The 57,671-nt window shown below is 49.1% G+C and carries 49 protein-coding genes and 1 tRNA gene (2 of these 50 cut by a window edge); 32 read left to right on the forward strand and 18 right to left on the reverse strand.

Going from position 1 to position 57,671, the window contains the following annotated elements; translation table 11 throughout:
• The 7 genes from H6585_14990 to H6585_15020 all read right to left on the reverse strand — a co-directional run.
• Nucleotides 1-1,764 carry the 5' portion of a PAS domain S-box protein gene (locus tag H6585_14990; GenBank protein MCB9449636.1) on the reverse strand. Its footprint begins 537 nt before the window's first position, so 1,764 of the gene's 2,301 nt are visible here — the first part of the coding sequence; the start codon lies at nucleotides 1,762-1,764; its stop codon lies beyond the left edge, outside the window.
• A 31-nt stretch (nucleotides 1,765-1,795) separates the two neighbouring features.
• Nucleotides 1,796-2,473 (reverse strand): hypothetical protein, encoded by a 678-nt coding sequence (locus H6585_14995; GenBank protein ID MCB9449637.1) that lies wholly within the window; start codon nucleotides 2,471-2,473, stop codon nucleotides 1,796-1,798.
• 199 nt (nucleotides 2,474-2,672) lie between these two features.
• On the reverse strand, nucleotides 2,673-3,758 hold the full coding sequence (locus H6585_15000) for a T9SS type A sorting domain-containing protein (GenBank protein ID MCB9449638.1): 1,086 nt from the start codon (nucleotides 3,756-3,758) through the stop codon (nucleotides 2,673-2,675).
• A gap of 178 nt (nucleotides 3,759-3,936) precedes the next feature.
• Nucleotides 3,937-4,647, reverse strand: coding sequence for a response regulator transcription factor (locus tag H6585_15005; protein ID MCB9449639.1), 711 nt, complete (start codon nucleotides 4,645-4,647; stop codon nucleotides 3,937-3,939).
• 140 nt (nucleotides 4,648-4,787) lie between these two features.
• The gene (locus tag H6585_15010) at nucleotides 4,788-5,861 is read right to left on the reverse strand and encodes a hypothetical protein (GenBank protein MCB9449640.1); all 1,074 of its coding nucleotides are present in this window, start codon (nucleotides 5,859-5,861) and stop codon (nucleotides 4,788-4,790) included.
• A 26-nt stretch (nucleotides 5,862-5,887) separates the two neighbouring features.
• The gene (locus tag H6585_15015; protein ID MCB9449641.1) at nucleotides 5,888-6,490 is read right to left on the reverse strand and encodes a hypothetical protein; all 603 of its coding nucleotides are present in this window, start codon (nucleotides 6,488-6,490) and stop codon (nucleotides 5,888-5,890) included.
• Complete coding sequence (locus H6585_15020) at nucleotides 6,475-7,035, reverse strand: sigma-70 family RNA polymerase sigma factor (GenBank protein MCB9449642.1); 561 nt, start codon at nucleotides 7,033-7,035, stop codon at nucleotides 6,475-6,477. Before H6585_15020 ends, H6585_15015 begins: the two co-directional genes overlap by 16 nt.
• Nucleotides 7,036-7,307: 272 nt before the next feature.
• Between H6585_15020 and H6585_15025 the strand changes: the two genes are divergently transcribed.
• From H6585_15025 to H6585_15040, 4 genes are all read left to right on the forward strand, one after another.
• Nucleotides 7,308-8,630, forward strand: a complete 1,323-nt coding sequence (locus H6585_15025) for an insulinase family protein (protein ID MCB9449643.1) — start codon at nucleotides 7,308-7,310, stop codon at nucleotides 8,628-8,630.
• A gap of 41 nt (nucleotides 8,631-8,671) precedes the next feature.
• On the forward strand, nucleotides 8,672-10,771 hold the full coding sequence (locus H6585_15030) for an insulinase family protein (GenBank protein MCB9449644.1): 2,100 nt from the start codon (nucleotides 8,672-8,674) through the stop codon (nucleotides 10,769-10,771).
• 157 nt (nucleotides 10,772-10,928) lie between these two features.
• Entirely contained in the window at nucleotides 10,929-11,201 is a 273-nt protein-coding gene (locus H6585_15035; protein MCB9449645.1) for an HU family DNA-binding protein, read from the forward strand.
• A gap of 107 nt (nucleotides 11,202-11,308) precedes the next feature.
• A complete protein-coding gene (locus H6585_15040; protein MCB9449646.1) occupies nucleotides 11,309-12,001 on the forward strand; it encodes a PorT family protein in 693 nt (230 codons plus the stop codon).
• Here H6585_15040 and H6585_15045 read toward each other — a convergent pair.
• From H6585_15045 to asnS, 3 genes are all read right to left on the reverse strand, one after another.
• On the reverse strand, nucleotides 11,991-12,620 hold the full coding sequence (locus tag H6585_15045) for a hypothetical protein (protein MCB9449647.1): 630 nt from the start codon (nucleotides 12,618-12,620) through the stop codon (nucleotides 11,991-11,993). The two genes, H6585_15040 and H6585_15045, sit on opposite strands and share 11 nt — an antisense overlap.
• Before the next feature lies 1 nt (nucleotide 12,621).
• Nucleotides 12,622-14,088, reverse strand: a complete 1,467-nt coding sequence (gene rpoN / locus H6585_15050; protein MCB9449648.1) for an RNA polymerase factor sigma-54 — start codon at nucleotides 14,086-14,088, stop codon at nucleotides 12,622-12,624.
• Between the two features lie 103 nt (nucleotides 14,089-14,191).
• A complete protein-coding gene (asnS, locus tag H6585_15055) occupies nucleotides 14,192-15,598 on the reverse strand; it encodes an asparagine--tRNA ligase (GenBank protein MCB9449649.1) in 1,407 nt (468 codons plus the stop codon).
• Nucleotides 15,599-15,739: 141 nt separating this feature from the next.
• Between asnS and H6585_15060 the strand changes: the two genes are divergently transcribed.
• The 7 genes from H6585_15060 (at nucleotide 15,740) to H6585_15090 (ending at nucleotide 25,337) form a co-directional block, all read left to right on the forward strand.
• Complete coding sequence (locus H6585_15060) at nucleotides 15,740-16,363, forward strand: TetR/AcrR family transcriptional regulator (GenBank protein ID MCB9449650.1); 624 nt, start codon at nucleotides 15,740-15,742, stop codon at nucleotides 16,361-16,363.
• 26 nt (nucleotides 16,364-16,389) lie between these two features.
• Nucleotides 16,390-17,703 carry a TolC family protein gene (locus H6585_15065; protein ID MCB9449651.1) on the forward strand — a complete coding sequence of 438 codons (1,314 nt, stop codon included), beginning with the start codon at nucleotides 16,390-16,392 and terminating at the stop codon, nucleotides 17,701-17,703.
• A gap of 14 nt (nucleotides 17,704-17,717) precedes the next feature.
• Complete coding sequence (locus H6585_15070) at nucleotides 17,718-18,857, forward strand: efflux RND transporter periplasmic adaptor subunit (protein ID MCB9449652.1); 1,140 nt, start codon at nucleotides 17,718-17,720, stop codon at nucleotides 18,855-18,857.
• The gene (locus tag H6585_15075; GenBank protein ID MCB9449653.1) at nucleotides 18,850-22,296 is read left to right on the forward strand and encodes an efflux RND transporter permease subunit; all 3,447 of its coding nucleotides are present in this window, start codon (nucleotides 18,850-18,852) and stop codon (nucleotides 22,294-22,296) included. Before H6585_15070 ends, H6585_15075 begins: the two co-directional genes overlap by 8 nt.
• A gap of 153 nt (nucleotides 22,297-22,449) precedes the next feature.
• Entirely contained in the window at nucleotides 22,450-22,650 is a 201-nt protein-coding gene (gene tatA / locus H6585_15080; protein ID MCB9449654.1) for a twin-arginine translocase TatA/TatE family subunit, read from the forward strand.
• Nucleotides 22,651-22,660: 10 nt separating this feature from the next.
• A complete protein-coding gene (locus H6585_15085; GenBank protein MCB9449655.1) occupies nucleotides 22,661-24,238 on the forward strand; it encodes a transglycosylase SLT domain-containing protein in 1,578 nt (525 codons plus the stop codon).
• Nucleotides 24,225-25,337: a DUF4837 family protein gene (locus H6585_15090; GenBank protein ID MCB9449656.1), complete on the forward strand. Its 1,113-nt coding sequence runs from the start codon at nucleotides 24,225-24,227 to the stop codon at nucleotides 25,335-25,337. The genes H6585_15085 and H6585_15090 overlap by 14 nt, the downstream gene beginning before the upstream one ends.
• Here the strand turns inward: H6585_15090 and recO are convergent.
• From recO to H6585_15115, 5 genes are all read right to left on the reverse strand, one after another.
• Entirely contained in the window at nucleotides 25,270-25,992 is a 723-nt protein-coding gene (gene recO, locus H6585_15095) for a DNA repair protein RecO (GenBank protein ID MCB9449657.1), read from the reverse strand. The two genes, H6585_15090 and recO, sit on opposite strands and share 68 nt — an antisense overlap.
• Nucleotides 25,993-25,994: 2 nt before the next feature.
• A complete protein-coding gene (locus H6585_15100; protein ID MCB9449658.1) occupies nucleotides 25,995-28,331 on the reverse strand; it encodes a hypothetical protein in 2,337 nt (778 codons plus the stop codon).
• A 107-nt stretch (nucleotides 28,332-28,438) separates the two neighbouring features.
• Entirely contained in the window at nucleotides 28,439-28,927 is a 489-nt protein-coding gene (locus tag H6585_15105; protein MCB9449659.1) for a hypothetical protein, read from the reverse strand.
• A gap of 63 nt (nucleotides 28,928-28,990) precedes the next feature.
• Complete coding sequence (locus H6585_15110; GenBank protein MCB9449660.1) at nucleotides 28,991-31,174, reverse strand: S9 family peptidase; 2,184 nt, start codon at nucleotides 31,172-31,174, stop codon at nucleotides 28,991-28,993.
• Between the two features lie 49 nt (nucleotides 31,175-31,223).
• Nucleotides 31,224-33,038 carry an excinuclease ABC subunit C gene (locus tag H6585_15115; protein MCB9449661.1) on the reverse strand — a complete coding sequence of 605 codons (1,815 nt, stop codon included), beginning with the start codon at nucleotides 33,036-33,038 and terminating at the stop codon, nucleotides 31,224-31,226.
• A 318-nt stretch (nucleotides 33,039-33,356) separates the two neighbouring features.
• On the opposite strand from H6585_15115, the gene H6585_15120 reads away from it, so the two are divergent.
• Nucleotides 33,357-36,314, forward strand: a complete 2,958-nt coding sequence (locus H6585_15120; GenBank protein MCB9449662.1) for a T9SS type A sorting domain-containing protein — start codon at nucleotides 33,357-33,359, stop codon at nucleotides 36,312-36,314.
• A 28-nt stretch (nucleotides 36,315-36,342) separates the two neighbouring features.
• On the opposite strand, the gene H6585_15125 is transcribed toward H6585_15120, so the two are convergent.
• Complete coding sequence (locus H6585_15125; GenBank protein ID MCB9449663.1) at nucleotides 36,343-38,151, reverse strand: lamin tail domain-containing protein; 1,809 nt, start codon at nucleotides 38,149-38,151, stop codon at nucleotides 36,343-36,345.
• A gap of 124 nt (nucleotides 38,152-38,275) precedes the next feature.
• Here H6585_15125 and H6585_15130 point away from each other — a divergent pair, with 124 nt between their 5' ends.
• Both H6585_15130 and H6585_15135 read left to right on the forward strand, forming a co-directional pair.
• Entirely contained in the window at nucleotides 38,276-39,283 is a 1,008-nt protein-coding gene (locus tag H6585_15130; GenBank protein MCB9449664.1) for an aspartate-semialdehyde dehydrogenase, read from the forward strand.
• A 156-nt stretch (nucleotides 39,284-39,439) separates the two neighbouring features.
• Entirely contained in the window at nucleotides 39,440-39,586 is a 147-nt protein-coding gene (locus H6585_15135) for a hypothetical protein (protein ID MCB9449665.1), read from the forward strand.
• A 54-nt stretch (nucleotides 39,587-39,640) separates the two neighbouring features.
• Here H6585_15135 and H6585_15140 read toward each other — a convergent pair whose 3' ends face one another.
• Nucleotides 39,641-40,420: a hypothetical protein gene (locus H6585_15140; protein MCB9449666.1), complete on the reverse strand. Its 780-nt coding sequence runs from the start codon at nucleotides 40,418-40,420 to the stop codon at nucleotides 39,641-39,643.
• Between the two features lie 31 nt (nucleotides 40,421-40,451).
• Here H6585_15140 and H6585_15145 point away from each other — a divergent pair, with 31 nt between their 5' ends.
• From H6585_15145 to H6585_15165, 5 genes are all read left to right on the forward strand, one after another.
• Nucleotides 40,452-40,967 carry a redoxin domain-containing protein gene (locus H6585_15145; protein MCB9449667.1) on the forward strand — a complete coding sequence of 172 codons (516 nt, stop codon included), beginning with the start codon at nucleotides 40,452-40,454 and terminating at the stop codon, nucleotides 40,965-40,967.
• 190 nt (nucleotides 40,968-41,157) lie between these two features.
• Complete coding sequence (locus H6585_15150; protein ID MCB9449668.1) at nucleotides 41,158-42,759, forward strand: HAMP domain-containing histidine kinase; 1,602 nt, start codon at nucleotides 41,158-41,160, stop codon at nucleotides 42,757-42,759.
• Nucleotides 42,760-42,764: 5 nt separating this feature from the next.
• Nucleotides 42,765-43,466 (forward strand): response regulator transcription factor, encoded by a 702-nt coding sequence (locus tag H6585_15155; GenBank protein ID MCB9449669.1) that lies wholly within the window; start codon nucleotides 42,765-42,767, stop codon nucleotides 43,464-43,466.
• Nucleotides 43,467-43,615: 149 nt separating this feature from the next.
• The gene (locus H6585_15160; protein ID MCB9449670.1) at nucleotides 43,616-45,517 is read left to right on the forward strand and encodes an amidophosphoribosyltransferase; all 1,902 of its coding nucleotides are present in this window, start codon (nucleotides 43,616-43,618) and stop codon (nucleotides 45,515-45,517) included.
• A gap of 57 nt (nucleotides 45,518-45,574) precedes the next feature.
• The gene (locus tag H6585_15165; protein MCB9449671.1) at nucleotides 45,575-46,756 is read left to right on the forward strand and encodes a hypothetical protein; all 1,182 of its coding nucleotides are present in this window, start codon (nucleotides 45,575-45,577) and stop codon (nucleotides 46,754-46,756) included.
• An 8-nt stretch (nucleotides 46,757-46,764) separates the two neighbouring features.
• On the opposite strand, the gene H6585_15170 is transcribed toward H6585_15165, so the two are convergent.
• On the reverse strand, nucleotides 46,765-47,304 hold the full coding sequence (locus H6585_15170) for a CopD family protein (GenBank protein MCB9449672.1): 540 nt from the start codon (nucleotides 47,302-47,304) through the stop codon (nucleotides 46,765-46,767).
• Between the two features lie 188 nt (nucleotides 47,305-47,492).
• Here H6585_15170 and H6585_15175 point away from each other — a divergent pair, with 188 nt between their 5' ends.
• From H6585_15175 to atpH, 13 genes are all read left to right on the forward strand, one after another.
• Entirely contained in the window at nucleotides 47,493-48,650 is a 1,158-nt protein-coding gene (locus tag H6585_15175) for a homogentisate 1,2-dioxygenase (protein MCB9449673.1), read from the forward strand.
• A 45-nt stretch (nucleotides 48,651-48,695) separates the two neighbouring features.
• Complete coding sequence (hppD, locus tag H6585_15180; protein ID MCB9449674.1) at nucleotides 48,696-49,841, forward strand: 4-hydroxyphenylpyruvate dioxygenase; 1,146 nt, start codon at nucleotides 48,696-48,698, stop codon at nucleotides 49,839-49,841.
• Nucleotides 49,842-49,966: 125 nt separating this feature from the next.
• On the forward strand, nucleotides 49,967-51,448 hold the full coding sequence (locus tag H6585_15185) for a hypothetical protein (protein MCB9449675.1): 1,482 nt from the start codon (nucleotides 49,967-49,969) through the stop codon (nucleotides 51,446-51,448).
• A gap of 231 nt (nucleotides 51,449-51,679) precedes the next feature.
• Nucleotides 51,680-52,966: a T9SS type A sorting domain-containing protein gene (locus H6585_15190; protein ID MCB9449676.1), complete on the forward strand. Its 1,287-nt coding sequence runs from the start codon at nucleotides 51,680-51,682 to the stop codon at nucleotides 52,964-52,966.
• Nucleotides 52,967-53,150: 184 nt separating this feature from the next.
• Nucleotides 53,151-53,224 (forward strand) — tRNA-Ala (locus H6585_15195).
• A gap of 465 nt (nucleotides 53,225-53,689) precedes the next feature.
• Nucleotides 53,690-53,932, forward strand: a complete 243-nt coding sequence (locus H6585_15200) for a hypothetical protein (protein MCB9449677.1) — start codon at nucleotides 53,690-53,692, stop codon at nucleotides 53,930-53,932.
• Nucleotides 53,933-54,051: 119 nt separating this feature from the next.
• A complete protein-coding gene (locus H6585_15205; protein ID MCB9449678.1) occupies nucleotides 54,052-54,471 on the forward strand; it encodes a polymer-forming cytoskeletal protein in 420 nt (139 codons plus the stop codon).
• A gap of 52 nt (nucleotides 54,472-54,523) precedes the next feature.
• Complete coding sequence (locus H6585_15210) at nucleotides 54,524-54,673, forward strand: AtpZ/AtpI family protein (GenBank protein MCB9449679.1); 150 nt, start codon at nucleotides 54,524-54,526, stop codon at nucleotides 54,671-54,673.
• A gap of 1 nt (nucleotide 54,674) precedes the next feature.
• The gene (locus tag H6585_15215) at nucleotides 54,675-55,061 is read left to right on the forward strand and encodes a hypothetical protein (GenBank protein MCB9449680.1); all 387 of its coding nucleotides are present in this window, start codon (nucleotides 54,675-54,677) and stop codon (nucleotides 55,059-55,061) included.
• Between the two features lie 166 nt (nucleotides 55,062-55,227).
• Nucleotides 55,228-56,334 (forward strand): F0F1 ATP synthase subunit A, encoded by a 1,107-nt coding sequence (gene atpB, locus H6585_15220; protein ID MCB9449681.1) that lies wholly within the window; start codon nucleotides 55,228-55,230, stop codon nucleotides 56,332-56,334.
• A gap of 33 nt (nucleotides 56,335-56,367) precedes the next feature.
• Nucleotides 56,368-56,616 (forward strand): ATP synthase F0 subunit C, encoded by a 249-nt coding sequence (gene atpE, locus H6585_15225; protein MCB9449682.1) that lies wholly within the window; start codon nucleotides 56,368-56,370, stop codon nucleotides 56,614-56,616.
• Between the two features lie 98 nt (nucleotides 56,617-56,714).
• On the forward strand, nucleotides 56,715-57,209 hold the full coding sequence (locus H6585_15230; GenBank protein ID MCB9449683.1) for a F0F1 ATP synthase subunit B: 495 nt from the start codon (nucleotides 56,715-56,717) through the stop codon (nucleotides 57,207-57,209).
• Between the two features lie 8 nt (nucleotides 57,210-57,217).
• On the forward strand, nucleotides 57,218-57,671 hold the 5' portion of the coding sequence (gene atpH, locus H6585_15235) for an ATP synthase F1 subunit delta (GenBank protein ID MCB9449684.1). It continues 104 nt past the right edge of the window; the window shows 454 of its 558 coding nt (coding positions 1-454); the start codon lies at nucleotides 57,218-57,220; the stop codon falls past the right edge of the window.

The following is a 57,671-nucleotide window of genomic DNA, read 5'->3' on the forward strand; positions in this document are numbered from 1 at the left end:
CCGGGTGGCTTCATAACCATCCATTTCGGGCATTTGCATGTCCATCAGGATCACATCATAGTCATTGTCCTTGACCATTGAAACAGCCACCTTGCCATTGATTGCTACATCGAGTTCGGCGCCGGTATCGGCCAGGTACGCAACAACCAGTTTTCGGTTCATTCGGTTGTCGTCTACGAGGAGGATGCGTTTTCCTTTCAGGTCAGGTACATCAATGTCGGGCCAGGCCAAATGTCCCGGTTTGGTTTTTGAACTGGTTGATCTGCCGTCAATTTTATAAGGCAGTTCGAATTCAAAAACAGACCCTTCACCCACCTGGCTTTTCACTCTGATTGCCCCGTCCTGGAGTTCAATCAGGCGTTGTACGATGCTCAGTCCAAGCCCTACGCCTTCGTACTTTCTGGAATGTTGATTGTCAATCTGTGCAAACCTTTCGAAAATGGTTTGCAATTTGTCTTCAGGTATACCAATACCGGAGTCCTTCACCTGGAACTGGATGGTAACTATGCCTTCACCGGATTTCTTCTGTAGCAGCTTGGCACCCACTTCAATGGTTCCGTTGTCGGTGAATTTGATGGCATTGTTTAACAGGTTAATCAGGATTTGGGTGAGCCGTACCCTGTCGCCGAAAACGATTTTCGGAAGGTTCCGGCTCTTCTTTTCCACTACTTTGTTTCCATGCATCAATGCCTTGTTGGATAGCATTGTGATTACTGAATGGATCAGTTCTCCCGGGTTGATGGCGTCTTCCTGGAATTCGATCTGACCGGATTCAATCTTGGAGAAATCCAGGATGTCGTTAACGATGGTGATCAGATTCTCGGTGGAATCGCGGATGATGGAGGCGTATTCGTATTGCTTTTTGTCGAGGCGTGTTTGTGAGATCAGGTCTGCGAACCCAAGTATGGAGTTCAGCGGCGTGCGGATCTCATGGCTCATGTTGGATAGGAATACGTCTTTGATGCGCACCGAATCTTCGGCTTGCTGTTTGGCTTTTTTCAGTTCTTTTTCCCGTTCGATCAGTTCCGTGATGTCGATGGCTGTTCCGATCACAATCAATTGCCCGTTTTCTTCGTGGCTGATGTTGCTGTATTTCCAATACAGTATTTTACCCGTTCGGGATTTCATCTTCATCACACCTTCACTCCTTTGTCGTACCAGTACCTCTTGCAGGTATTGGTTAAAGAAGTCACGTGTATCGTCTGAAAGGAAATCACCAATGCATCTGCCCTGTAACTCCTCTGCATCGTATTCCAATGCCTGACAGGTAGCACGGTTGACAGATAACACATGGCCTGCCACGTCATGTGTACAGAGCAAGCCGATGGATTCCTCAAACAGTTTGCGGTATTTCTCTTCCGTTTTCTTGCGGTCGGTGATGTCAATAACGGCCACCCTGCTGGCACTGATTTTACCCTGGTGGTCCTTGATGATGTTAACGTGCAGACTGGCCCAGAAGATGGTTCCGTTTTTACGCAACATCTGTGTTTCCATTTTGGCCTGGGTGCGACCCAGCAGATATTGGGTGAAGATCCGGCGGGCTTTGTCTCCGCTTTTCTTGCCATCGGCATAGAGGTTCATGACAGGAAGTTCCTCCATTTCTTCCTTGTGATCGTAGCCGAACATGTTCAGGGCAGCCTGGTTCACGTGGTCGATATCACCCTTTGTATTCACTGCCAGGTAGGCAACAGGGGCATCCTCGAACAGGGTCTTGTAGTCGCTGTTTGGCATCAGGTACTGAAATATGCCGGAGGTAGGTTTCATACAAATGTAGGTTAGTTCAACCAGAGATGGGTTATCGGGTGAGGAATTTTTGCGACTGGCGGCTTTCTCCGGCAATGATCGTTGCCATGTACATGTACTGGCCGCGGATGCCGGTGTCGGAGAGCCGGAATTCATTTGTGCCGGCACTGGCTTCAAGTGTGCGGTTGCAAATGAATGTTCCGTTGAGATCGGTGATGACTACAGATACCGGACCTTCATGCTCGCGGCTGAATCGGATGTGCAGGGTGTCGCCGTTGTTCTGGGTCACGTTCAGGTTGCGAATGTTGCTGGCGCCACCTACGGGAAGTAGGTCGGAATATAACGTGTTGCCGTTTGCATCCTTCCGACGGATGCGGAAGATACGCAGGTATGCTGCTTTATCAACCAGGGTTTTGTAGGTGAATGAACTGAAGTTGTTACCGGTTCCTTGCACTTCGGTAATGTTGTGGAAGTTCACACCGTCTTTGCTTACCTCCACTGAGAATGTATCGGTTATGTTTCCGCTAAGCGTAGCCCATTCAATGGCTACCTGATCATCTTCTTCATGTGCGTCTACGAATAACCATGTTGCCTGGGTGTTGGGTGTCAAAGTAATGCCGTCCGTGCTGCCGGATCCGGAATGTGCATGTACCGGAGTATTAACAATCATAGAAACCAGTATGGCGGTGGCTGTAGCTGCGATTTTCAGGTGTTGAGAGAAGGTCTTCATGGTCTTTGCTTTTACCTACTTTTACTTAGGTGCATGCCTTTATATAGGTAATACTCGTTAGTAGGTTGCGCCTACTCGTTGAATGGTATGAAAAACTCGTTGAATGGTAATCTGTGGTAAAAATGAAAGGAAGGTGGATTTGCATACACACCTTCCTTTCTGAAAGCAAACGGTCCTGTGGAACCGGAGTACCCGAAGCTTATCGGGCGAAGAACTTTTGTGATTGGTTGCCTTGGGCGGATGCCAGTGTTACCACGTAGATGGCTTGGGCTTGCACCGGTACATCCTGCAGAACGATGCTGTTTGAACCGTTGTAGGCATTCATGGTGGTGTTGCTGATGATGCGGCCGTTGATATCGGATACAACCACTGAAACCTGGCTGTCGGCTTCTTGTTCGAAGCGGATGTTAAGGACACCTGCAGATTGGAACACATTCATGTTGCTGATGGAGTTTGCAGGAGCCACAGCGATGGTTTGCGAGTAAGTGTTTTTACCGTTAAAGTCGTTCTGCCGGATGCGAAAGTAGCGGGTCATGTTAGCAGCGGGTACGATGGATTTGTAGGTAGAAGTGGTAGAGCTGTTACCGGCACCTTTCACCTCATCGATGGTTTCGAAGTTGGTACCGTCGAGGCTCATTTCAACCGAGAAGAAATCGTTGTTGATTTCGGTAGCGGTGGCCCACTGGATGGCTACGTTGTTGTCTTCGCTGTGTGCATTCACATACAACCAGCTTACAGGCAGTGAAGAAGAGGAGTGGTAGAGGCCATACACGTTCAGCAGGTGGAGTGTGGAAGCGATACCACCGTTGAGAACCATCCTCACCTCGTCGTATTCTTCGGTTGCGGTGAAAGACAGTTCGTACATGTCTGATTTTCCACCGAAAGCATTCAGGGTAAGATCCCAGGCCATCACGGTTTGGGAAGTGAGTGCACCATCGTTGTAAGTTTGGATGTTCAGTCCACCGAGCCATGCAGTGTATACCAGGTCCCAGTAAGATCCACCTACAATCATTGTTACGGTAGAACCTTTCAGGCCTTCATTCGAGAAACCGAAACTCTGGTAGATGTAGGAGTCTTTTTTGGATACACTGGTCTTGATCACGGCTGCTTTGGTGAAGTCACTGCCAAGGGCTTGCTCCGCATCCTGGATCATGCAACCGGCACACTTACCATTCATGTCGCTGCTGTAAGAAGTAGCGTAGTCCTGCGCTTGTACTCCAAAAGTGGCGGTCATCAGGATGATGGTGGTGGTGGCTTTTTTCAGGTTTTGGATGAAATTCTTCATGACAGTGTTTTTTGTTTGTGTTTGCTTTCATCTGGTTTAACCCGATTGGTTGCCTATATACCCAGAGTATTCGTTGGTTGGGAAACCATGCACGTTGAATGGTAACATCACACCGTTGAAAGGATGGGTGAAAAGAAACCTGAAATAAGGGAAGGAGGAAGTATGAAAAGGTGTGCGCCTACTTCAGCAGGTTGAGCTTGCCGAGCAGTTCTTTCTTGTTGGAGCGGCTGACCGGCACATTGTAACCATCCATCACAGCAACGAAGTCATCAATGGCCATGATCCTGTCCAGTCTTGCGATAAAAGATCGGTGGGTTTGGAAGAAGTCGGTGGGTCCTAACTTATCGGCGATCTCGGAAAGTTTGGAATATACCGTGTATTTGTTCTTCACGGTTTGGATGTTCACATAATCACCCATGGCTTCCACAAAGAAAATATCCTGTTTGCGGATGCGAACCAGGGCACCGTCGGATTTCACGAAAATCTCGTCTGAACCGGGTTGGGTCTGGGTATTGTTGTTCTTCTGCTTCTCGGTTTTCTCCACCGCCTTGCGAACCGCTTTGAGAAAGCGAGCATAATTTACTGGCTTCACAAGGTAGTCCAGCACATCATATTCGAAAGCCTCCAGCGCATATTCCTTGTGCGAGGTCACGAGGATGATCATGGGCAGGTTGGGCAGGTTTCTGATCAGGTCGATGCCGGTCATATCCGGCATTTCAATATCAAGGAAGATGAGATCGGGGGGGTGGTTCATCAAACCTTTGGTGGCTTCGGTGCCACTGGCGAATGTATCCTGCAAGGTCAGAAAATCGGTTTCACCGATATAGTTCTTGAGCATGCTTTGCGACATCCGGTTGTCGTCTATAATCGTGCAACGAAGCGATGACATACGTGTTTTTGCTTACGGAATCAAGGGTTTTCAGAACTAAGTTAGGGTTAATATTGAAAATTGAAAGTGTCAGTAAAGGGATAAAAAAAAGGCGGAATCAGGTCCGCCTTTTTGCAATGTATGATGGGGAATCGGGAATGTTATTTGAACTTGAGTTTGACGCTTCCGTACTTGCATTCCGACACACTTACATTGGCTTTCGGGTTGGTAGCGTTACCCACCTTGCCAGCCACCTGGTAGTCGGTACTGCCTTTGCTTTCTTTGGTGAGGTTGGTAGCATTGCGTGGGAAATCAAGGCCACCCATGGAGCATGATCCTGTAAAGTTGAAGGAGGCATCTTCATCGAAGTAGATCACTGTGCTCCCGTAGCGGCAATCAATGTCTACCTGTTTAAAGTCGCGAGGGATCTCCTTTACTTCGCAACTGCCATAATTCACTTTCAGGTTCAGTTTGTCATTCACTTTTCCGATGCGATGGCTGGAGAAACTGCAATCTACATGTGCATCATCACAGGCGTCTATTTGCACCAGTTTATCGTATTCGGATACATTGTAGATGGTTGTGGCTTTGGTGATCACGAGGCCGGAATAATGTGTATCGGCATCCAGGTGATCTGCCTTACCTATGTTTACATCTGAATAACGGGCATTCAGTTTGCATGAAGTGATGTCTTCAAGGGTGGCTTTCCCGAAGGCTACATCCACCACGTTGCTTTTTCCCTGGAGACGGTTGCAGGTCATGTTGCCGTATGAGATTTCCAGGTCACTGTTGCCGTTCAGGGCATCCACGAATACATCACCGAACTTGTTTTTGATCACCAGGTTGTTGTCTTTCGGCATGGAGATGGTGTAATCAATCTTCAGCTTGTTACAGTTTTTTCCTGTCAGCTTGCAGTTAATATCGGTTACCGCTTTTACATGGTCTGCTGTTCCGGTCATGGTTACGTCGATCTCATCCAGCAGTTTCTTACCGGTTTCAGCATCGTTGACATCCACATAAGCCACTACTTTGATGTCTACCTTGTTTTGGTCCCACGTGGTTACATGAACCTTTCCGTATTTGTTATGAATTTCTACGGTGGCGTCTTGATTCACCTCGAAGGATTGTTTCCATTCCTTTGTAAGTTCATCCAGGATAATGGCCCATGCGTTGGCAACCAGCAATAGCAAGGCTACGGAAAATGCCAACAGGATTTTAACGTTGTTGCGTTTCATGTCTCTTCGTATCATTGGTTCTTAAATCAGCTGTTCTCGTTGTGTGCGGAAGCCGTTGTATCGGTTTGCAATTGTTCCTCCATTTTCTCTGCCTGGTTTTTCAGGTCGAGGATGTGTTCGATCAGGTCAAGGCGGAGGCGGTAATTCTGAATCATGGCATTGATCACCTGGTCGCTGGTTTGGTTGTTCACCAATTCCGAGCGAAGGTCATTGTATGCGGTTTCAAGTCCTTCAAGCTGCTCCACCACCTGGTGATACAGGGCACTGTCTTTTTCCTTGTAACCGGATAGGTCGGTTAGTTTTTGCTGAATCATCCGATCAAAGAAAACTTCGGCTTCCGCAAGTTCGGGAGAGATGGAACTGATATCCATGGAAGCTTGTCCGATGCCCTGATCGGAAGCCATGCGGTTGCGTCCTGCAGAGTCGTTTGTATAGTACAGGTAGCCTAGCATAAAACCCATTACAAGCACTGCGGCCATCCGGAAGAAAGGAGACATGAACAGGTTGCGTCGTATGGGAGCAGCACCGTGAAGCTTCCTTTCGAAACGTTCCAGGTGACCTGATGCAGGTTCTGCATCGTCAAAGGCATCCCGGTTCTGTTTGAACCAGTTTTCTAGATTGTCTGCCATGTTCGTTCTTTTAATATTTCCCTCAGTTTATTTTTTGCCCGGTTGAATTGAGAACGTGAAGTCGAGCTGGTGATATGCAGGATGGATGCGATTTCATCGTGATCATATCCTTCCAGCAGGTACAAACTCAGGATTGTTCTGTATCCGTCGGGTAATTGGGCAATGCTTTTCTTCACTTCTTCCACTTTCCATTGATCCACTTCTTCCGTAGCTGTTTCTTCCTGAATCAGGTAAGGTTCTTTGTACCCGTCATCCAGGCTTTCCCAGTTGATTTTTCTCTTTTTTAATGCGTCCAGACTGTTGTTGATCACAATCCGTTTCAGCCACGATCCGAATGATGCATCTCCTTTATAGGTATCTAACTTTCGGAATGCATCCAGGAACGATTCCTGCATCAGATCTTCCGCTTCGGCTTCATTCTTAACAATGCGCAGGCTGGTGTTGTACATGGCTTTATAGTATAGCTTGTACAATTTCAATTGTGCATTGCGGTCACCGTGCCGGCAAAGCTCAATGAGGTCCTGGTGCATATGCTGGTATACCATTGTCAAAGGCAAACCTTTATTGCAAGTGGCCGAACATGTTCCATGCCGCCTAACCCTGCATCGGTTGTATCAAAGGTAGTTATTGCTACCCGCTTTGCACTTTTGCCTGGCCTGCGGTGATTCCCGGGATGAATCAGCCTGTATTCTCTTCCATAGACGACGGTTGTAACAAAGCGTTGCATCCATCCGTCCCAGCACATGGAAATGGTAAAGACCGCTGCTGACAGCGGTTTTCATAAATTCTTATATTTTTGAATCCTAATCTTTTCAGTATGCGCTTCATTTTATCACTGATGGCGACGACCTCCTTATGCGTCTTCGCCCATGCGTCCGATACCGGACCATTACCATTTGTAGAATATGATCTGCCCAACGGGTTGCACGTGATCTTGCATGAAGATCATTCAACGCCCATCGTTGCGGTCACCGTGATGTATCATGTCGGGTCCAAGAATGAAGATCCGGAACGGACCGGCTTCGCCCACTTCTTCGAGCACTTGTTGTTCGAAGGTTCCGAAAACATCGGAAGGGGTGAGTATGACAAATATGTGGAGGGCGCCGGCGGTACACTCAATGCCAATACCACCAACGACCGTACCTTTTACTATGAGATTCTGCCTTCCAATCAGCTGGAACTGGGTATGTGGCTTGAATCGGAAAGGATGATGCATGCCAAGGTGGAGAAAGTGGGCATTGAAACGCAGCGCGAAGTGGTGAAGGAAGAGAGACGTCAGCGAATTGATAATCAGCCGTACGGTACGATCCTTGAACAAACCATGCGGCATGCGTTTCATGTTCATCCCTATCGTTGGCCGACCATCGGCTCCATGGAGCATTTGAATGCAGCCAAGGATCAGGAGTTCGTGGATTTCTATCACAAGTTTTATGTGCCGGATAATGCTGTGTTATCCATCGCAGGTGACATAAACGTGGCACAGGCAAAGAAATGGATTGAAGCTTATTTCGGCCCGATTCCGCACGGAAAGCAAACCATTGAAAGACCCAGGGAGGTTGAACCCCGGCAAACCTCAGAGGTAAGAGACACGGTGTTTGACAATATTCAACTTCCCGCGGTGATTCATGCTTTTCATATTCCCGCGCAGGGTACCGATGATTACTATGCCATGGAGATGCTCGCGATGGTGTTGTCGCAAGGTGAAAGCTCCAGGCTACAGAAACACGTGGTGGATGAACAGCAAAAAGCCCTGGGGGTTGGCGCCATTCCGCTTACGCTGGAGGATCCGGGACTTGCACTTGCTTACGGTATTGTAAACATGGGCGTAGATCCGAAGGACCTGGAAAGCGCAATGGAAGCGGAGTACAAACGCGTACAGGATGAACTGATCTCAGAAAAGGAATTTGAAAAACTGATGAATCAGATCGAGAACGATATGGTTTCATCCAAAGCCACAGTGGCCGGTATCGCGGAAAGCCTTGCCAACTATCATATGTACTTCGGGAATGCAAACCTCATTAATACCGAATTGGAAAAGTATCATCAGGTTACCCGTGAAAAAATCCGGGAGGTTGCCCGCAAATACCTTGTTCCTGAAAATCGGGTGACTTTGTATTACCTGCCAAAGAACGAGGAATAAGGCAACATCATCAGAAACAATCAAACCTGAAAAAAACTCCCATGAAATTTCAAACCATATTGCTGGTAGCACTGATCGCCATTGCATCATGTGCATCCGCACAAATAGATCGCTCCAAGGCGCCGGCACCTGCCCCCGCCAAAGAGATTAACCTTGGAAATTACGAACAGTTCACGCTGGACAACGGCCTGAAGGTGTTCGTTGTGGAAAACCACAAACTCCCACGCGTGTCATTCCGGTTGACCGTTGACTACACCCCCGTGATGGAAGGTGACGATGCCGGTTATGTGACCATGGCGGGTGACCTGCTGAAACGTGGTACCGAAAACCGCACCAAGGAGCAGATTGACGAACAGATCGATCTCATAGGCGCCAACCTGAATACTTCTTCCGGTGGCATGTCCGCTTCCTGCCTGAAACAACATGCAGACGACCTGCTGAAGATCATGTCCGACATTCTGCTGCATCCTTCCTTTCCGGAAGCAGAACTTGAAAAGCTACGAACCCAGCAACTTTCCGCACTTGCAACTACAAAAGACGATCCGAATTCCATGGCGGAGAATGTTGGGAATGTACTCCGCTTCTCTGCACAACACCCGTATGGTGAAGTAGTGACAGAAGCATCTGTGAAGAAAATCAATGCCGCACAATGCAGGTCATTCTATGATGCGTATTTCAAGCCCAATATTTCGTACCTGGCCATCGTGGGAGATGTGAACCTGAAAGAAGCGCGGACCTGGGCCGAGTCGTATTTCGGTGCATGGAAAAAAGGTGAGGTGAAGGTCGCCCACTACCCGACACCCAAAGGCCCTGAAAAAATCCGGGTGTGCCTGGTAGATAAGCCGGGAGCTGTGCAGTCGGTGGTGATGGTCACTTACCCGGTGGAACTTACGCCCGGCCATCCTGATGCGATCAAGGCAAGCGTGATGAATGCCATCCTGGGTGGCGATGGTTTCTCCGGCAGGCTGATGCAAAACCTACGGGAGGACAAAGCCTATACCTATGGGTCCTATTCGTCTTTGCATGCAGATAAACTGATAGGTGATTTTAAAGCTTACGCTCAGGTGCGCAATGAAGTAACTGACAGTGCAGTCACCGAAATTCTGTATGAAATCAAGCGATTGAGGGATGAGGATGTACCGGAAGACTTGCTGAAGATGACCATCAACAAACTCAGCGGAAGTTTTGCCCGCTCACTGGAGTACCCGCAAACCGTTGCAGGTTTTGCCATATCAAAGGCGATCTATGGATTGCCGGATGATTACTACAGCAGCTATCTGCAGAAACTGGAAAAGATCACCCCAAAAGATATTCGTGAAATGGCCCAGAAATACCTGCATCCTGACCAGGCCTATATCTTGGTTGTGGGAAGCAAGGATGCTGTGAAAGACAAGTTAACCACTTTTTCCAGTGGCGGTAAAGTGGAGATGTATGACCACTATGGGGTGGAATTGAAGGATGCCAAGCCGCTTCCGGAAGGGTTGACAGCGCAGAAAGTGATCGATGACTTTTTGATGGCCATCAGCGGACAGGCTGACGCAAAAAAGGCAGTGAAGGCTTTGGATAAGGTGCAGGATGTTACCATAAAGATGGGTGTGAGTTTACAAGGTCAGTCTTTCGAGATCAATACCTATAGTAAGAAACCGGGTAAATACGCCATGACATTGGGTAATGAAAACATGACCATTCAGGAACAGAGATATGATGGTCAACGCGGTATTTCAAAAAGCATTCAGGGCACTAAGGAAATTACCGGGAAAGAATTGGAAGACCTTAAATACAGTTCATTGTTGATGCCGGAACTCCAATATCAGAAGCTTGGCTTTAAAGTTGAATTAAAAGGATCGGAACAAATAGATGGCAAAGATTGCTATCTATTGGAAGTCACAGATCCGGCAGGTGGAACTGAGTGGCAATACTTTGATGCCGGGTCGCACCTCAGAAAACAGATTGTGACCAACCGTGAAACACCGATGGGAAATATCACCCAAACCACCCGTTTTGATGGTTATCAGGTAGTGGACGGCGTCAAGTTCCCATTCAAAATCAGTCAGAATATGGGACCGCAATCCCTGGAAATGACTGTTACAACAGTTAAATTGAACTCAAATCTGCCCGACTCCACTTTTAAAGTCGATTGATAATCAACAAGTTGTATCCAAAAACGGGCATCGTTCATAAGTAGTGGAAAAATCTTTCAGTTTTTCTGCGGTTTTTTTTGGAGATATTGGTGTCGAAACCTAAATTTACTGGTGTTTCAAACCATTCACCATTATTAATCACTTAAAAAAAAAGATCATGAACAAAGGAGACTTGATCAACAAGATTGCCGGTGATGCCGGAATCTCTAAAGCACAAGCTGAAAAAGCCCTGAACTCTTTCATCGATGGTACTGTTAGTGCTGTTAAGAAAGGTGACAAAGTAACCCTCGTTGGTTTCGGTACTTTCTCTGCTGCTAAGAGAGCTGCCCGCACTGGCCGCAATCCTCAAACTGGTGCTGCTATCAAAATCCCCGCTAAGAAAGTTGTAAAATTCAAAGTGGGTACTGAATTTGCCAGCAAGGTAAAGTAAGACGCCAAAACGTTAGTGAAAGGCGGATCTGTCACAGGTCCGCCTTTCTTTTTTTCAATGGCATGTTTCTTGCAACCTGTCTACCCGATTAACAAAACGTATTGTATATGCAATTGAGAACCTTACTTAGTCTCTTCCTTCTGACCACCCTCCTGCCAATTCATGCACAGGAAAGTGAAAAGCCAGCCAACAAGTCCAAAAAGATGGAACCGATCGTGGTGAACCTGACCGCTGATCGATGGTTGAATGCACCGAAAGGAATTACGTTTAACGGGCTGCGTTCACGTGGATTCGGATTCAATATGATGTCTGATAAACAATTGGGAAGCAGTGGTCTCAGTTTCCGCTACGGTTTGGGTATCTCTTCGCACAGCATCGACAGCGATGTGGATTGGTCATCATTGACCGTTGATTCTGTGGAGAACACATCATCCTATACATTCGATAAACTGCCTTCCAAACTTGAGTACAAAAAGAACAGGTTCGTAACCAGTTTCATCGAAATCCCATTGGAATTTTTGTTCAGGGCCAAGCCTGAGGAAAGTAAAAAGAGTTTCAAGATAGGTGCGGGTTTCACCCTTGGCTATCTTCTCAGCAGCCACACCAAGTACAAGGACGATGAAAACAAGTCGAAGGACTACTACCTGAAAGATCTGTCTCCTTTCCAGTACGGGGCTACGGCCAGAATTGGATACGGACGAACCACGCTCTACGGCTACTACCCACTTTCAAAAGTATTCAGTGAAGGCGTCGGAAAAGATATTCAGGCATTTTCCGTGGGGTTGTCAATTATGTACTGATCATCGGCGTCATTGCGGAGATCACCAACCACTCCGATAAGACACCCAACACAAAGCCGGCATATACCTGTGCCGGCTTGTGCATTTTTAAAGAGATCCTGGCCGATGCTACCAGCCCTGCACAAATGATCAATACCCCCAATAAGGTTCGCAGGTCGGCTCCCAGTTCAAACGATATGCCTATCACCGCCCCAACAAAACCTCCGATACCCGTCATGTGCACACTGATCTTCCACCTCAGGTTGATCAGCAGTACCAGGATGACAGATAGGGTAGCGCCCAGCTGAAGCAGCATGATGATTCGTGGCAATGGGAGTTTTGCAAGCAGATAGTATGCGGTGAAATAATAGATGGCTGTTGCCAGGAACGGCAGCCTTCTTTCTTCCTTGGTCTCCATGTGCAGGGTTTCGATCATCCCATTGCGCAACAACACCAGCGCGGTGATGATGGGCAGCATGACCGTACATAACATCAGGATCGCATAGATCACCAGTTTGCCTTTGGGCAGAATACTGAATGCAACATACGTGTGGGTATGCAACAGGATGTAGGATGCCAGCAACGGCATGAACACAGGATGAAACAGGTAGGATATGATCTTGGCGATTCGGTCGGACATCTTATAGTTCCTTGCGCAAGCGGGCAACCGGAATACCCAGTTGTTCACGGTATTTGGCGATTGTTCGCCTGGCGATGTTATATCCTTTTTCTTTCAGGATTTTTGTCAGACGGTCATCCGTCAAAGGCTTTTTCTTGTTCTCCGCATCAATGCATTCCTGAAGGATCTTTTTGACTTCTCTCGTTGAAACTTCCTCACCGCTGTCCGTTTGCAGGGATTCGGAGAAGAAGGTTTTCAACAAAAATGTACCGAAGGGTGTTTGTACATATTTGCTGTTGGCTACCCTTGAAATGGTGGAGATGTCCAATTCTACTTTTTCTGCGATGTCTTTCAGGATCATCGGTTTCAGCATGGTCTCATCGCCTTCGAGGAAATAATCATACTGGTATTCCATGATGGCTGTCATGGTTTTCATCAAGGTCTGTTGCCGTTGCTTGATTGCATCTATGAACCATTTTGCTGCATCCAGCTTCTGGCGTACGAACATCACCGCTTCCTTCTGGGATTTGTCGGTCTTGTCTTTCGTTTTGCTGTATCCTTCCAGCATGTCAGCATAGGTACGACTGACACGCAGATCAGGTGCATTACGGGCGTTCAGGCTCAGGTTCAGTACACCGTCGTTGTTGTCTATGATGAAGTCGGGTACGATGGTGGGAGATGCCTTGCTGCCTTCAGACACCGTATTGCCTGGTTTGGGATTCAGTTTCAGGATGATGTCGACTGCCGGCTTCAACTCTTCCTCTGTAATGCCCAGTTTGCGCGCGATCCTGCTATAATGCTTCTTTGAAAATTCTTCGAAATGGTTTCTGATCACCTCCACGGCAAGCGCCAATGCCATGTCGTGGTTTGATCTTCTTTGCAGTTGTAGCAACAAGCATTCCTGCAGGCTCCTGGCGCCCACGCCGGGAGGGTCCAGTTCCTGGATCTCATGCAATACCTCTTCCAGCTCTTCCTTCGTGGTGGATACATTCTGGGTGAATGCCATATCATCCACAATCGCTTCCAGCGGGCGGCGCAGGTAACCGTCACCATCCAGACTTCCGATCAGGTGAACCGCAATCTTGTAATGATGGTCGTCCAGCAAGCGCATGCTCAGTTGTGAGATGAGCACATCCTGGAAACTCAATCCGCCTGTAATAGGTACCTCGCGTCGCTCGTCGTCGGAACTGCTGTTGTTGCTGTTCAGTTTGTAACTGGGAATGTCATCGTCGCTGAGGTAATCGGAAATATCAAATTCATCCTGGGAGCTGTCGTCACCTCCGTCCTGATCCATGTCATCCTCGTCGTAGTTTTCCTCGCCGATACTTTCTTCCTCGGTTTTGCCTTCTTCCAGTGCCGGGTTTTGCTCGAGCTCTTCCTTGATCCGTTGGTCCAATGACGCACTGGGTACCTGCAACAGCTTCATTAGCTGAATCTGCTGCGGGGATAGCTTTTGCAGAAGCTTTTGTTGTAATGTCTGCTTTAGCATAGGTTGCCTGTTACAAAGACATCATTGCGATGCTTAAGGTACGTAATTCGTGGTTAGATTGATTCAGGCCACCTTAATATAACTCGGGAGGAAGCGGCAATATTTAAAACTCTGCATTTTGTGGTGTTCTCGGAAATGGAATCACATCACGGATGTTACCCATGCCGGTCATGAAAAGCAGCAAACGTTCGAAACCTAATCCGAACCCGCTGTGCGGAGCGCTTCCGAACCGACGGGTATCCAGGTACCACCAAAGTTCGTCTTCCGGCAATCCCAATTCGCGTATGCGAGCCAATAACGTGTCATAATTTTCTTCCCGTTGTGAACCGCCAATGATCTCGCCGATGGCAGGGAACAACACATCCATGGCACGAACGGTTTTCCCATCCTCGTTCAACTTCATGTAGAAGGCTTTGATCTCTTTGGGATATCCGGTAACGATTACAGGTTTGCCATAGTGCTTCTCCACCAGAAATCGTTCGTGTTCCGATTGGAGGTCGCTTCCCCACTCAACCTTATATTCGAATTTTTGACCGGATGCTTTCAGAATGTCAACTGCTTCGGTATAGGTGATACGGGCGAATGGCTCTGCAAGAACAGACTCGAGACGTTGGATCAGTTCTTTGTCGTACATGTTGTTCAGGAACTCCAGATCGTCACGGTAATGTTCAAGTCCTTGGGCTACCAGGAACTTCAGGAAATCTTCCGCCAGGTTCATGTCATCATGAATATCATAAAACGCCATTTCCGGTTCTACCATCCAGAACTCTGCCAGGTGGCGGGTGGTGTTCGAATTCTCTGCCCTGAATGTGGGACCGAACGTGTAGATGTCGCTCAACGCAAGTGCACCCAGCTCACCTTCCAGTTGTCCGGATACCGTAAGTCGCGATTCCTTTCCGAAAAAGTCCTGGGAAAAATCCACGCCGCCATCTTCGGTTTTGGGCGGATTGGCAGGATCCAGGGTGGTTACACGGAACATGGCACCGGCTCCTTCCGCATCAGATGCTGTGATAATGGGTGTATGCAGGTAAAAGAAACCACGTTGATCAAAGAATTTATGGATGGCCATGGCCATGCCGTGGCGAATCCGCCAAACAGCACCGATGGTGTTGGTGCGTGGCCGCAGGTGTGCAATCTCCCGCAAAAACTCCAATGTATGCCCCTTCTTCTGCAATGGAAAGGTTTCCGGATCGGCACCACCATATACTTCAATGGCGCCCGCCTGGATTTCAAAAGCCTGACCTTTGCCCATGGAAGGCACCAATGCACCCGTTACCGAAATGCATGCACCGGTTGATATCGACTTCAGCAATGCCTCAGGAAAATCCGCCACATTCACCACCACCTGGATGGAGTGTATGGTGGATCCGTCGTTCACGGCTACGAAGTTCACATCTTTACTGCCTCTTTTGGTCCGTACCCATCCTTTGATGTTCACTTCATCCTGGGCCCGGGCATCCGCAAATAGTTCCTTGATCTTTGAACGCTTGAGTAAAGTTGTTTCAGTCATGACGACAGCGGTTTTAAGAGGTGCAAAAAAACAACTTTTTATGTGCATTCACAATGGGAGGCCTCACGGGTAAAAGTACGTACACTGGAAACGTTTTTCATTTTTTTTGTTTCCTATGTATTTGGTGCTTACATTTGCCCCGTGGAAAAACAGCGGATCAAGATCATACAGAAGGCAGGAGAACTGTTTCTTCGCTGTGGCGTGAGGAGCCTGACCATGGACGACGTGTCCAGGGAATTGGCCATATCCAAAAAGACGCTCTACAAACACGTTTCCGATAAATCAGACCTGGTGCAGCAGGTGATGAAATTTCACCTGGAAGAAGATGAACAGTGCTTTCATGAACTGCAGGAAGGAGAACTCAATGCGATTGATGAACTCTTTGAAGTGAGTCGTGCGGTGAGTGAAAAGCTGAGCAGTTTTCATCCGTCGGTGTTGTTCGATCTGCAGAAATATTATCCCGAAGCCTGGGAACTTTTTCAAAATCATAAAACGGAGTTCATCTACAATTGTATGGCCCGTAACATGGAAAGAGGCATTCAGCAGGGTTTGTACCGGGATAACCTTAACATCCCGGTCATTGCCAAGATTTACATTGCGCGGATGGACATCGTTTTCAACGCCGATATATTCCCGGCCGATCAGTTCCGACCCCATGAGGTGTACATTGAAATGCTGCGCTATCACGTGCGCGGCATTGCCAGTGAAAAAGGCATCAAGTATCTCGTCAAGAAATTACAAAATATGCAAACCAACCTATTGTAATGCGGAAGAATAACATATGGCTTTTGATGCTCCTGCTCACTACAGGCTTCATCGCACGTGCCCAGGAAGGCGGTTCTGCCTTTTCCCTGGAGCAGGCTGTTCAGTATGGACAGAAAAATAACACACAGGCAAAAAATGCCGGCCTGGATGTGGAAGTGGCCAAAAAGAAAATATGGGAAACCACGGCAATGGGACTTCCGCAGATCTCCGGTGAAGTATCATACCAGAATTTTATAGATATCCCGACTTCAGTGGCACCGGCGGAAGCGTTCGGAGGTCCTGCCGGTGAATTCGTGGACCTTCAGTTCGGTACCACCAACAATGCATCCGCCGGAATCACACTCTCCCAGTTGATCTTCAACGGAACCTATATTGTGGGTCTTCAGGCAGCAAAAACCTATGCCAAGTTTGCCGACGAACAGAAGCTAAAGGCCGATGCAGATGTACGCAACCTTGTGCAAACATCTTACTACCAGGCATTGCAGGCCAAAGCCAGCCAGAAGGCACTGGAAGAAAACCTGGCTACGGTTTCCCGACTCCTGTCTGATATCAAAGCCATGCACGAGAACGGTTTCCTGGAAGACCTCGATGTTGAAGTCATAACCCTGCAGGAAGCCCAATTGCAAAATGCCGTTGCCAAGTCAAAGGAACTTTCTACCGTTACAACCGATCTGCTGAAAATGCAAATGGGCTACCCAGCCGATCAGGGCATTGAACTTACCGATGACCTGGTGGCCCTGGCAGAACAGGCGTCTACAGAAAACCTGGCAGGTGAGGCATTTGACATGAACAACAACCCGGATTACAAAATGGCCACGTCAGGAGAGGCATTAACCGCCCTCAACCTGAAAAAGGAAAAGTTCTCACGCTACCCTTCCATGGCCGGATTCATCAGCCATTCCCAGAATGCATACAGGAATGATTTCAGTTTCTTCTCATCCGAAGGAAAGTGGTATCCCACCACCGTTGCCGGCTTCAAAATAGAGATCCCCATTTTTGATAGCAGGGGACAGGCGTCCCGCATCGGACAGGCCAAACTCGAGTTGGAAAAGGTAAGCAACAACAAACAATTGCTGGCCGATAACCTCCGCATGGAATACGTCTCCGCCAAGGCGTCCATGGACGTAGCGGTAGCAGCATTCAAAACCGCCAAATCCAACACAGAACTGTCCGACAAGATCCTGAACAAAATGACCATCAAACAAAAAGAGGGGATGGCCACCAGCATGGAACTGACCCAGGCGCAGAACCAACAGATCAATACCCAAATATCATACTACGCCGCTGCGGCCGATTTGCTGTTGGCCAAAGCACGGCTTCAAAAAGTACTCAACAAATAATTCCTTGATTAACCATGAAAAGACTGTTGTATTTCATTCCGGTACTTGCGCTTTTGGCCGCATGTCAGCAGAAGAACGGAGAGGGCGAGGTGGCCCGGCTCCATGCAGAGCGGGACAGCCTGAAATCCAAGTATGACGAAATAGGGAAACGCCTGGCAGAAATCGATGTGCAGCTCACCAAGCTTGACACAACCATTCAGAAACGTGTATTCCTGGTGTCTGCCCGCACCCTGCAACCCGATACCTTCGAACATTACTTCGAGGTTCAGGGCCTGGTTGAAGCGGATAAGAGCGTAACCATCACATCTGAAACAGGCGGTGATGTTAAACAGGTACTGGTTGAAGAAGGTGCCCAGGTTCAGGCCGGGCAAACCCTGGTGGTGCTCGACAGCGATATCCTGCGCTCCAGGGCATCGGAAGTGGAAGCCCAATACGATCTGGCCAACACTGTTTACGAAAAGCAAAAGAAACTCTGGGACCAGGGCATCGGGTCGGAAATCCAATACCTCCAGGCCAAAACCAACATGGAGTCGCTTGCCAAAGCCCGGAATACCATTCGTGAACAAATTCAGAAATCAGTGATCAAAGCACCATACAGTGGTGTTGTGGATGATGTCTTTGTGAAAGAAGGAGAATTGTCGATGCCCGGATTTCCGGTGCTGCGACTGGTCAACACGTCCCAGTCTTATCTCGTGGCGGATGTATCTGAACGCTATGTGGAAGATCTGAAAAAAGGAAACCATGCGCTCGTGAACTTTTCGATGGTGAACGACAACTGGTATGAAGGAAAAGTGCGGTCGGTGGGCAAATACATCAACCCCGACAACCGTACGTTCCGCATCCAGGTGGACATCCCCCGCGCCGATTTCGAGATGAAACCCAACATGCTATCGGCTGTGCGCATCCTCGATTTCAAATCCGACAGCGCCCTGGTCGTTCCTTCATCCGCCCTGATGCAGGATGCCGAGGGCAAGAATTACCTGTTCGTGGTCAACAATGGCCACGCGAAAAAAATATATGTGCAAACCGGCCTGACATACCAGGGTGATACCCATGTGAAACAAGGGTTGCATCCGGGTGAACAGGTGGTGCTGGCAGGTGCCAGAACCCTGAAGGACGGTGATCAACTTGAAGTACGGAATGACCATGAGTAATCAAGAAAAAAAGGGCCTCAAAAGGGAGTTTTTCCTCTCCACCCTCTCGGTGAACAACCGCACCACGGTGATGGTGCTGATGTTCATTATCGTGATCATGGGGCTGGTATCCTACAGCAGCATGCCCAAGGCATCTTTCCCGGATATCATCATCCCCCAGATTTATGTGGGAACGGCCTACCCCGGTAACTCGCCGGCCGACATGGAGAAACTGATCACGCGCCCGCTCGAAAAGGAGATCAATACCATCACAGACGTGGAGAAGATCACGTCCACTTCCCTGGACGGTTATTCCACCATCCTGGTTGAGTTCGATTTCTCCGTAAGCCCCACCGAAGCCCTGCGAAAAGTAAAGGATGCGGTGGACAAGGCCCGGGCCGAAGCCAGTTTTCCCAAGGACCTGCCGGCGGAACCGAACATCTTCGAAATGAACTTTTCGGAATTTCCCATCCTGAACATCAACCTCTCGGGTGACTTTTCGCCCAACCAGCTGAAGGAATACGCCGAGTACCTGGAAGATCGCATTGAGGACATCCCCGAAATTTCCCGCGTAGATATCCGTGGCCTGCAGGAAAAGGAAGTGGAGATCAGCGTGGATAAGAACCGGATGGAAGCGCTCAACATCAGCTTCAATGATATTGCCGGTGCGGTTTCCAACGAGAACCTGACCATCGCGGGAGGGGAGATATTGGTTGACGGATTGCGCCGCACGGTGCGTGCTGTGGGCGATTTCAACAACATGGATGAGATCCGCAACATCATTGTGAAGCAGGAGAAAGGGAACATCGTGTACCTGAAAGACATCGCGGACGTCAACTTCCAGTTCGAGGAGAGAAAGAGCTACGCCCGTGAATTTGAGAAGCCGGTTGTGATGTTGGATGTGGTGAAGCGTGCCGGTCAAAACCTGCTCTCCGCCATGGACGAAATCAAGGTGGTGCTGGATGACGCGAAGAAAACCACGCTGCCTCCCAACCTGACGATTTCACTTACCAATGACCAGTCGCAGATGACCCGCAACATGGTAGACAACCTCGAGAACTCCATCATTTCCGGTGTGATCCTCGTGGTGCTTGTGCTGCTGTTCTTCCTGGGTGTGAGGAATGCGCTCTTCGTGGGCATCGCCATCCCATTGTCCATGCTCACCGCCTTTGTGGTACTCGGTGCAATGGGTGCCACCATCAACATGATGGTGCTGTTCGGACTGATCCTGGCCCTGGGTATGCTGGTGGATAACGGGATCGTGGTGGTGGAGAACATCTATCGCTTGATGAGCGAAGGCATGTCGGCGCGACAGGCGGCCAAGGAAGGTGCGGGTGAGGTGGCCATCGCCATCATCGCATCCACCGCCACCACGCTGGCGGCTTTTCTGCCGCTGATGTTCTGGCCGGGTATGATGGGTGAGTTCATGGGCTTCCTGCCACTTACGCTCATCATCGTGCTGGGTTCTTCGCTGTTTGTAGGCTTGGTGATCAACCCGGTGTTTACGGCACTTTGGATGAAGGTGGAGGAAGATAAAGTGAACAAAAAACTGATGTTCCGCTTCTCAGGCGTTGCACTGGTACTTGCCGTGCTGTTTTATGCGGGAGGATTTATCACCATGGGAAGCCTGCTGATCTGTTGTGTGATCATATCCCTGATCAACGGTTTCCTCCTGGTGCCGGGTGCCCGCAGGTTTCAGGATGGTGCCATGCCCAGGGTGGAAAAATTCTACGAACGCTTCCTCGCATTCGCACTGAAAAAAGGCAATCGGCTTGTGTTCTTCTTCGGTACCATCGGTATGCTGGTGCTTTCATTCTTCCTGCTGGGCGTGTTTACACCCAAGGTGTTGTTCTTTCCGGAGAACATGCCCAAGTACGTGAACATCTTCATTGAACTGCCGATCGGAACCGATATTGAAAAGACGGATGAGGTGACCCGCAAGGTAGAGCACATTGTGATGAACGAAGTGCAGAAATTCGAGGTGGACAGCGGGAACAACTTCCTGGTTGAAAGTGTGATCGCTAACGTTGGACAGGGAACCACCGACCCGAACGAAGGGCCGTCGATGGGTAATACGCCACACCGCGCCCGTATCACTGTTAACTTCCGGGAGTTCCAGTACAGAACAGATCCCCGTACCGGTGACAAGGTGAATACCAGCGACGTGATGGAAGATCTGCGTAAGGCGGTTAAGGGAAAAATACCCGGTGTCAAAATCCGTGTGGAAAAAGACAAGGTAGGACCTCCGGCAGGTGCACCCATCAACATTGAAATCACGGGTGACGATATTGACCAGTTGCTTTCGGAAGGTGATAAGATCAGAAGCTTCATTGAATCCAAGAACATTCTTGGAATCGATGAACTGAAACTTGACATCGAACTGGGTAAACCCGAACTCATCATAGACATCGACCGTGCCAAAGCCCGGCGTTTGTCGCTCTCTACAGGACTGATCGCATCCACCATTCGCACCGCATTGTACGGGAATGAGATCTCCCAATACAAGGAAGGGGAAGATGAGTATCCGATCCAGCTGCGTTTCAAAAACAGGTACCGGTATGATGTGGAATCACTCATGAATACCCGCATCACCTTCCGGGACCAAACCAGCGGACGCATCAAACAGGTGCCGGTTTCGGCCGTGGCCTCAGCCAGGCAAAGCTCTACCTACAGCTCCATCAAACGAAAGAATGCCAACCGTGTGGTGACTGTTTTCTCCTCGGTTGCCGAAGGATACAATCCAACCGAAGTGGTATCCAACATCAAGGGTGCGATGGATGGGTACAAACTGCCCGACGGCATGGAATACAAGTTCACCGGAGAACAGGAAGAACAGGCAAAGGAAATGTCGTTCCTCGGAAAGGCACTCGTGATTGCGGTGTTGCTTATCTTCCTGATCATCGTGGCACAGTTCAACTCGGCCGCAACCCCGGTGCTGATCGTGGCGTCGGTGGTGTTCAGTTTGACCGGTGTGTTGCTCGGACTTGTGATTTTCCAGATGGAATTCGTGGTAATCATGACCATGATCGGTATCATCTCCCTGGCGGGGGTGGTGGTGAACAACGCCATCGTTCTTATCGACTTCACCAACCTGTTGCGCGATCGGCGAAAGGAAGAACTGGGTTTGGGCGAAGATGATAAACTGCCTTTCAATGAACTTGTTGTTTGCGTCATTCAGGCTGGTAAAACCCGTTTGCGCCCCGTGTTGCTGACCGCCATTACAACGGTGCTCGGACTCGTACCCCTGGCAACAGGTATGAACATCAACTTCTTCACCCTGCTTTCCGACCTGGATGCAGACATCTATTTCGGAGGTGACAACGTGATCTTCTGGGGCCCTATGTCCTGGGCGGTGATCTTCGGTCTGAGCTTCGCAACGTTCCTCACCCTGGTCATCATTCCGGTGATGTACCTGATGAAGGAGCGGTTGAAATACAGTGCCTCGGAACTGACAGAATAAAGCTGCTACGACCTCGTTCAGAATCAACAGGCGGATGTGCTCGGCGCATCCGCCTGTTTCGTTTCAGTTATGATGTTTTCACCTGCGGGGAACACCGCCATCGTTCCAAAACATTTGCTACATTTGTTATTCAGCTAAAAACAGAACCCCGGCATGAATTCCCCCGTATTACTAGGAATGGTCGGCCCCAATCAGGTGGTGATCATATTAATTATTGTGGTGCTTTTATTCGGTGCCAGAAAAATCCCTGACTTGATGAAAGGTGTGGGCCAGGGAATCAATGAATTCAAGAAAGCCACCAAGGATGAGAAGAAAGGCGAGGATAAGCCGAATAATTCTGAGGAGTCAAAGTAGCAACGTACGTTTGTCCGATTACCTGCTTCGTCTGCTGAAGCACATCTATCCGGGATCCATCGGATGGGCCATGTTTCTGTTGATGTTGCCGGGTGTGATCCGGGCATCTGTAGCTGAGCCGCAAGATTCCATTCCACAAACCCGAACGGATAGCATTGCATGGGTAGAGAACGATCAACCCGTAGCAGCCATGCTGGATAGCTTGCTATACCGCCATTATTTCGATTGTTCGGACTTCACCACGGATACCTCCGTTCTGAACATCTGTTTCTTTCCATCTGATAGCGTCCCTCGTTACGACGATGCCTATTACCAGGCCCAGCTGGAGAAACTGAACGCCGGCACCCCGATAGATATCACCTATAACGATGCCGTTCGGAAGTTCATTGAACTGTATGTGATACGCAAACGCAACCTGTCGTCCCGTGTGCTGGGCATGAGTGAACTCTATTTTCCCATGTTCGAAGAAGTGCTGGATGCGTACCAGCTTCCGCTGGAATTGAAATACCTGGCCATCGTGGAATCGGCTTTGAACCCCTCGGCGGTTTCGTCTGCAGGAGCCACCGGCCTCTGGCAGTTCATGTACCGCACCGGAAAGCTTTTCAAACTCGATGTCACGTCTTACGTTGATGACCGGCGGGATCCGTACCAATCCACCATCGCGGCATGTGAATACCTGCAACAGTTGTATGGCATGTTTCACGATTGGTTGCTCGTATTGGCTGCATACAACAGTGGCCCCGGAACGGTTAGCCGCGCCATTCGCAGATCCGGCGGCGTCACTGATTACTGGCAATTGAGAAAGTATCTTCCTTCGGAAACCAGGGGTTATGTCCCTGCATTTATCGCTGCCATGTATTTCATGAACAATGCCGCCGCGCACAATTTGTATCCGATTCCGCCGCGCAAAATGTTTTTCGAGGTGGATACCGTGCATGTGAAACAGCCACTTAAGCTCGACCAACTCAGCCTGATGCTCAACGTTCCCATGGAAGACCTGGAGTACCTCAACCCGGTGTACAAACTCGGGGAGGTGGTGCTGCGCGACAAAAAACCAACGGTGTTGACGTTACCCGTGGAAAAAATCCCGATGTTCATTAACAATGAGCAAGCCATCTATGCCTACCAAAACAAGCCTGCGGCTGACAGTTTGCCCGACGGCACGGCCGTTACGTATGTGAGCAAGGTGGTGAAGGAATATCATACCGTGAGACGCGGTGAATACCTCGGCGCAATCGCATATAGCAACAATTGTTCGGTGGAAGATATCCGTGCATGGAACCACCTTCGCTCCAATATGATCTATCCGGGGCAACGACTGGTTATTGAAAGGGAGATCAAGGAGGCGGTTCCGGTTGCACAACCGGAAGAAATCGTTGCCGAAAAGGAACACCCTTCCCCGGGTTCTCCTACATCCGCAGAGGATGGAAATTACATCATGTACGAGGTGCAGCCCGGCGATACGTTGCTGGATATCGCAAATAAATACAGCGGTATCACCGTTCATCACCTGAGACAACTGAATGGATTCCAGGAGTCGCAGGAACCCAAACCAGGTACAAAAATCAAAGTAAGTGTCAAAGGCTGAACACCACCCGATCTTTTCCATCCGCTTTTTCATTCTTTTTCATTTATTGGCCGCCGTAATATTCCTGCCACTGGCGTGTGATACGGGCGATTCACGCATTCTTCCATCCTATACCGGAAGACCCGGAGAAATCCTGGGTGTCTTATCCAATGAATTGTATGAAGGACAAACGGGCAAGGTGATGAAAGCCATGTTCAAGCAAGACATGAAAGGGATACCTCAGAGTGAACCGCTGTTTGAGATGAATACCGTTCCACCCGAAAGCTTTTCCAGTACCTTTCGCACGTATCTGAACATCCTCAACCTGGTGGTAGATGATAGCAGGGAAGCGGGTATCTATTTCCAGAAAGATCAATGGGCCAAACAGCAAATGGTGGCAACCGTAGTAGGACCCAATGATCAGGCGATTGCTGATATCATGAGGGCCCAGCAGGAAAAGCTGATCTACTTCTTTCAACTGAACGACAGGAAACGGTTGTTGAACGGATTCGTGAAAGACACCGAACTGATGGCCTTGTGCAAGGAGAAATTCGACCTGAATATGTTTGTTCCGATCGATTTCCGTTTGGCAGTGGATACCGCTGACTTTGCCTGGTTCCGGCATGAAACAGCGGAAACCTCCACCGACCTGGTGGTGATTCGCACATCTTATAAAGACACAGCTGATTTTTCTGTTGATTCCATCCTGACGACCATCAATACCAGGGCACGGAGGTATATCCCGGGTCCAACACCCGGATCCTATTTCAACATCGCTACAGATATCCCGGTGCAGGAAACCAGGTTTTCACAACATCAGGCATTCGGTGCGGTTGAATTGAGGGGTTTGTGGCACGTGGAAGGTGATTTTATGGGCGGGCCCTATGTGAGTTTCACACAGCTGGACCCATCCGGAAAGAACCTGATCACCGTTATGGGTTTTGTGTATGCACCCAAGTTTAAGAAACGGGAATACGTGCTAAAGGTGGATGCACTACTGTACTCGGCACGTTATGATTCGGCAGTGGAGAAGGAAAAACCGCAGATGGGTGTCAGTGAAAAACCTGTTCAAGAACCTGATAAGACCTCAACTCCCCGAAACCAGGGCGATGGAATCTGAGATAACTGAGCAGGATTGCGGTCAACCGTTTGCGCATGGGTCGGCCGATGGTGTTGAATACCACGTCACCGGGTAATGCCTCCAGCATTTCCGATAAAACCAGGCTTTCCTCCCGGGTTGGCGCATCAGGAGATGATGCCGGATGCCTGAAAAATTCACCTTCCTCAAGATGAAAATACGGCGCATCTTCGGTGCGGTTGTTGTGCGGTTGTATGCCCAGGTGACGCATTAATCCCAGAGGAAACCCGATGATAAATGAAGAGGATACCCCAGGTGCATCATCGAGATCAATGATGGTTTGCCTGACGAAACGGAACAATTGCGGTGAAGTCGCTTCCTCCCTCAAAGCCTTGTGCAGCAACTCAGCTGTAAAAAGGGCCAGCGAAATTTTGATCGGATCTTGTTGAAGGGTAAGCAGTGGATGTGCATTCTGTACTTCCCGTATATGATGCAGCTGGGATTTTTCCCTGAGAGAAAACGATATTTCCAGGATACTCAGTGGTTGAAGCAAGCCTTTGTTGCGGTTGCTTTTGGCGTTTCCCCTTGAACTGATTACAGAGCGCATGCCGAGATCTTCGGTCAACACCCGGGTGATCAATTTATTTTCCTGAAAACGGATGCTGTTGAGTACGATGGCTTCGCAGGTGCGGAACATGGTCAGCTGCCGTGTATCAGCACGATTTTGGTTACCAGCGTTTCACTGCCATCGTCGTTGGTGCAGAACACCAGGTATACACCACTGCTGGCACGTTGCCCGTCAAAGTTCTTGCCATCCCAGATGGCCTGGCCACCCAATGCGGTGGTCTCAAACACAATGGATCCGCTGATGGTTGTGATCTTCACATTGGCATCTTCCACCAATCCGCGAATGGCGATCGGACCGTCATAATTTTCCCGCACAGGATTGGGGTAAACCAGAATTTCCTTGAATTCATTCTCGCCTTTGGTGGCTGTAGCTTTGTAGGAGATCACGCCACGGTCGGTGGCAAAGAATACTTCACCGTTGTCATGATTGATAGCGATGGATACGATTTTATTGGAGAAGAGCGGACTGTTCTCTGCGGTAAAGTGTAGCAGTTCTTTGGTGCCATCGGGAGACAGCAAAAATACACCGGACATATCTGTGCCCAACCATTTTCGGTTTGCCCCGTCAACCGCAATGGAGGTAATCGCATTTCCATCAAGCAAATATTCTGTGTATCCATCCCTTTCAACCAGGATTCGCTGGGCTTCCGCTGCATCTCCACCATCAAACACCGATTCGGGGGTATAAAACACACATGGACCTTCTGCGGTGCCCACCCATATTTCACCTTCCCGGTCTTCTGCAATGGAAAGTACTTCATCCGATGGTAGATTCCCTTTACCAATGCCGCTCTCCAGGAATTTCCTGCGGTCGTCCGAGGTATTGTCCAGTGTGTGGTTGGCATCAAAAACCGCGATGCCTTTGGTGGGACCGCGAACCACCAGTACCCATTGAGCACCTGAAGAGGAAGAAATAACGTCGGCTACGTTGTTGGCGGTTGTAACCTTGCTTCCCAGGCTGAAGGCGCTCCATTTTCCGTCTGCGCGTTTCACCACCAGGGGTTTGGCAACGGAGGAGTTGGTCATCCACAGATTCTGCTCATCATCCCACGCAAGTCCACCTACACCGATCCAGAAATAGCCAGGTACGTCAATTCGTTGAAGGTCGCTGTTCAGGTCATTGTACATGTTGGTGATCTGCCCGTTTGTGATTTCGGCCAGACCCCGGCTCCAGCTGGCCACATATATTCTGTCAGCATTGGAAGGATCCACCGTGATGCGGATGGGGTCGAAGAGTGTATCCATACCTGAGGTATTGTCGCGGTTGATGTTGGTCCATGTCTGGTTATCGAACATGAAAATGCCGTCGGTTCGCCACATGTTTCCCCAGGATGCGTTCACGCCGCCGCTTGCCACCCACAGCTTGCCGTTATCTATGGCCAGGCCGGCTACATTGCTGGTCCATGGTCCCTTGGGGGCGATTTGTTCGCTGATGCTGTTGTTGAGATAGCGGATAAGGCCATACCGGCCATCGGCGATCCACATCACACCAGCTTCGCCCGGAATGGCCTGCCATGGATCGACAGATCCGCCCCATCCTTGCATGAGTTCAGTTCTGGTGAGGGTGTTGTCAAATTGTTCTACACTGAAATAGTTTGTCCGGAACAGATAACCGTTGTGCACTTCCAGGTTATGAAGTTCCCAGGAACTAAGCGAATCCACATAGCCCCACTTGGTGCCATTGTAATATAACAGGGTATCGCGATTGAAACCTGTACCATTTCTGTTTACAAATATCAGGCTGTTCAACGCCGCAATGTGGTCATAGGAAGCAACCGGTTCTTTGAGTCCGGCCGATTCCCTTGTCCAGTTGGCATAGTTGGCAAGGTTGGGGTTGGTAGCACTCGCCTTGTAAATTCCTTTCTCTGTTGCGGCGAAGAAATACGGGCCGTTGCAGGTCAGGTCGTTCACGCCCAGTTGGGAACCGTTCTCTCCGATGATGTAGGTGTCCTTTACTTCTTTTCGGGTTACATCCAGCACCACAATGCCAAAGCCGCATGACAGGTAGGCGAGGTTGCCCTGGATCAGGATTTTGTTGATGATTTTGCTGCCCAGGATCGGCTTTCGTTTGATATCGCTGATGTTGTAGATCTGGTTGTTTTCGATGATGTCCACGTTGGCATTCGAATAAGCCACCACCAGCAGTTGGTGTGCATCATCCCAGGCAATGGCATTCACTTCGAAATCAGACAGGCCGGACACCTTCGTGTAGCGGGTAATGGATTGGTCGTTTAGTGAATATTCAAACAAGCCGTAGCCGGTGGCACAATATACTTTGTCCTTTGCGTAGGCGATGGATTTCACGTTGTTGTAGGGGAGGTGGTCACGCCATTGACCGATGGATATCTCCTGTCCGTATGCATTGAACAGCCAGCCCAGCAACAGGCCCATCAGCAGGGTGTAATGCAAGTTTGGATGTTGTTTCTTTTGTGCCATGCAGCGAACTTACCTTAAATGAGGTAGACGAAGAACATCAGAAAGTGTGCATTATTGTATTGAACACGGTGTGGAAGCATCTAAGGGCACAGGCGGGAAATATCTGCGACGGTGCCTTCTTCGGAAAAATAAATTTCCATCCAGCATCCCATGTAGTTTTGGTCAGGCGTAAAATGCTGGTCGTATCGGTATCGCCAGCGTGCACCTTCCTGATCAGGTTTGCCAAGGAAGAAACGAACTTCCGATTTGGAGAGGCCTTTTACGAAGGATGGGTCTTCATCCAGCGCTTTTGCAAGCGCATTCCTTGCGGTGCTGTTTTGTTCAACCGTGTCTTTTTTCCATTCGGCGGATGCCTTCAACGCCGCTTCGTTCCATGCCAATGAATGGTCATCCATTCTTTCCCATTGCAATGTAGATTCTCCATAGGCCTGGGTGCGTTTTTCAACTACGGTTCGCTGATCGGTTTTGGAGGTAGGATCCTGGCTATCCGTTTTGTCAGAGGCATGCTGACAACCTTGCTTCAGGATAAATACAAGCAGCAGGGCAGCAATATTCAGAGGTTGCGTCATTTTTCTGCGGTTTTGGTTAAACCTACATAAATTGATCCAATTTGAAAAACAGGTGTTCCGGTATTACTCTTTGATGCCTTCGAGATCAAGCATGAAGGCATAAATAAATGCGGTTTCATGAAAGCGACGGAAACGCCCGGAAGCACCGCCATGACCGGCTTCCATGTTGGTTTGTAACAACAGCAGGTTGTCATCGGTTTTCATGTCCCTCAACTTGGCAACCCATTTGGCCGGTTCCCAATACTGGACCTGACTGTCGAACAATCCCGTAGTGACCAGGATGTTCGGATAATTCATGCGTTTCACATTGTCATACGGTGAGTAGGAAAGCATGTAGTCATAAGAATCCTTGTTCTTGGGATTGCCCCATTCATCAAATTCGTTGGTGGTAAGCGGAATGGTTTCATCCAGCATGGTGGATACCACATCCACGAAGGGCACCCTGGCCACAACCCCGTGAAATACTTCCGGGGCCATGTTCAGAACCGCGCCCATCAACAATCCACCCGCACTTCCGCCCATGGCATACAAATGTTCAGCTGATGTGTATCGCTGATCGATCAGGAATTTCGCACAGTCTATGAAGTCGGTGAAGGTATTTTTCTTGTGAAACATTTTTCCGTCATCATACCAGGATCGCCCCATTTCCTGACCGCCCCGGATGTGTGCAATGGCAAAAATGAACCCACGGTCCAGCAGGCTCAGTCGGTCGCTGGAAAACCCGGGATCAATCGAATACCCGTAGGAGCCGTATGCATATAGCAACAAAGGGTTTTTCCCGTTAGAAGGGTCCATATCTTTCCTGTATACAAGCGAGATGGGAATTTTGGTGCCGCCACTTGCCGTTGCCCACAATCGTTTACCCACGTATTGTGAGGGGTCATGTCCGCCCACGACTTCTTCGGTTTTCTTCAGCTGTTTATCCCGCGTGTTCATGTCGTAATCGTAGATGGAATAGGGTGTGGTCAGGGAGGAATAAGCGAACCGCAGCTGGTTGGTTTTGTATTCTGCATTTGATGTGGGATATGTGACATAGGCTTCTTCATCAAAAGCGATCACATGATCATCACCGGTTTCCAGGTTGAGTACCCGTATGTGGGTGAGCGCGTTGGATCTTTCAGTGAGCACGATGTGGTGTTCAAACACGTCGAATGCGGCCAGCAAAGCGTCTTCTCTTGTTCCCCATTTCTCTTTCCAGTTTGATTTGTCGGTTTGCTTTTCCGGGCATTCCATCAGCCGGAAGTTGTTTGCATCCAGGTTTGTTAGGATGTAAAAAGAATGACCGGCATGTTCGATGTCGTATTTCAGGTCCTTCGCAATGGCAGTGAAAGATTTGAAAGCACCATTCGGTTGATTGGCATCCAAAATCAGCCAATGGTCCGTCATCGTGCTGGATGCCTGGATCATCACAAACCGACCGGATTTGCTGCGTGTGACATCAATGTAATAGGAGGGGTCTGTTTCGTGGTATTTCAACTGGTCCTGTGCAACGTCCTGCCCCAGCTGATGGCTCCATATTTTTTCAGACAAAAGCGATACAGGGTGTTTGCTGGTGTAAAAGTAGGTCAGGTTATCGTTGGCCCAGGCCCCATCACCGGTGGTGTTGGGGATCTGATCGGTCAGCCACTCACCCGTTGCCAGGTTTTTGAAACGGATGGTATAGATGCGGCGGCTCAATGTATCTTCACCGAAAGCGAGCAGGTTGTTATCCGGACTCACAGTCAGACCCGTAGCGCTGTAGTATGCGTGTTTGCCCGCCAGTTCGTTCACGTCCAGGATCACCTCTTCAGGTGCATCCGTGCTCCCTTTTTTGCGGCAGTAAATGGGATATTCCTTGCCTTCTTCGTATCGCGAGTAATAGTAATATCCGTTTTTCGGGTAGGGAACGGATGCGTCGTCTTTTTTTATGCGTCCGGTTATTTCCTGGAACAGCTTTTCCTGGAAAGGTTCGGTATGTTCCAGTATCGATTGGGTGTAGTCGTTCTCGGCATTCAGGTAATCCAATACCTGTTGGGTTTGCGGATCGGGCTGGGATGCACTTTTCTGTTCGTCGGTGAGACGCATCCAGAAGTACGGGTCCATTCGTTTGTTGCCATGTTCGGTCAGTACACAATCCTTTTTGGCTGCGATGGGAGGTTGCAAGGTTTCTTTCAGCATGTTTTCGGGTGCGTTAGACGGATGCTGGCATGAGAGCCACAGGCCAGCGGCCATAAGCGTTCCCGTTAGCCGCATCGTAATTCTTTTCATGAGTTGGGATGGATTTGCTGCGTGAATTTAGCTTTTTGCCGATACCCGGTCAACCCTGTCGGTTCGATTGTGAGAAGAAGTGCTGAATGATGCCGGCTCGTTTTTGTCCCACCACACGAGCTAGGTCTTCAGATGAAGCCTGGCGCACGCCTTTAACAGATCCGAATGCCTTCAGCAGTTTGGTACGTGTGACCTGCCCGATACCTGGAACTTGATCCAGTTCGGAAGTGAGGGCGCTTTTGATCCGTTTGTTTCTGTGATGGGTGATGCCGAAACGATGGGCTTCATTCCGCAGCTGCTGGATCAACTTCAGGCTTTCCGATTTTTTGTCGAGATACAGTGGTATACTGTCACCCGGGAAGTAGATCTCTTCCAGTTTTTTTGCAATGCCGATAATGGCCATCTTTCCCCGTAATCCCAGTTTGTCAATGCTTTTTAGGGCGGCTCCGAGTTGGCCTTTGCCACCATCGATGATGATCAGTTGGGGCAGATGCTCGTTTTCATCTTGCATGCGTTTGTATCGTCTGAAGATGATCTCTTCCATGGACGCGAAATCATCAGGCCCTTGAACCGTTCGGATATTGAAATGACGATAATCTTTTTTGGATGGCTTGGCATCTTTAAAAACCACCATCGCAGCCACTGGTTCATGCCCCTGGAAGTTCGAATTATCAAAACATTCGATGTGCTGCGGCAGTTCCTTCATCCGGAGATCTTTCTGCAAAGTTTCCAGGATGCGTTGGGCGTGCGTGGTTTTTTTTGGCTTGGTCAGGCGTTGCCGCTGACGATCCATGAGGTAGTATTTGACGTTCCTTTCGGCGAGATCAAGCAGTTTCTTCTTGTCGCCCCGTTCGGGCACAATTAACTGAAAGCGGCCATCGGTTTCAACTTCAAAAGGCAAGATCACCTCCCGCGCATCGCTCTTCACTTTTAGGCGAATATCGGTGATGGCGAAGCTCAACAACTCTTCACGACTTTCATTGAGTCCGGTATTCAACTCCACGGTATGGGTTTGCACAATGGCTCCGTTCACAATCCTCAGGTAGTTCACGTAGGCTACGTTTTCATGGGTATCAATGGCAAATACATCCACATGATCGATCCTTGGATTCACAACAGTTGATTTGGCCTGGAATGCTTCCAGCTTCTGGAGTTTTTCTTTGGTGACCTGGGCTTTTTCAAAAGCGAAAGTATCGGCAAAACCTTTCATCTGAAGTTTGAGATGCTGGATCACTTCCCCGATGTTCCCTTTGATGATGTTGCGGATGTGCCGGATGTTGGCATCATAATCCTCTTCACTTTGTAAACCCTCACATGGCCCCATGCAGTTCCCGATCTGGTATTCCAGGCAGATGCGAAATTTCTTTTTTTCGATGTTTTCTTCCGTAAGGGCCAGCGTGCAGTTCCGGATGGGATATAATTTGGTCACCAGCTCCAACAGGGTGTTCATGACTTTCACGTTTGCATACGGACCGAAGTACTCCGAGCCGTCCTGCACCGGGTTGCGCATGCCGTATATGCGTGGAAACCGCTCGTTGCGGATGCAGATCCATGGAAAGGATTTGTCATCCCGTAGCTTGATGTTGTAGCGGGGCTGATACTTTTTGATCAGGCTGTTCTCCAGGAGAAATGCATCGAATTCGGTCTCCACCACCATGTAATGAATGTCGGCAATCCGTGAGACCAACACCGCTGTTTTCCGGTTGTCAAAATGCTTGGTGAAATACGATTGTACCCGTTTGCGGATATCCCGGGCTTTTCCGATGTAGATGATCTTGCCCTGGTCATCCATAAACTGGTAGATACCGGGCTTGTGCGGAAGCTCCGAAACAATTTCAGCCAGTTTATGTGATTTTTCTTTCAAGTTGAAGCTGTAAGGACAGGGTGTCCGGCCGTTTCACCGGAAATACAACCAGATTTGCAAAGGTACATATTGATGTGGTTAAATGTCAGGTAGTTAAACAAAAACCTGCGGTATTATTGGCCATTGGCACTTTCATTCCGGTTGGTGGAGAACTTTATGCAGTTGGTCGAGACCAGCCCTGAAACAGCCTAAAATAAGGGATTGTTGAGTAACAATAGGTGTTTATGCCTAGTAAAAATACTAGGTTCATGTATAACTCACGTGTGTATATAGATTCCAATGCAACATAAATCCATTATACAGCTTGTTCTGTTATTTATGGCGGGTGCTCTCGCAGCAGGCGCTCAGCCTGTTGTTACCAAAGGTGCTGCCTCATTCACCGAAGCATGCGGTGCCTGGAAAACCGTAACGGATATAGTTGTAACCGAAGGTGCTGCAAACGATTTTGCAGCCAGCCAAACCAACCTTACTTATGTATTGGGCGCTCCCACGGGGTTTGAATTTAAACCCGGAGTGGGAAGTGTATCCAAAGCGAATGGAAGGGACGTTAGCTCCGTTTCCATCAATGTAACTTCAGGCCAGATAACGGTCACCATCACCACAGACGGCACACCCACTAAAACGGACGTTGTCACCATATCAGGCGTTGAAATGATGATTACCACAGCTACCGTTGCCGGCAGCCCTTATCATGTTACCTATGATGCTGGTTCATCCTCTGGCTCGTGGAATACAGTGGATGGTACGCAACACGCTGATCTTACTGTTTCAGCCGGAGGCACGAACATTACATCCAATGGTACAGGTGGTGGTAACTGGAACACAGCTTCTACTTGGAGTCCCACCCAGGTGCCCACTGAATGTGATAATGTTACAATTATCGGGTCAGATGTGGTAACTGTGGATGCTGATGTAAGCGTATCGGATCTTACGATCGGTGCTTCTGCAACCCTGACCCATGGCAATAACAACCAGATTGATTTATATGGCAGCTATACCAACAACGGTAGCCACTTGGGCGGAAACGGAAGCAGTAGGTTATACCTGGATGGTAATGCGGTTGCAATTGATGGTACGGGTTCTATCGGGGTAGGAGGAGGCATATATGTGGAGGGCAACTATGACATAGCTGCTACGGCAGCATTGTCCGCATCCAAAACAATCACCATTGATGGTGCCAATACAGTTACCAATAATGGATCTGTGACTACCACGGCAACCATTACCGGTACCGGAACATGGATCAATGCTGCCAATGCAACGTTGATCACGACCTCGACAATTACCTCCGGCCTTACCGCAAATGCTGCCGGAAACCTTGTTCATTACAACAATGGCGGAAACCAAAATATCAAAGCAGCGAGTTATGCCAACATTACCTTCAGCGGATCAGGTAACAAAACCCTGCAAGGTAACATTGTGGTTGGTGAAGATTTAACCTTGAATTCCGGTCCTACGCTGGCGACAAGTTCTTACCATATTTCACTTGCCGGTGACTGGATTAACAATGGGGGTAATGTGAACCACAGCAACACGTGTATCCTTACCTTGAATGGAGCCAGCGACCAAAAGATCACTTCTGCAGGCAAGGCGTTTTATGACATTGTGGTGAACAACACAGGCGCGGCGGGCTCGGATGACATCTTGCCGCAGGATGCACTTACTGCAAATGGAAGCGTCACCCTTACGGATGGAGACTTGAATGCCAACGGTTTTAATATATCCGTAGGAAAGAACTGGACTGTGGGCGCATCCGGATCCTTTACACACGGCAATGCCAATACAGTTACTTTCAATGGTACGGCGGTGCAAACCATTACTTCCAATGGAAATTCGTTTTACTTGTTTACAACCAACAACACAGCGGGTGCCGCTAGTGATGATATTATCCTGGCAGATGACCTCACCGTTCTGAGCACACTTACGGTGACCGATGGAGAATTCAAACCTTCCGGAAATACGGCGTATGTGGCAGGTGATTGGACCATTGGCGCAACCGGTTCATTTACCCATGGAGGTTCCGGTACCGTGGTTTTGAATGGCGGTGTGGCACAAGCCATCACTTCCAATGCCCAACCATTTTACAACCTGACGATTTCCAATTCAAGTGGTGATGTGTCTTTATCGGATAATACAACGGTAGCTAATGCTTTGACGTTTAGCAGCGGATTTATATCTATAGGCGACTTTGACCTGACAACCACCACCATTTCCGGTGCGAGCTCGTCCAATTTTGTTGTTACCGACGGCATCGGAGAACTGGTAAAACCATCACTCAACTCGGCATTTACGTTCCCGATCGGGACCACAACATCCAGTTATACACCTGTTACCATTGATAATACAGCGGGTGCTGCCGGTGACTTCGGTACGCGGGTGTGTGAGAACGTGTTTGATGATGGTGCCTGTTCAGGCGGTACGCAGATTACATCCATGGTCATCAACAAAACCTGGCAGGTAAGTACTACATCAGGCTCTCCCAACTATAACATAACCACGCAGTGGAATGCGTCGGATGAGACGGGTGACTTTGACCGAAGCAAAACATACATCAGTATGTACACGGGAGGGGCATGGGACCAACAGAATGCCGAAGGGGCTGCAGGTGGATCCGACCCGTATACGGTCACTGCCACTGCCATGACGGCGGCAGGCCCCATCGGTGTGGGTGGCGGTGCCTTTGGTGCATTGCCCATAGAATTGTTGTCCTTCGAGGCGAAAACCGGCGAAGGATGTGTGGATCTTGAGTGGGTAACCGCATCCGAAACCAATAACGATTATTTCACCATAGAGAAGTCATCTGATGGCAAGGAATTCGCCGAGATTAAAACGGTTAAAGGTGCCGGTAACAGTGTTGCCATGTTGCACTATTATGCAAAGGATGAAAAGCCGCTTGATGGAATATCCTATTACCGTTTGAAACAAACGGATTTCGACGGAGCCTTTACTTACTCACAGGTGGTTGCGGTTCGCTACGATGCAAGTGTGATGTCTACCGGTCGGAAAGACGAACCTTCCATCGGTGTGTATCCCAATCCTACCACGGGGAAAGAGGTATCCATTAAACTGTCTAAGTTTAATAAGGATGAAGAAGTGCTTGTGGTGATCATGGATGAAACCGGCCGGGAGTACTATTCCAAAGTGATATTAACCAATACGGGTGGAGATACCGTGTTGGCTGTGGATCCTTACCGTAGGCTGGTACCCGGGCTCTATCTGGTGATAGCAAGCAGCCGCCAGTCGATCGTGAGCCAGAAACTGGTGATTAAACCATAGTGTAAAATACAATGCAGTGGACTGTGCATCACCGTTGGCGTTGAGCGGGGCGGATGATGCACAGCTTCTTTTTGTGGCCCTCATGGCCTGCCGCATCGAACCACTGGAAGTCGATCAAATAGATACCCGCAGCACAGATACCACCAGTCTTGTTTCTCCCATCCCAGAAAATTTCACCTTCTGAACCCGCATACACGCGGTCCAACAATGTAACAACCCACCTGCCTGCGCGGTCGAAGATGCGAATGCTGACAATGCTTGAGGGATGCGGTAGCTTGTAAGAAATCGCAAGTACATCATGATACCCGTCCTGATCCGGTGAGAAGGTTTGCGAACCAATGGACAACACATCATTGCCACCCCCTTCTGTCGGTTCTTGTGAATTCTTCCGACCGGGTGTGGCACCTCCCGATGCATCGGAAGCCGAATGCCAGTTTGTGCTGTCCTGGGTGTAATGATCCGCACGAAGTCGTTCCAACGAATACCCTTCAGGATCTTCCAGAAAGGGAAAATGATACGACGCGCGGTATGAAAACCTGTCCAGGATCACACTGTCTCCGGTAGTTAGCAAAACTGTTCCACGATCGTTATTTAGAGTAGGAAATCCGCTTGTTCTGACAGCTTGTGGTATGCATGCAGAAGGGTATTGTTCAGCGATCTTTTCTGGATCTGAGCTGCAGAATAGATATTCACCTGGCATGAACATCTGTTCGGATGCCGAAAGCTTGGTTTTGTTTTCCCATGCATGTGTGAATTCATTTTCACGCCACAAACAAAGATCAGCCAGATCTACCTCGTACATACTGTGGTTGTATATTTCCACAAAATCCACCCCGTCGTTGATGGGATCGAACAACACTTCGTTAATCACGATGTCGCCCGGCTGGGGTAGGTGGTATGAAAACGGATAGGATACAGGTTGGATCGGAATCCCGTTCAGATCTGCTACACCTGAGACCGACAGGGTATACAGCAAAGATTCCTGAAGATCAGCACTGAAGTGAAGCACTGCGACATGCGGATCTGTGGAAGATTTGAGCGCGTATTCCGGAGTGCCAATGTACCGGGACACACGGTAATGCTGCTCATTCATGGCCGATGACGTCAGAATGCTTTCTGAAAACCTTACCGCAATCGTGTTCGGGTTTAACACGCGAACGGAAACAATGCGGGGAGGTGTGGTATCCGTCCGTAAAGGACCGATGTAAATGTCATCCAGGAAAAAATCACTTGAGTGACTTTTCGTGTGGCGACACCAGAGTGCATTCAGCGGCCCTTCAGGTGGCCCGGCGGTCGCTTCCAGTTCCAATGAGAAATCGTCCTGACCCAGGGTATCCGACCAGATCTTCCATGTATTCTGTTGGTAGTTGACCCGTATGCGTACCTGTACTGATGAACCGCTGAAGGTTGCTGTTAGGCCTTGCCCAAGTACCGTTTGTATTCCGTTGTTCTCATGTATAAATTTCAAACGGTCTTCGTTGCCCGATTCACCGATCTGCAGAAAGTACCCATGGGTCGGTTCTCCATGTACCGTATCGCATGACAGGTAAAGCCGAAAACGGTTGTTTTCACTTGGCGGGAAAGCCAGTTTCAGCCAGAAACTCCATTCCCGCGCCGTGTCTGCCGGAATGGGTGCGAGTAACATGGCGGTGCCTTCTTCCTCGGGGCCCATCAGCTGCAATTGATGCTGTGGATTGACCCGGAATTTTGCCAGTTGCCCGGTCCATGTGGGATTGGAAGAAAGATCCCCATCCGAAAAATCATCTATCCATTGGGCCTGAACCCGACAAATTGAGAAGGATAATGCCAGGATGAAGAAGAAAAATAATGTTTTCAACGGAGGAACAAAATTTATGAAAAACTGAAGGTTATCAAGGGATTTCGCCGGCAAATTAGTACTTTTACAGGCCCAATTTTGAGGGGTGTAAGTTTCAACAACACATTATTCAAACTAAACAACCATGAAAGTAGCCGTTGTAGGAGCCACCGGTATGGTGGGTCAGGTTATGCTGAAGGTGCTCGAAGAGCGCGATTTACCCATTACAGAATTGATCCCTGTTGCCAGCGAGAAATCCATTGGTAAGGAGATTAAATACAAGGGTAAATCCTATAAGATTGTGGGCATGCAGGAGGCTGTGGACATGGTACCTGACATTGCCCTGTTTTCAGCGGGAGGCAGCACATCACTCGAGTGGGCGCCCAAATTTGCCGCCGCGGGCACAACCGTTATAGATAATTCCTCTGCATGGAGAATGGATCCCGACAAGAAACTGGTGGTTCCGGAAATCAATGCGGATGTGCTGGGTGACAATGACAAGATCATCGCTAATCCCAACTGTTCGACCATCCAGATGGTACTGGCGTTGTCTCCGCTTCACAAGAAATACGGGATCAAGCGTTTGATCATCTCCACCTATCAATCTGTAACCGGAACGGGAGTGAAGGCAGCCCAGCAAATGGAAGATGAGCGCAATGGTGTGGATGGTGTCAAAGCATACCCCCATCCGATCGACCGAAATTGTTTGCCCCAATGCGATGTATTTACAGAGAACGGTTACACGAAAGAGGAAATGAAGCTGGTGAATGAAACCAGAAAAATCCTTCGTGATCCTGCGATCGGTGTAACGGCCACGGCTGTTCGTGTACCGGTGATCGGTGGTCACTCGGAATCCGTGAATGTCGAATTCAAAGAAGAATTCGATATGAATGAAGTACGTTCCCTGTTGCAGCAACAGGACGGCGTTGTATTGCTGGATGAACCCGCATCCAACGTATATCCCATGCCCCTGAACGCACAGCATAAAGATGAAGTGTTTGTTGGCAGGTTGCGTCGGGATGAGTCCCAGCCCAAGACGTTGAACATGTGGATTGTTGCGGATAATCTTCGGAAAGGTGCCGCTACCAATGCTGTGCAGATTGCTCAGTACCTGACACAGAAAAGGCTGGTCGGAAAGTCCGTAGAAGCTTGATATTACATACTTTAGACTGAGTGAAGCCCGGGTGAATACATCCGGGCTTCTTTCGTTTTCGGCCTTTCCCCGGATTGGTGTGGTAACGTTTGACAGAGATTCATCGTAGAGGTGTTAATCCACATATTCATAAACCTACTAAAAAAGGGGGTAACCATGGCTGAAGGATATTGTGTAAAATGCAAGGCCAAAAAGGAAATGAAAGATGCCAAAGAGGTGGTCATGAAGAATGGAAGAAAGGCATTGAAAGGTACCTGTCCCACATGTGGAACAGGGATGTTCAAGATCCTTGGAAAAGCCTGATGAGGCCGATGGCCTTATCGAAAAGGACGCGGTCATAACCGGGTCCTTTTTTTTTTAGAAATAGTTGAATTCCGAACGGAATGTCGTACCTGAGGAATCCGTCGTACTTTGTTTCCACAACAGGCCGTAGGAGTTGTAACGGAAAGTCTGATCACTCACCAAGGCGTCGCTGGCATTGTGACGTGCAATTGAAACCACCTTGCCTTGCTCGTATTGCCATGTTTCATAACCGGTGAGGTTATTGTTTGCATCATATGTATCCGTTCTTCTTGAATTCATATAATGTGCGATCCTGAATACCGCGATCAAACTGCCGGTTGTGCCATCGTATCGCAGTGCCTTGTATAGGCTGTCCGTTGAATCGTAGAAATAGGCCTCGGAAAATGCCGGTTCTCCGTTGTGTTCTTCTTCCATGAATTCAACCCGACCCAGGCTGTCTCTCTGATAGGATCTGAACAGATCAAATGTATCCTTGTTTTCCCAGAAACGAATGGTATTTCCGGAAGAATCTGTTTCCCATTTCCTGAAAATCACACTTTGACCGGTGGACACATTGTAGGTGGTTTCTGTACGGAAATGTTGTGGGTTGTCATTCGTATACAGCACGTAGCTCACCTCTTTTTTCTTGTCGGTAATGAATCGTTTGGCGAGAAGTTCATCTCCCGACCAATCCCAGCTGATGGTTCCTACAAAAGTATCGTTCTGGTAACGGTACTCCTTGCAAACCTTTCCCTGGAATGCACCGGCTGTGGCGCATGGAGGAGGATCGTCCTTTCCGCATCCGTACCACAATCCGGTTAGTAAAGGAACAAGAAGTAACAAATACCTGCGCATGCTTTCCTGCTAAACACTAAATTTACCTTGTATGAAACAATGCAAGATACGTACAGCGAGGGAATTAAAGTGCCTGTTTGTGGTTTTTTCCCTTGTGTGGCCAGCGTTTTTACAGGCCCAGAATATTCCCAGTCTGGATTTCAATCATGCCAGAAAGTACTGGGAAGCGAACAATGACACGACCTATGTGGTGAATTTCTGGGCCACCTGGTGCGGACCGTGTGTCAAGGAATTACCCTTGTTTGATGCACTGGCCGATAAGTACCGCAACAAACCTGTAAAGGTCCTTCTGGTGAGCCTTGATATGAAAAGCCAGGTACCGGACAAATTATCCGCTTTTCTTGAGAAAAAGAAAATCAGATCGGAAGTGATTCATCTGGATGACCGGGATGCAAACCGGTGGATCCCTATGGTGGATGAAGCATGGACCGGTGCCATTCCAGCCACACTTATCCTGCAAAACAAAAGGGGAAAGAAGTATTTTGTAGAGTCTGAAATAGATGAGAAGAAGCTCCAGGATGCATTGAATCAGATTTACGATGAATAAAAAAAAGAGCCCCGCACAAGGCGGGACTCTTTTCTACGCATCAATGAATCAAGCACTACGCTACTGCTCGAAAGAAGTAGTACAAATGTAGTGCCCGGGCCTATAACCCGCTGTTAACGGCTCGTTAAGGCTTGTTAAAAAGTGTTAAGCCCTCTGTTTGCGGGCACCTAAGCGCTATTTTTGCTTTCACATGAACCGCAGAGTCATACGCTTTCTTATTGCCATGATCACCGTGGCGCTTATCGGTCTGGTAGGTATTCAAATGTATTGGATCCATAGCGCCATTGTGGTGAAGAACCACCGGTTCGAACAAAATGCGACCGAGGCGATGAACCAGGTAGTGATGAACCTGGAGAAAGCACGCATGGCCAAGAGGATCGAGCAACAGATGACCGCTACATCCCGACAACAATGGCATATGCAACTCGATTCGCTCCGGGAGGCGATTGAAAGATCAGCGCGTATTTTCTCAGATAAGTTCGAAGCAACGAGGGATTCGGTATTGATTCGCAAGCAACAGGGAAATGTGGTGATTCGATGGAGTGGCTATGTCGACGGAGATTCAACAGACACTGAGATGGAACTGCCATCGGAATTACAAGGCATGGAAGAACTTGCCAACCTGGGGCAGGAATGGTTCCGTAACATGCACAGCTGGCAGGAAGGTTTCCGGCAGAATATGGGCGACCAGGGTGATATGGTCGACGACATGTTTGACGAATTCTTCCAGGTGCTGGACCCGAATGAAGAAGAAACACTTCCGAGTGAACACGTAATGGATTCCATGCTCCGCGTTGAATTCGGAAACCGTGGCATTGATGCTCCTTTTGATTTCGGTGTGTATGACCGGCCGGCACGCAGTTTTACCCTCATTAATTCCGACGCATCCGAGGAGAAATTGCTGAAATCCAAATTCAAGATGAGCCTCCACCGCTCGGATTTCTTCAAAAAACCGGAGTTCCTGATTGTTCACTTTCCCCAAAGAAGCTTTTATCTCCTCAAGAACATGAGCATGATCATGTTTACATCGGTGATCCTGATTCTGGTGTTGATCTTTTCTTTCTACTATACCATATCCACCATTTATCGCCAGAAGAAATTGTCGGACATAAAAAATGATTTCATCAACAACATGACCCACGAGTTCAAAACGCCGATCTCCACCATTTCCCTCGCTTGTGAGGCGTTGAGCGATCCGCAGATGAACACCACCGATAAAGCCAAACAACACTACGTGGGTATCATCCACGATGAAAACAAACGCCTGGGCATCATGGCCGAAAATCTGCTTCGAACGGCCGTACTGGATAAGGGAGAACTCAAACTGAAAATCGTGGATACGGATGTGCATCCCATCATCCAGGATGCGATTCGGAACATCGCTGTTCTTCTGGACAAACGCAAAGGCCAGATTACACCGCACCTGGATGCAACCATCAGTGTGATCGGTGCAGACCGCGTTCACCTCACCAATGTCATTTATAATCTTCTCGACAACGCCATTAAATACACCGAACAGGAACCAGACATCCACATCTATACCCGCAATGGAACCGATGGTTTGTACATATCGGTTCAGGACAATGGTATTGGCATCAGCAAAGAAGCCCAGAAAAAAATCTTTGATAAATTGTACCGGGTTCCGACCGGAAATATCCACAATGTAAAGGGCTTCGGCCTTGGCCTCAGTTACGTGAAGAACATCGTGGAAATGCACGGTGGGCAGGTGAGCGTTGAAAGTCAGCCCGGGAAGGGCAGCACATTTGAAATTTTCTTACCCAATCAAAATTGATCGCTATGGAAACGACCAGGAAGAAAATCCTGCTTGTGGAAGATGACCCGAACCTGGGCAGTATTCTTCAGGAGTATCTGAATGCAAAAGGATTCAAAACCAACCTGAGCCGCAACGGCAAGGAAGGATATGATGCTTTTTTGAAAGAGGATTATGATGTGCTGCTGCTGGATGTTATGATGCCGGTCAAAGACGGATTCACCCTGGCACGCGAGATCCGTGAGATCGATACGCAGACCCCGGTGATCTTTCTAACCGCCAAATCCATGAAAGAAGATACCCTGGAAGGTTTTCGGCTGGGTGGAGATGACTACATCACCAAACCTTTCAGCATGGAAGAACTGTTGCTGCGCATCCAGGCCATCCTGAAACGCACCGGTCAACCGAATGACGATGCATCTCTTCAGGAGTTTGATCTGGGTAAATTTCATTTCAACTACGACCAACAGTTGCTGCAGATAGGAGATAAGGAAACCAAACTCACTTCCAAGGAATCGGATCTGCTCAAGCTCCTGTGCGCGCACAAGAACCAGGTGCTGGAGCGGAACTACGCGCTCCAGCGAATATGGAAAGACGATAATTATTTCAATTCCCGTAGCATGGATGTGTACATTGCCAAACTCCGCAAACACCTCAAGGAAGATCCGGCGGTTGAAATACTCAACATCCATGGCCGTGGTTTCAAATTGCTTGTTAACCCGGATTGAGTATCTGCCGCAATCCCAGTATATCTGCTTTTGACCGTAACAGGCGTTCGTAAACCTGCTGATTTGTTGTAACTTTGCGGTGAACCACCTCAATAGGCCGGACGCTTTGCCAACGCAGGCGTGCGAACGGTCCGCAAGGGAACAAGCAGATGAGCGAGCAAATTAAACACGAGTGCGGAATTGCCCTGATCCGGTTATTGAAACCCCTGGATCATTTTCAGAAAAAATACGGTACACCTCTCTATGGTCTGAATAAACTGTATCTGCTCATGCAGAAACAGCACAACCGCGGACAGGATGGAGCCGGTGTAGCAACCATCAAACTCGACATGGATCCTGGAAGGCGTTACATCAGTCGCTACCGATCCAACAGCAGCCAACCCATCCAGGATATTTTCTTCCGCATTAACCAGAAATTTGAAGCGGTTCGCAGAAAAGATCCCGCTCTCATGCAGGACACCCGCTGGCTGAAAAACAATGTTGCATTCGCAGGGGAATTGCTCCTAGGACATTTGCGCTACGGTACCTTCGGCAAGAATTCCATCGAATACTGCCACCCCTTTCTGCGACAAAACAACTGGATGACCCGCAACCTGGTGGTCGCTGGAAATTTTAACCTCACCAATGTGGATGAACTCTTCCAGCAATTGGTGGAACTCGGACAACACCCGAAAGAAAAATCGGATACGGTGACCGTACTGGAAAAGATCGGTCACTTCCTGGATGTGGAGAATGAACGCCTGTTCAAAGAATATAAAAAAGAAGGCTTTTCCAATGCGGATATTTCACCGCGCATCGCCTCCAACATCGACCTGCAACATATCCTGCAGGAATCATCCAGGAAATGGGATGGTGGATATGTGATCGCCGGCCTGCTCGGCCATGGCGATGCCTTCGTGGTGCGTGACCCGAACGGCATTCGCCCGGTATGGTACTACAAGGATGATGAAAAGGTGGTGGTAACATCCGAAAGGCCACCCATTCAACTTGCGTTTGATGTGGCCGTGGACCAGATCCGCGAAATCCAGCCCGGGCACGCATTGATCCTGAAAAAAAACGGCGAGATTTCGGAAGTGTCCATCCGGGCTCAGGCCGAAAGAAAATCATGCTCGTTCGAAAGGATCTATTTCTCACGTGGAAACGACAAAGACATCTACCGGGAACGGAAAGCGTTGGGTGCAGCCCTCTGTCCCGCCATCCTGAACGCTGTTGAGCATGACCTGGAAAACACCGTGTTTTCCTTCATCCCCAACACAGCTGAGGTAGCCTACCATGGGATGATCGAAGGGTTGGAAGAACACCTGGATGACGTCAAATCAAAAGCGATATTGAAAGCAGGTGCGTCCCTCACACCCGAATCGCTGGCAAAAATCATGTCGGTAAGGCCCAGGGCTGAGAAGATCGCCATCAAGGATATCAAGTTGCGTACGTTCATTGCGGCCGATCAGGACCGTGAAGGACTCGTTGCCCACGTGTATGACACCACTTACGGCGTGGTCAGGAGAGGTGTGGACAACCTGGTGGTGATCGATGATTCCATCGTGCGTGGCACCACACTCAAACAAAGCATCATCAAAATCCTCGACCGGCTTTCCCCCAAAAAGATATTGATCGTTTCATCCGCACCCCAGATCCGATACCCCGACTGCTACGGCATTGATATGGCCAAGCTGGGTGACTTCGTGGCGTTCAGGGCTGCCGTGGCGCTGCTCAAGGAACGTTTCATGGATGACGTCCTGGAACGGGTGTATGAAAAAGCCAAAGGCCAGGAAGACCTGCCCAAAGAACATACGGTGAATGTGGTCAAGGAAATCTATGAACCCTTTACGCCGGAAGAAGTGGCTGCCAAAATCGCCGAACTGCTTCGCCCCGACGACCTGAAAGCCGACCTGGAAATCATCTTCCAATCGCTGGACGGCTTGCACAAAGCCTGCCCCGAACATATGGGAGATTGGTACTTTTCAGGTGACTATCCCACACCCGGTGGCAACAAAGTGGTGAACCGCGCCTTCATGAATTTCATGGAAGGGAAGAATGTGAGGGCTTATTAATCCCTGAGATCTACTACCAGCTGCATACATGGATGGATTTCGAAAACTGATACAGCAATGAAATCAATCCTATTTTTGGCATTCATGCTTATGGCTTCCGTGGGAGCCTGTCAGACTCCTATTTACTCTATCCCTCACCAGGATAACAGCGCAGCAATGTATGTTGATTATCAACCCCACGAGGGTATATGTGAGGTTTATAAAGATTCTTTACTCAAAGGATATTTTCTTTATTCCATCGAATGGAAAAGAAACCTGGTTAATGAGTTGGTGCCAAAGCCATATTACAAATACTTCAAATCAAAGGATGACAGTGATTTCGTTGAGATACCTATGGATGAAATTAAAGCGCTCCGTTTGAATAGAATGATAAAAGGAAGGAAAACCGAGGTGCTTTTTAAGCGGTTCCAGGTCGATAAGGAGTCCCTGTTGCTTAAGGAAATATCGAAGGGCTATTGTTTGCTTTACGATAACACATTTCTCGTAGATGAGATTGAAAATCGAAACCTCCTGAATTGGTACCACAGAAGACTTTCCAGTGAAGGCTTTGATCAATGTTCGGAAGAAGAGAAAGTCGATATAGTAAACCATCAGGATGAACAGTTCAGGCTTGCCAGAAAAGTATACTGCGACAGAAATGGAAATGGAGATATGGTACAGGTTAGCACTTTGGATCAAATGGATACCATTTGCCCTGTTACGGATGGGTACTGGCGAAAAACATACAATATGCTATCTGAACTTCCCCGGGAAGACGTTACATTTATTCTTGAAGTTCTTAATGCAGATGATCCGTTCGAACGGCTATCATTCTGGAAGGATGTCACAATATATCTGAAGAACGGTTCGACGCTAAAAGGGAAGGCTTATATACAAAAACTTGACTATGCCAGAACAAGACAAAATCCTGCATACATTCATTTCTATGATGGCCGACAGATGAAGATATTTGAAGGTGAAGAGGTGGACAGTTTGATCTATGGCGGACAGAAATACTATTCCATTCTCGGGATGGAGGATGATGAACACGTGATGGCAATAAAATGGGCCAATAAAAAATCACAGTATTTCATTGCAGAAAGGGTCGTTAATCACACCACCCTTTATAAAGAAATAGTGTCCAGAAATGGATTTCAGTATATGTTCTTTAAGGTACTGAAATCAGGGCGGAACAAGTATATATTCAATGATACCGGTTTAAGGAAACGGTATTTGGCATCATTAAACAAGGCCGGCTAAAACCAAGATCAAGGGTTTCGTTTCTCGCGACGTTTCCTGTATACCCGGATGGCCAGCATCAGTAGCATGCTGAACACCACCAGTCCCAACAACCCCCACCAGAAGTCGAACAGGTTCTTGAACACCACAATGAACACAATGGCCACCAGCAACACTGTGGCCAATTCATTCCATATGCGCAATTGGTAAGACTTCCAGGGAATCATATCCGCCTGGAATTTGGTGAAGAGCGAATGACATTGCAGGTGATACAACACCAGTCCCAACACCAGTGCCAGCTTCACCAGTAACCAGGCATCCCAGGTGGGATACAGGGTGATTGCCAACCATGGACCCAAAACCATCGTAATAACCATAGATGGCCATGCGATCCCATACCACAGGCGCTTTTCCATTAACTTGAATTGCTTTTGCAGGATGCCTTTTTCAGGATCGGGTTTGAGTGCAGACTCCGCATGATACACGAACAACCGCACGATGTAGAACAAGCCTGCAAACCAGGTAACGATAAAAATGATGTGAAGCGCTTTGATGTACTGCCAGGCCATGAAGCAAAAGTAATTTAAAAAGCCCTACAAGGAAACACAATTAAATTTTAAAAATCACACCTAATTCAGAAATAAAATCTGACGTGAATTGTGCCGACAACATAATGTTTCTAATTGACGAAGATCATTGATTTTATATGTGGTTCAGGCCTATTTTTGTGTAAGAACATTTAAACAAGTGTAAATCTATGCCTATTTATCATCACCTGGGTAAGATACCTCAGAAACGTCATACGGTTTTCAAGCAACCCGATGGCAGGCATTACTACGAACAACTTTTCGGAACGGAAGGCTTCGTGGGCATGTCTTCTTTGTTGTACCATGTGTACAGGCCCACCATGGTGAAAACGGTGGGTGAGTCCAAGTCCGTTGCGCCGAAAATCGCCATCGAGAAAAACATGAAGGCCCTGCGCCTTCGTGGTTTTGAAGTGCCTCCCGCCGATGATTTCCTCGATAGCCGAAAGGTACTGATGGTGAACAACGACCTCACCATTGGCGTGGCGGCTCCACGTAAATCACTCCGCGAATATTTCTACAAAAACGCCGATGCCGATGAGATGCTGTTCATTCACAAAGGATCCGGCACACTGCGCACACTGGTGGGCAACATCCCCTTCGAGTACGGTGACTATCTGATCATCCCCAGGGGCATGATCTACCAGATCGATTTCGACGGCGAAGACAACCGATTGCTGGTGCTGGAATCTTTCAGCCCCCTCTATACACCGAAGCGTTACCGCAATCATTTCGGACAATTGCTCGAACACTCCCCGTTCTGTGAACGCGACCTGAAGCTGCCCTCCGAACTGGAAACCCATGACGAGAAGGGTGATTTTCTGATGAAGATCAAAAAGGACGGCATGCTTTACGAATACATCTATGCATCACATCCATTTGATGTGGTGGGATGGGACGGATACAACTTCCCTTATGGATTCTCCATCCACAACTTCGAGCCGATTACCGGTCGCATCCACATGCCACCGCCGATCCATCAGACTTTCGAAGCGCACAATTTTGTGGTGTGTTCTTTCTGTCCGCGCCTGTACGACTACCATCCGCAATCCATCCCTGCTCCCTATAACCACAGCAACATCGATTCGGATGAAGTACTGTACTATGTGGACGGCGATTTCATGAGCCGCAATGACATCGGTCCGGGACACTTCACCCTGCACCCCGGAGGCATTCCCCACGGGCCGCACCCCGGCGCCATGGAGCGCAGCATCGGACAAAAAGAGACTTCCGAATTGGCTGTGATGATCGATCCGTTCAGACCGCTGAAAATTACAGAAGAGGCACTGTCCATCCAGGACCCTGACTATTACCTGTCGTGGGTGGAATAGTGGAATGAATAACAAGAAATCGTGTCAATTTAAATCAAGAGAAATATGGCAACCCAACTGAAAAATGTAGAGTACGGTACGGAGAAGATCTTCCAGGATGCGCAGGATTTCATGCCCATCAACGGTACCGATTACGTAGAGTTCTATGTAGGCAATGCCAAGCAGGCCGCTCACTATTACAAAACCGCTTTCGGTTTTCAGTCGCTCGCATATTCCGGCCTTGAGACCGGGAACAAAGAAGCCACTTCCTACGTGCTTCAACAAGACAAGATCAGGCTGGTACTGACCACGCCGCTGACTCCCGAATCGCCCATCGCCGAGCACATCAAACAACACGGCGACGGCGTGAAAGTGATCGCATTGTGGGTGCCAGATGCCCGTAAAGCTTTCGAAGAAGCCACCAAACGCGGTGCAAAACCTTTTATGCAACCCACCGTGGAAAAAGACGACAATGGTGAAGTGGTTCGCTCCGGTATTCATACCTACGGAGAAACCGTGCACATCTTTGTAGAGCGCAACAATTACAAAGGCCTGTTCCTGCCTGGTTTCCGCAAATGGGAATCTGACTACAACCCCAGTTCCATCGGCCTCAAGTTCATAGACCACATGGTGGGCAACGTAGAGCTGAACGGCATGAACGAGTGGGTGAAGTTTTATGGCGAGGTGATGGGTTTCGCACAACTGGTGTCCTTTGACGACAAAGACATTTCCACCGAGTACACAGCCCTGATGAGTAAGGTGATGAGCAATGGCAACGGCCGCATCAAATTCCCAATCAACGAACCCGCCGAAGGAAAAAAGAAATCGCAGATTGAAGAGTACCTGGAGTTTTACCGTGGACCCGGTGTGCAACACATCGCCGTGGCAACGGATAACATCATTGAAACGGTGACCCAGCTTCGTCAACGGGGCGTTGAGTTCCTCCATGTGCCTGCCACATACTATGATGATGTACTGGATCGTGTGGGCGAGATTGATGAAGATCTGAAGCCGTTGAAAGAACTGGGCATCCTGATCGACCGCGATGACGAAGGATACCTGCTTCAGATCTTCACTAAACCCGTGGAAGATCGTCCGACGGTGTTCTATGAAATCATCCAGCGCAAAGGTGCGAAGTCCTTTGGTAAAGGTAATTTCAAGGCCCTCTTCGAAGCCATTGAACGTGAACAGGAAAGCAGAGGAACACTCTGATCTCCCTTATTCCGAATGTCAACCCTCCCCTTTCCGGGGGAGGGTTTTTTTGTGGGAAGCTGTGCCCTGTCGCATCTCCGAAAAGTATGTATCTTGCACATACACATTCATCCTAAATCATCACCATGAAATACCTGTTGATTGCAATGGGTGCGGTTGCTATCTCGCTCCCCGTCCGGGCCCAACAAGAAAGAAGCGTCTTCTCTGCCACAGGCCGTGCAGGCGTGTCCACATCCATGGTTACCGACTATCAAACCATCGGTATCAACCCGGCCAACCTGGGGCTTCCGCCCAAATACGAAGGGCATTTTGTTTCCTTCGGGCTTCTTGAATCCGCCTACTCCATTTATTCGGAAGCGCTGACCAAACCTGATCTGCGCAAGAGCATCCGCGATTTCAACAGCGATGATTTCACTTATGAAGATAAGGTGAAAGCCGCCAAGGAATTTGCCGATGCCGGACTTAGCATCAACGTAGATCTTGGCCTGCTCAACCTGGCGGTCCAGACCAAAAAGATCGGCGGATTCGCATTCGGAACCCGCGAACGCATCCAGTGGTATTCCCGCTTCAATGACCTGACGTCGGATATCCTTTTTGAAGGTTTCAACGCCGACTACTTTACCAATAAAATCATGATGAACGGAGATACGCTCCTGGCATCCGATCCGAATTTCAACCCCGACTCCGTGAAGGAAGCTTATACCAATCAACCCAAGCTTTTCTCGGAGATACTGGATGGTTCCCGTATCAGCCTGTCGTGGATGCGAGAATTCAATTTTAGCTACGGTGTGAAACTCTTCGGCATAGCCAAAGATGAAGGCGATGGAGATAAGCTGGCCCTTTATGCCGGTGCGGGTTTGAAATATCTGTCAGGAATGGCCATCGTAGACGTGACAGCTGACGGCGGGCAACTCAAAGCCATTTCAGCGGTCACACCAGCCATTGATATCGATTACGGCTCGGCAGGGAAGATCAACCCATCCAACCTGGAACAGGGCAGCGGATTTCTGCCGAAGTCTGTGGGCAGTGGCATGGGTTTAGACTTCGGAGTGACACTGACGCTGAATGACAACATCAAGGCATCTGCGGCCATCACCGATATTGGCAGCATGACATGGAACGGAAACGTATATGAAGCCCGCGATACTTCCCTGTGGGATTCCGAATCGGCAGGCTTCAACAGCTATAACATCTTTTCCGAAGCCACCGAGATACTTGGCGACAGTGGTATGTTCACCTGGGACGGCCAGGCAGAACGCAAAGAAAAACTTCCCACCGTGATCCGACTGGGCGGCAGCATCGCCTTCTCTGAGAAACTCGAATTGGGACTGGATGCGGTGATGCCCGGCAACGATGAGCCCGGCAACATTGAAAAGCCGGTGATTGCCGTCGGTGGCGACTTCCAGGCATTGCCATGGTTGCGCCTGTCTACCGGACTAACCGTAGGCGGTAACTATGGCTTCAACCTGCCAGCAGGCCTCGTCGTAGACATGGGTGAGGGCGGAACCTGGGAGCTGGGTGTGGCCACACGTGATGTGCTCACATTCGTTTCCAAAAACAATCCCACGCTTTCGATGGCTTTCGGATTTCTCCGGTTCAGGGTTTGATTCCATTATATCCTATTATCAGCCGTTCCGGTTTGTCTTTGACAGGCCGGAACTTTTCATTGTAACCCTTGGGAGATAAGTCCGGGAATATGGAATTCCTCATCTTCTCTTAAAACAACCGTAAATTTTTAATGAAACCGGATTTACACCTCGGTTACAATACTTATCGTAATTTGCGGTACCTCCGATGACGCTTTTCATTCTTTCTTGCTCATTTAAAACGTACCGGTTATGAATACACATTCACCATCCGTACGCCTGCTTTTCATTGTTCTACTGGCGTTGAACGGCAGCGTACCCGCTTTCTCCCAAACATCGGGGTCCGGAGCTTACAACAAATTGGAAGAAGACAATCAACCGCCACCTGTCCTGCATACGGGTGTGACATATGAAGCAGGTACCCTGCCGCATGTGTCCAGCAACTGGATGATGGTAACGATGCAAAACACCTATACCTCTGCGGTGGTGGTCGCAACAGTGGTGTTGCCGAACGGCGTTCATAGCAGTCCGGCGGTAACACGTGTTAGAAATGTTGGCAGCAATAATTTCGAATTGCGCGTGCAGAATCCTTCCGGTGAGCAGCTGGTGGATTACACAGTGAATTACATGGTCTGCGAAGAAGGCGTGTACACCATACCCGACAATGGGATCCGTATGGAGGCCGTTAAGGTCAATTCCACCGAAACCGCCGGTTCGGGCCACTGGAAACTCGAAGAGCGGTGGTATCAGAATGAATACGAACATCCTGTGATAATTGGCCAGGTCATGTCCGAAAATGACCCGGGCTGGTCGGTGTTCTGGGCCAGTTCTGCGTTGAAGCACAATGAACCGTATGAATATGGCCGTGAGTTTGCCTGTGGCAAGCATGTGGGTGAAGATCCGGTGACCTCCCGCAACGACGAGACCATTGGATACATGATTTTTGAGGAAAGCTATGGACAGATAGGGAACCAGGCTTACTATGCGAAAATCGGTCCGGAGGTTGTCAGGGGTGTGGAAGATGAGTCCGACGGATATATCTACCCGCATCCCTGTATGTCTGCCCCGGGTGTTGCCCTTGTGAGCACGGTGGCCATGAAAGGCGGCAATGGCGGCTGGCCGGTTGTGGCAGGAAAGCTTGATCCATATACCTGTGCCATTCGTGTAAGTGTGGATGAAGACCAGGTACGCGACACAGAAAGATCCCATGTGAACGAAAGCGTTGCTTATGTGGTGATCGGAACGTCGGCCCCATCCAAGAATGATCCGTTACCGGATGAAGCACAACCGGATCCGATCGTGAACGTCTATCCCAATCCAAGTGGCGGCAGTTTGTATGTACGTGCCGATAATATCACAGGCCACGCGAACATCAGCATACAATCTGTCAATGGCAGCCTGGTGGCAGAACGGGAAGCTGAAATGACGGGTGGCCTGAACGCGCAATTCGACCTGGGTCATGTGCCTGATGGCATATACATGGTACGCATCGTGCATAAAGGTGGCGTAGAAGTGAGAAGGGTGGTACTGGAAAGATAAGCCCTCCTCCGCTAAAGCTACGGCGGGCAAGCAAGCGCATACAGCAACAGCATAGAGAAGGGCGTACGGCGGATAGGCTGTGTGCCCTTCTGTCATGTAATGATGCTGTGTTCGATAATCGCCTGTTGGGGGATTCTGAAAAAATGATATTTTTGCAGTCCCTTGTGAAGCAAGGAATTTTCAAGGGGCATTAGCTCAGCTGGCTAGAGCGCTACAATGGCATTGTAGAGGTCATCGGTTCGACTCCGATATGCTCCACAAAAACTGCAAGAGCATACAGCAACAGCATACAGATAATATGTGCTGACTGTATGCTCTTGTTGTTTTTAGTGCCTGCGTGCTGATCAAGTGGAATGTGTTTATCCAGGCAGAAACCCAATGCCAAAGGCATTGAATGTTTATAGGTGATTGCATGGGTGCGATGATGTACGACCCCGATGGGGTCGCAGGGTTTTCCATTGTTCGTGTTTTCTATAAACCTTGAATCCCGTTGGGATTTTTTTCTTCGTTTAGCACTCAATCATTGGCGTCTTTATTCCTCAACGTTTTGAATCATACAAACAGAAAAAGGGTGCGGTCACCCGCCACCCTTTTCCCGTTTCGCCGGCACCGGAGGAGAATATACTCGGATCTGCCGGCGGGCTTTAACCCTAACCGGAACAAATGTAAATCATGTGTTGATTAAAATGTAAATGATAATTACATTTATGGCAAAAAAACAACATGGTAGTCACACATAAAACACACCGCATCCGGAATGCCATTCGCTTGCAACTGGCGCTGCGCCAGGGAGGCATTCCGCCCAACAGGAAAGCTTTGGAACACACCGGGATCATTGCACCGAAGCGGCTTTCCCTGCTGCTGGACAATGAACTGCAACCCACTTTTGAAGAACTGTGGCAACTGGCGGAGTATTTCCAGATTCCCGTGCAGGATCTCTTCAGTCCGATCGCATCTCCAAAATGAATGGCAAACGATAGCGTTGAACCATAGAAACCCAGGCACAGTGAGCATCCGCAGCCGGGGAAAAATAGCTATATTTGCACATTCGAGAATTGCGTATGTTTACAAAAAAAGCGGTATCCATGGCCAAAATCGTCGAAGTAGACAACCTTCATAACAAGATCGGAGAAGGAACAACCATCGAAGGAGAGATCAAATCTTCCGGTAACCTGAGGGTAGATGGTTCCGTGGTCGGCTCCATCCATTCCAAAGGCAAGGTCGTGATCGGCCCAACCGGAAGCGTGGAAGGAGAGATCACCTGCCAGAATGCCGATGTGATCGGCTCGATCAAAGGAAAAGTCACCGTTGTGGAGTTGCTGCTCCTCAAAGCCACCGCGAAAGTGGAAGGGGATATCGTTACCGGTAAACTCGGCATCGAACCGGGTGCCAACCTTTCCGGAACCTGCAACATGGGGAAAGAAAAGCCGCAAATCAACCTGAATGGACAAAGCAACGGAGAACTCCGAAAAGACAAAAAGGAAAGAGAATCCGTCCCCGCCTGATGACCGGAAGTACAACGCTTATGTGCGTTATTCCGGCATTGCTTTCCAAACCATGGCCCTGATCCTGCTGGGCGTGTTCGGCGGCTACAAGATTGATCGCCACTTCGAACACGAACAGAACTGGGTGACCGCCATCACCACCCTGCTTGCCACTGCCTTTGCCCTTTACTACCTCTTCAAACAGCTGACACAACAACGTTGATATGCAAACCGAGACCTTCCTGAAGTATGCCAGGGTACTCACCATCGGTACCCTTCTTTTGTCCGCCGCGATCCTTGTGGTGAAGTATGTCGCATTTCCGGAAGCACACCTCGAATGGTTCCAGGCCCTGCCTGTTGTGATCGTATTCTATGCTGTGGGCCTGTGGTCGGGCTACCGTCTGCTGAAGGCCCGCAAAGATGGCAACAACAATTTCGTTCGCGCCTTCATGCTCACCAGCGTGATCAAGCTGATGATCTACTTCACCCTCCTCTTCGTTTTCCTGTGGCAATGGAAGGAATATGCCCCCGAGGTGATCGTGCTGTTTGGTGCCTGCTACATTGTGTACGCAGCCATTGAGCGCCTCAACCTGATGAAGGCACTCCGCTAGCCTTATCTCATCGGCCCGAAACAGGTGCCGGTGGAACCCCAATGCAGGTTCGTGGAATACGTGAATATCCTGAAGAAAATTATTTTTTTAATCAATAGAATTACATAGCTTTGCGGTCGTTTTTCGGGCCTTTGGCGATAGAAAAGCCCGGAAACCCTTGACGCACATGAAATACGCTGCATTGAACAAGTTGATTTTAGCCCTGACCGTGATCTTCACCGGGGCGCTCGTTGCAAGTCCGTTTGCCAACGCCTCCGAGCCTGAGGCATCCGGCGCGGAACCGACCGAACATCACGAACAAAAGTTCAACGCCAGCGAACTTATCATGGGCCACATCGCCGACTCACATGAGTGGCACATCCTCGGCAGTCACGAAAACCCCGTATCCATTCCGCTTCCTGTTATCCTTTATGACCAGGCAACCGGTTTTACCTTCGCCATGTCAAATGCGTTTGAACATGAGCACGTGGTGAACAACCGCTATGTGATGGAACACGATAAGATCAAGGTGGTGGATGCAAACGGTGAAGTGGACGAAGCGGCTACAGCCGGACTGTGGGACTTCAGCATCACCAAGAATGTGGCCTCCATCCTGTTCAGTCTGACCTTGATGCTGCTGGTATTCTTCCAGGTAGCCAAAGCATATAAACGCAACGGCGTGAAGGCACCCCGCGGCATTCAATCCTTGCTGGAGCCTATCATCGTCTTTGTTCGCGATGAAATTGCCAAATCAACCATCGGTGAGAAAAAGTACGAGCGCTTCATGCCCTTCCTTCTCACCGTTTTCTTTTTTATATGGATCAACAACCTGCTCGGACTGATCCCCATCATGCCGGGCGGAGCCAACGTAACAGGTAGCATCACCGTGTGCATGGCACTGGCCCTGATGACATTTATCATCACCACCATCCGCGGAAACAAACACTACTGGAGGCACATCTTCGCCATGCCGGGCGTACCCGTGGCTGTGCTGCCCATCCTGACCATCATTGAGTTGCTGGGTGTGTTCCTGAAGCCTTTCGTGCTGATGGTTCGGTTGTTCGCCAACATCACGGCGGGCCACATCATCGCCCTGTCTTTCTTCAGCCTTATTTTCATTTTCGGTGAACTCAACCCCATCGCGGGTTATGGCTCCAGCGTGCTGAGCCTGGTGTTCACCGTATTCATGGCCATGCTCGAATTGCTGGTGGCCTTTATCCAGGCATATGTGTTCACCCTGCTGTCGGCCATTTATTTCGGCATGGCGGTGGAAGAACATCATGATCATCATTAATGAATTTTTGTTAAACCCTTAAATCAAGCGAATATGTTACTCGTGGAAATGTTACAACAAGGTGGATTGGGTTACGGCGTTGCCGCCCTCGGTGCTAGTCTGGCTGCAGTAGGTGCTGCCCTTGGTATCGGTAGAATCGGTGGTGAAGCCCTCCAAGCCATGGCACGTCAGCCGGAAGCAATCAACGACCTGCGCGCCAACATGATCCTGACAGCCGCCCTCGTGGAAGGTGCCGCCTTCTTCGCGATGGTAATCGGTCTGTTGGTTGTGTTCTTGAAATAATTTCTAACGGCATCTGTATATACGGAAAGCCCTTGTCACCTTCCGGTGGCGAGGGCACAATTCCGTGGTTCAACAAACGGATACCTTAAAGAAAACACATGGAACTGATACAACCTGCCATAGGCCTTCTGTTCTGGATGATGGTCTCCTTCCTGGTGGTCCTCTTCATCCTGAAGAAGTTTGCCTGGAAACCCATCCTGGGTGCCCTGAAGGAAAGGGAAACATCCATCGAGAATGCGCTCGATGAAGCCGAAAAGGCCCGTACCGAAATGGCGAGCCTGCAAGCTTCCAATGAGAAGCTGCTCCAGGAAGCGCGCATCGAAAGGGATGCCATGCTGAAGGATGCCCGCGACATGAAGGACAAGATCGTCGCCGAAGCCAAGAACAAGGCCAAGGATGAAGCCGATCGCCTGATCGTGGCTGCAAGGGAAACCATCAAGAACGAAAAGATGGCAGCCATCACCGAGTTGAAAAACCAGGTGGCTACCCTGTCCATCGACATCGCTGAGAAGATCCTGCGCAACGAACTCACCCAGGAAGAGAAGCAGAAGAACCTGAACTCAACCCTGCTGGACGAGGTTAACCTCAACTAATTGATCACATGAAAGGTTTACGGGCAGCCAATCGCTATGCAAAATCATTCCTGAAACTGGGCATCGACCAGGGGAAGGTGGAAGAATTGTATGCCGACATGAAGTTGGTGGCCAACACCATTCATGACAGTCGCGACCTGGCGGTGATGCTGCACAGCCCCATCGTGAAGACCGACAACAAAATCACCGTGCTGAAGAAAATCTTCGAAAGCAAGATCAGCAAGCCTTCCATGGAGTTTATCAACCTGATCACGCGCAAACGCAGGGAGACGCTGTTGGAAGAGATCGCCAATGAGGTGGTGAAACAATACAAAGAGTACAAGGGGATTATGACCGCCGAGGTAATCGCGGCCGTATCCATGTCGGAAGACATGAAGAAAAAGATCCTCTCGATGATCAGCGAAAAAGCCGGAGCACAGGTGGAACTGATCGAAAAAACAGACCCGTCGCTGATCGGCGGAT

It is taken from the genome of Flavobacteriales bacterium, from assembly GCA_020635855.1.
GTDB lineage: Bacteria > Bacteroidota > Bacteroidia > JACJYZ01 > JACJYZ01 > JACJYZ01.

What these genes read in the sequence shown, in the direction of transcription:
- H6585_15155 (MCB9449669.1), top strand. Translation starts at nt 42,765, where the DNA reads ATGGAAACGACCAGGAAGAAAATCCTGCTTGTGGAAGATGACCCGAAC.
- H6585_15110 (MCB9449660.1), bottom strand. Translation starts at nt 31,174, where the DNA reads ATGAAAAGAATTACGATGCGGCTAACGGGAACGCTTATGGCCGCTGGC.
- atpB (MCB9449681.1), top strand. Translation starts at nt 55,228, where the DNA reads ATGAAATACGCTGCATTGAACAAGTTGATTTTAGCCCTGACCGTGATC.
- asnS (MCB9449649.1), bottom strand. Translation starts at nt 15,598, where the DNA reads ATGACTGAAACAACTTTACTCAAGCGTTCAAAGATCAAGGAACTATTT.
- H6585_15145 (MCB9449667.1), top strand. Translation starts at nt 40,452, where the DNA reads ATGAAACAATGCAAGATACGTACAGCGAGGGAATTAAAGTGCCTGTTT.
- H6585_15035 (MCB9449645.1), top strand. Translation starts at nt 10,929, where the DNA reads ATGAACAAAGGAGACTTGATCAACAAGATTGCCGGTGATGCCGGAATC.
- H6585_15190 (MCB9449676.1), top strand. Translation starts at nt 51,680, where the DNA reads ATGAATACACATTCACCATCCGTACGCCTGCTTTTCATTGTTCTACTG.
- H6585_15120 (MCB9449662.1), top strand. Translation starts at nt 33,357, where the DNA reads ATGGCGGGTGCTCTCGCAGCAGGCGCTCAGCCTGTTGTTACCAAAGGT.
- H6585_15070 (MCB9449652.1), top strand. Translation starts at nt 17,718, where the DNA reads ATGAAAAGACTGTTGTATTTCATTCCGGTACTTGCGCTTTTGGCCGCA.
- H6585_15105 (MCB9449659.1), bottom strand. Translation starts at nt 28,927, where the DNA reads ATGACGCAACCTCTGAATATTGCTGCCCTGCTGCTTGTATTTATCCTG.
- recO (MCB9449657.1), bottom strand. Translation starts at nt 25,992, where the DNA reads ATGTTCCGCACCTGCGAAGCCATCGTACTCAACAGCATCCGTTTTCAG.
- H6585_15040 (MCB9449646.1), top strand. Translation starts at nt 11,309, where the DNA reads ATGCAATTGAGAACCTTACTTAGTCTCTTCCTTCTGACCACCCTCCTG.
- H6585_15170 (MCB9449672.1), bottom strand. Translation starts at nt 47,304, where the DNA reads ATGGCCTGGCAGTACATCAAAGCGCTTCACATCATTTTTATCGTTACC.
- H6585_15205 (MCB9449678.1), top strand. Translation starts at nt 54,052, where the DNA reads ATGGCCAAAATCGTCGAAGTAGACAACCTTCATAACAAGATCGGAGAA.
- H6585_15150 (MCB9449668.1), top strand. Translation starts at nt 41,158, where the DNA reads ATGAACCGCAGAGTCATACGCTTTCTTATTGCCATGATCACCGTGGCG.
- H6585_15000 (MCB9449638.1), bottom strand. Translation starts at nt 3,758, where the DNA reads ATGAAGAATTTCATCCAAAACCTGAAAAAAGCCACCACCACCATCATC.
- H6585_15045 (MCB9449647.1), bottom strand. Translation starts at nt 12,620, where the DNA reads ATGTCCGACCGAATCGCCAAGATCATATCCTACCTGTTTCATCCTGTG.
- H6585_15175 (MCB9449673.1), top strand. Translation starts at nt 47,493, where the DNA reads ATGCCTATTTATCATCACCTGGGTAAGATACCTCAGAAACGTCATACG.
- H6585_14995 (MCB9449637.1), bottom strand. Translation starts at nt 2,473, where the DNA reads ATGAAGACCTTCTCTCAACACCTGAAAATCGCAGCTACAGCCACCGCC.
- H6585_15135 (MCB9449665.1), top strand. Translation starts at nt 39,440, where the DNA reads ATGGCTGAAGGATATTGTGTAAAATGCAAGGCCAAAAAGGAAATGAAA.
- tatA (MCB9449654.1), top strand. Translation starts at nt 22,450, where the DNA reads ATGAATTCCCCCGTATTACTAGGAATGGTCGGCCCCAATCAGGTGGTG.
- H6585_15165 (MCB9449671.1), top strand. Translation starts at nt 45,575, where the DNA reads ATGAAATCAATCCTATTTTTGGCATTCATGCTTATGGCTTCCGTGGGA.
- H6585_15020 (MCB9449642.1), bottom strand. Translation starts at nt 7,035, where the DNA reads ATGGTATACCAGCATATGCACCAGGACCTCATTGAGCTTTGCCGGCAC.
- H6585_15140 (MCB9449666.1), bottom strand. Translation starts at nt 40,420, where the DNA reads ATGCGCAGGTATTTGTTACTTCTTGTTCCTTTACTAACCGGATTGTGG.
- H6585_15065 (MCB9449651.1), top strand. Translation starts at nt 16,390, where the DNA reads ATGCTCCTGCTCACTACAGGCTTCATCGCACGTGCCCAGGAAGGCGGT.
- H6585_15160 (MCB9449670.1), top strand. Translation starts at nt 43,616, where the DNA reads ATGAGCGAGCAAATTAAACACGAGTGCGGAATTGCCCTGATCCGGTTA.
- atpE (MCB9449682.1), top strand. Translation starts at nt 56,368, where the DNA reads ATGTTACTCGTGGAAATGTTACAACAAGGTGGATTGGGTTACGGCGTT.
- H6585_15015 (MCB9449641.1), bottom strand. Translation starts at nt 6,490, where the DNA reads ATGGCAGACAATCTAGAAAACTGGTTCAAACAGAACCGGGATGCCTTT.
- hppD (MCB9449674.1), top strand. Translation starts at nt 48,696, where the DNA reads ATGGCAACCCAACTGAAAAATGTAGAGTACGGTACGGAGAAGATCTTC.
- H6585_15230 (MCB9449683.1), top strand. Translation starts at nt 56,715, where the DNA reads ATGGAACTGATACAACCTGCCATAGGCCTTCTGTTCTGGATGATGGTC.
- H6585_15185 (MCB9449675.1), top strand. Translation starts at nt 49,967, where the DNA reads ATGAAATACCTGTTGATTGCAATGGGTGCGGTTGCTATCTCGCTCCCC.
- rpoN (MCB9449648.1), bottom strand. Translation starts at nt 14,088, where the DNA reads ATGCTAAAGCAGACATTACAACAAAAGCTTCTGCAAAAGCTATCCCCG.
- H6585_15215 (MCB9449680.1), top strand. Translation starts at nt 54,675, where the DNA reads ATGCAAACCGAGACCTTCCTGAAGTATGCCAGGGTACTCACCATCGGT.
- H6585_15075 (MCB9449653.1), top strand. Translation starts at nt 18,850, where the DNA reads ATGAGTAATCAAGAAAAAAAGGGCCTCAAAAGGGAGTTTTTCCTCTCC.
- H6585_15005 (MCB9449639.1), bottom strand. Translation starts at nt 4,647, where the DNA reads ATGTCATCGCTTCGTTGCACGATTATAGACGACAACCGGATGTCGCAA.
- H6585_15010 (MCB9449640.1), bottom strand. Translation starts at nt 5,861, where the DNA reads ATGAAACGCAACAACGTTAAAATCCTGTTGGCATTTTCCGTAGCCTTG.
- H6585_15025 (MCB9449643.1), top strand. Translation starts at nt 7,308, where the DNA reads ATGCGCTTCATTTTATCACTGATGGCGACGACCTCCTTATGCGTCTTC.
- H6585_15210 (MCB9449679.1), top strand. Translation starts at nt 54,524, where the DNA reads ATGGCCCTGATCCTGCTGGGCGTGTTCGGCGGCTACAAGATTGATCGC.
- H6585_15200 (MCB9449677.1), top strand. Translation starts at nt 53,690, where the DNA reads ATGGTAGTCACACATAAAACACACCGCATCCGGAATGCCATTCGCTTG.
- H6585_15130 (MCB9449664.1), top strand. Translation starts at nt 38,276, where the DNA reads ATGAAAGTAGCCGTTGTAGGAGCCACCGGTATGGTGGGTCAGGTTATG.
- H6585_15030 (MCB9449644.1), top strand. Translation starts at nt 8,672, where the DNA reads ATGAAATTTCAAACCATATTGCTGGTAGCACTGATCGCCATTGCATCA.